The organism is Paenibacillus sp. Root52 (assembly GCF_001426865.1).
Classification (GTDB): Bacteria; Bacillota; Bacilli; order Paenibacillales; family Paenibacillaceae; genus Paenibacillus.
Genome location: NZ_LMFO01000032.1, coordinates 1,879 through 59,251 on the forward strand (window position 1 = coordinate 1,879; position 57,373 = coordinate 59,251).

A 57,373-nucleotide genomic window follows, 5' to 3' on the forward strand; every position below is an offset into this window, starting at 1 on the left:
TCACGATTTTCCGCGCATGCAGATCCAGATGGTTCGTAGGCTCATCGATGAGCAGAAATTGATTATCCTTCAGGAACAAGGCTGCAAGCATGACTTTGGTCTGTTCCCCCTGAGACAAGGAATCGAAAGGCCGATACAGAACATCTTCCGATACTTTCAACAGGTTAAGCTCTCGTACGAGCTGCCAATGTAGGTATTCAGGATAAATGTCCTCGATGATATCGAGGGTCATCATACTCTTATCCTTTACCTGAAAAGGGAAGTATTCAAAGTTAACCTTAGCCGAAATCTGCCCACTGTACTCGTATTTACCAAGCAACAATTGCAGGAAGGTTGTTTTGCCTCTCCCGTTTCTGCCGGTAAAACCCAATTTCCAATCGGTGTCTAGCTGAAAGCTTACATTTTCAAATATATTATCGTAACTGCCGTCATAGGCGAAGGTTAGGTTAGTAACGTTAATTAACGACATAAAGATCATCCTTTTTATGTGAAATATAAAAGTTAGTCCGGCGGAGTAGCTACCAAGACATGGATTGCTTCACTTTTACATTTGAACATAATCAGAATTTCAGATGGTCTCTGAAATGAATGACGTTATCTAATGTTTGAGAAGTTTAGGTTAGTCAAAATTTTCCGATTACCCTTAGATGAAAAACACAAAAAATCCCCATTCTCCGGTGCTTTTTTGCGTAACATCAACCTAATTATACGTTGAAGAAACCTAGCGACTAAGGATTAGTGCCAAGTGACTCTATATAGTAGGAGGATAAAGTGCCGGATTCTGATTAGTTATGTTGTGAACCATGCCAATGTTGATGTTCGCTGACAGGTTCACATAAACATCTACGATTTCTAATTCAGTCATCACTCGATCCCCCTTTAAAAGCTTAACAATTTAATACAGAAAACGTAACATGGAACATAACTACGGGTCAAGGAATGACTGCCCTGCTATCCTAAGGGAGGACGACAAATTTTCCATCACTTGATCCCCCGAACTACTACCGATTCGTATGGTTATAAAATCCCAACAACGGAGTTCACCAGCATTACAGGTACTCATCGACGTCAAGTTATTTAATTTACGCTGTTTAAAAGCAAACAAACGAAGAATAAAAGGTTAAAATAATTCTTTACTGTTCGTTCTAGAAATGATATGCTAACAGCAAGTTAGATCTAACTGTGTTTTTTTGCACATTAAAGAACGATCGTTCTAAAAAACGGATTACACTAATCTAAAGAATATGAGGGAGAGAATAAGATGAAATACACCGTAATTACAGGAGCAAGTTCAGGAATTGGATATGAAACGGCATTGGCATTTGCAGCACGTGGTAAAAATTTGATTTTGGTAGCAAGAAGATTGGATAAGCTGGAAGAACTCAAAGCTACAATTCAGGGTGTTGATCCTAAAGTAAATGTTATTGTTCAACAAACTGACCTGTCTGTAACCACAGAGGCGTACGCACTGTATAACAATTTGAAGCAATACCAAATTGAAACGTGGATCAACAATGCAGGGCTTGGAGAAGGCTCAGTCATTGCTGAACAGAATTTGGATAAAGTGGAGACCATGCTACGTGTTAATATCGAATCTTTGACCATTCTCTCTACACTGTATGTGCGAGATTACGCGGATGTCGAAGGTACTCAATTGATTAACGTCTCCTCCGCCCTCGGATATGCCATTGCTGTGGGCAGTGTTGCGTATTCTGCATCGAAATATTACGTTAGTGCCTTTACAGAAGGTCTTGCCAAAGAATTGGAACTGAAGGGTGCGAAACTAAAAGCGAAGGTTATGGCACCAGCGATCACGGAAACAGAATTCGTGCAAAAATCACTAGACACTGAAGCTTTTGATTACAAAGCGAATATGCCCAAATACCATACAGCTAAAGAAATGGCGGGCTTCATGATCGATCTGTATGATCACAATGAAGTGGTCGTAGGAATTGTAGACCAGAACTATGAATTCCATCTGAGAGGCGCAATCTACCCGGTTATTTCAGAATTGAATTAATACATCTACAAAATCGTTAATGAAGAGGAGTGTATCAATACCCCCCATCATCGTCAACCGGTTGCTCCATCCGCAATCGCACCGGGTGTAGAAATGTTTACGGCCACAGGGATGAAGGATATCCCCGTTCCCCTATTTGATCAACCAATTTTTAGGAGGGGATTCGAATACACGCACAGATGATTATGGCGGATCTATAGAAAATCGTACTCGCTTCGCGATTAAAATAACGAGAGCCATCGTGGAGGAAATAGGCGCAGAACGAACAGGATTCCGTATTTCGCCAGGGACACCGCTGGGTGGAATTCAAGATGGTGAAGAAGGTCCTGAACTCTATCGCTAAGGTGCGCCACTAAATGAAGCAGATCCGACAACATTCTTTGGTTTGGGAAGTAAGGGCTACACGGATTATCCTACGTTGGAAGAATTAAAGTCACAAGAGGGGCAACACTAGCACCAAGCGTGAAACATGGCGTACAACTGAACATTGCGCGCCATGTTCCTAGTCTATAAGCAAAGGAAGAAGATAAATGATGAGAGCAGTCCAAATACGAAAATACTCCAAAAAAATCCAAGTGGAAATCAATGATATTGAGACACCTCAGATGCAGAGCCATGAGGTCCTCGTCAGAGTAAAAGCTGCGGGTGTAAATCCGCTGGATATCTTGAATATGAATGGCAGTGTTCGGATGATCGCAGACTATACGTTACCTTTTACTTTAGGGAATGAACTATCGGGTGTCATTGAAGCCGTTGGTGATGATGTTTTGAATTTTAAAGTGGGGGATTCGGTCTATGCCAGGTTGCCTCTGAATAAAATTGGTGCTTTTGCTGAATATGCGGCTGTACATGAGGATGCTTTATCCTTAATGCCTGATAATCTGTCTTTTATCGAAGCTGCTGCAGTACCCCTTACAGCCTTGACCGCGTATCAAGCATTGCATGATGTACTTCGGGTTGAACCCAACAAAAAACTGTTTATTCCTGGAGGAACCGGCGGATTCGGAGCGATGGCCATACCGATTGCCAAGTCCATGGGTTTAACGGTTATTACAAGTGGCAGCGAGAGAGGCAGAGCACGTACACTATCGATTGGAGCAGATCAATTTATTAATTATAAGACGGAGCATTATGCTGATATTCTGTCTGATATCGATTATGTGATCGACACCTTGGGTGCGGATGAAATCGAAGCTGAACTGAGCATTTTGAAGCCACAGGGGAAATTAGTTTCCTTGAAAGCGGGACCCAATTATCGTTTTGCAGTGGACAGTCATTTTCCGATGTGGAAAAGAGCATTGTTTGGACTCGTAGGTGCACGCCTGGATTCTTTAGCACGTAAGAATCAAAATGAATATCGCTTTATATTCGTGCACTCCAGTGGGAGACAATTACGAGAAATCACAACCCTTATAGAAAAAGAAGATTTCAAGCCCTCGATCGATTCCACATATACGTTTGATGATATTGAAAAGGCATTGATTAAAGTGTCCACGGGTCACTCCCAAGGGAAAGTAATTCTGACCTTTTAAATACCCAATGAGAACATGTTATTCAATGTTCGTTTTTTGAACAGGAGGGAAGCTAATGGCGAGAAGCAAAGAGTTTGAAGAGTTTGTTGTACTAGATAAAGCGATGAGACTTTTTTGGGAACAAGGCTATGAGAAGACGTCTATGACGGATCTGGTCAATCATATGGGAATTCATCGTAGAAGCTTGTATGATACATTTGGCGACAAACATACCTTGTTTCTAAAGTCAGTAGATCTGTATGATCAGAAAATGAGCTTCTCCCTTGCAACAGGCATAAAGCATTCTCAGACCGCAACGGAAGCACTTCAGTTGATATTTTCTTCTTTAATTCATGGAGAGAAGCATCCAGCATCAGGCTGCTTGCTTGTTAATTCGACGGTAGAATTGGCCGCAAGGGATGACGATATGAACAACCGATCGATTGAGATGTTTGCAAATACCGAGAATCTAATCAAGGACATTATTTTGTGGGGACAGCAAGAAGGTGAATTCACAACGGAGTACAACGCCGAGGTATTGGCAGAATATCTGCATAATGTAGGCGTTGGGTTAAGGGTGATGGTCAAGACTTCGATGACCAAGGAAAAACTGCTGCGTATAGCTATTCTATCCATGAATCTCATACTGAAGTAGTCTATTTTTTTCACTATTATAGAATGTTCATTCTAGTATCGATATTTCATTTGGACACATTTTATAGAAAAGAGAGGCAGGCAGCAACATGAGAAAAACAGTTCTAATTACAGGGGTATCGGGTGGGATCGGTAAAGAGTTAGCAGATCGGTTTGTCAAAGGTGGACATCATATTGTGCTTGTCGCTCGCAGCGAGGATAAAATATTGGATCTTGCACAGGAGTATGGGAAAAAATACGGCATTCAGGCGACGGTTATTGCCAAAGATGTAGCGGCACCTGGGGTACCACAGGAGATTTTCAATGAGCTGGAGGAAAAGGGAATTGTTGTTGACTATCTTGTCAACAATGCAGGCTTCGGCCTGTTCGGGACATTTATGGAGACGGATCTGGAACAAGAAGTCAATATGATTGACGTGAATATCAAAGCTTTAACCGTCATGACAAAACTGTTTTTGCCGGGTATGATCCAACGTGGATACGGCGGTGTAATGAATGTGGCTTCGTTGGTAGGCTTTTTCCCTGGACCGATGATGTCGGTATATTATGCAACAAAGGCATATGTGTTATCATTCACCGAGGCTTTGGAAAATGAAGTAAGCGGAACTGGTGTTACGGTGACAGCACTATGTCCAGGCCTGACATCAACCGGATTTGTTGATCGTTCGGGTATGGGTGTTTCGAAGATGCTGCAGGGTCCGATCATGGAAGCGGGACAGGTGGCGGAAGAAGGATATCGAGGCTTCCTGCGTGGCAAGACGTTAATTATGCCTGGAGCTCGGAACCGATTTATTGCCTTTATGCCGCGCTTGTTACCGCGTAAGATGATGACTCGCATGATTAGATCCTCACAAGACAAGACAGGACATTAAACATTAAAAAAGGAGCTGGTTGAAATGATTTTTTATGATTCCCCTCAGGAATGGACATATCCAATCCATATCAAGAATTCCATGACATAGATGAGGCATTTCATTGGCTGGCAACCGTAAAATGAGAAGGTAACAAAACATCATATGCATAAGTCAATTGAGTACTGTAGTAATAATGCAATCAGGTTTCCCCCGATTCTCTCGTTTCACTGTGTCCTTCCTCGTCCTTCTTACGACAAATATACACAAAAACAGGAGGGAAGCTGAAGGGCTCAAATTGGATTTTTTCAATCTCGAATAGTTCAGCTAATCGTTTCTTCATATGAAGTGAGTACTGGTATAACACTAACATGCCTCCAGGTCGGAGCGCTGTATGGATCTGTGACAGGATGTTTTGTCTCATTTCTCTGGAAAAGTTAAAAAAGGGCAGTCCGCAAATGATACAATCCAACTGATGCACATGTTCTTGATGGATCCTTTTCAATAGATAGGATGCATTCGAATGGAACATGAATTCAGGATATGTTTTCTTCAGGTTACTTCTCATTTTGGGGTCTCTCTCAAATAAAAACACGGTTGCAGATTGCGGTAATTGTGCTCTCGTGAGACGTGTGATGGCCCCAGTTCCTGGCCCCAACTCAGCAATGGTTCTAATCTCAGTCCATCTTACAGACTGGACGATTTTGTGGGCTAGAAATTTGGAACTGGGTAGGACACTTCCCACTCGTTTGGGGTTCTTTAAGAATCCTTGCAGGAAAAGAAGTGGTTCGGGTGTTTTCATCGCGGTATCCTCCGTTGTTGAATTCATGGTGTATCACTTGATGTTGGCAGGCAAGCTTAACCGGAACGTAAATACGTTATGCGTATGTTGAAGCGTTAAGGTGCCCTGATGTAACTCTGCAATATTTCTTGCAATCGAAAGACCCAGACCAGACCCCGTTTGAATGCCTTCGCTGCTCCGTGAGTAATCAACCTTATAAAAGCGATCAAACAGTTTATCTTTTTGCTCTGTTGTGAGCGGCGCTCCTTTATTTTCGACTTGAATGGTAATTTGCTCATGATGCACACTCATTCGAATGTGAATCACACCAGGTTTAAAGGAGTACTTCAGGGCATTCATGAGAAGATTATCGATAGCGCGAGCAAGCTTATCACTATCCACGCAGGCCATAATTGGGGCATTACCGATCTCTTTCTCGATATGAATACCATTCTCCTGAGCTAACGGTTCAAATTCAAACAACAACTGGTCTAAGAGCTGATATAGGTCAACCTTTTTCAGATCCAATTGGGTATCTACTGAGGTTAGACGCGTGTATTCGAATAAATCATCGAGCAGCTTCTTCAAATGCGTTGCTTTATTATAGGTGTTCTGAATGAAGCGGTCATACTCTTCTTTGTCTTGAAAGGATTCTGTTCTAAGAAGCTCAATATATCCGATTATGCTGGTAAGCGGTGTGCGTAGGTCATGAGATATACCCGTAATCATGTCCATCTTGGATTTCTCCAACTCACGTTCCTTGATCATCTGTAGCTGTAACTGTTCAGTCATGTGATTAATGTTGGAAGCGACTCGACCCAGCTCATCTTGTCGATTAACGGGTACCCGGTAGTCCAGATTACCCTCAGATATGAATTGAAGTCCTTGCTCCAAGCGAATAATATCTTTAACCATTCGACGAGTTAATAACAGAAAGGTTAGGATGAAAGTCAATATAAAAATCGGAGTAATGACATACGGAAGCGAATTACGGAACCAAGCCTGCTCCCAAGCTTTAAAAACCTCGATAGAAAGGAAAATGAGCATATTATTAAAGCCAGCAGCAGCAATGGTACTCAAAATAACTCGAATCAAAATGTTGATTTGAATTTTTTTCTTTCGATTTCGATGTAAGGGGTTAGATCGTTTAATCAATTTTATAGCCCACTCCCCATACTGTTTTAATATACTGAGGTTCTCTCGGGTTCATTTCCAGCTTTTCTCTTAGATTACGAATATGAACCATCACCGTATTATCCGAATATCCGTAAGGTTCTTTCCACACGGTTTCGTAAATCTTCTCGGAGCTAAATACTTGTCCAGGATGGCTGGCAAGCAACACCAGAATGGAAAACTCCAGTGGAGTTAGTGAAATGTCATTCTCTTTGAGCTTCACAGAATGTTTACTTGTATCAATAACAAGATCCTTAATCAGGATAAGAGAATTGAATTCTGCTTTGCCAATCAGTGTTTGACGCCGCAGCTGAGCCTTAACACGAGCCAGTAATTCTAATGGATTAAACGGTTTGACCATGTAATCGTCAGCCCCGGTAGTCAGCCCCGTTATTTTATCAATGTCTTCTTCCTTGGCGGATAACATAATAATGGGAGTGGTGGATACTTCTCTTATTTTGAAGCAGGCTTTAATTCCGTCCATAACGGGCATCATAACATCCAGTATAACGAGCTGTACTGATGTTGTTTTGATAATATTTAGAGCTTCTTCACCATTGGCTGCTTCAATGACGTGATATCCTTCGTTACGTAAATAGACATGAATGACATCTCGGATATCGGGTTCATCATCAACAACGAGAACGGTACTCATACTTCAACACTCCTTTTATGACCTGTTATAAATAAAATCAATATTCCTTATAGAGAGGATAACACCAGTGTAAGCGATAGCCCAGGATGTTTAAATTGTTTCCTTTTTGCGACAGACATAAACGAACGCAGGAGGGATATTCATAGGCACTAATTCTATTTTTTCGATGATAAAGTGTTCAGATAATGTTTTTCTCATTTGAAGTGAATATTGAAAGGCGATAAATAACCCTCCAGGTTTGAGTGCCTTATGGATCTGTTCTACCAACGTATTTCTTAATTCAGGCTCAAAGTTGAAGAAAGGCAACCCACTAAAAATATAATCCAGTTGCTGAACGCCTTCTTGATTCATGGACTCTACTAATCGAGCTGCATCTGGATAACAGGAGAATTGCGGGTATGTGGTGTGCAGATTATTCCTCATCGTTTCGTTCATCTCAAACAATAATACTTTGGTACGATCCTGCGCCTGTTGATGAATATAACGTGTGATGGCACCTGTACCTGATCCGAGTTCGGCGACTGCTTTTGCCTCTAGCCAAGAAGCTTGATTCACCATTTTGTTGGCGAGAAACCGGGAGCTGGGTATGATGCTGCCAACATGTTTAGGACTTTGAAGAAAGCTCTTCAGAAATAAAACAGGGTTATTAGAATTCAATTTGGGTTCCTCCATGCAGGTCATGATATGTGATTCAATCCGGTCAAAAATGAAATAATTGAAGCGTAGATAAGATGGGAGCGCCAAAGTAAGTTCCAGCCGTAAAATAGGTTATGCTCCAAAGTAAAGCACTGGAATATGAGATGAGAGCAAATTTTCTATACTGTACGCCGCTCAGTCCAACGACCAAAGGGAGAACATACCGTACGATTGGGATGAACAAACCAATACACATCGCCCAATTGCCGCGCTTATTCAGAATCAGTTCTGCCTTGACGAAGTGCTTGTTATGTTGAAATCTGTGTTTTATCTTGGATCCAAATAACTTTCCTGCAAAATAAGCGAAGGTAATGGCCGTTAATAGTCCTGATAAAATACAGAAGTATGTGATCCATGAATTGATAACACCCGTGTGGCTCAAAATGGCACCGCTGATAATTGTGATCTCATTCGGGATTGGAATGCCGAAAGGCCCTAACGAGAAGGCAAAATAAAAAATCAGATATCCATGCTGCTGAAGTAGCTCTAAGATCGTATTACTGATCATTGTTTTGCCTCCTCTCTTGTCGATATAGCAATCATAGTGAAAAAAACTAAGGAATTAATGAGTATATTTCTGAAGAAAATCTAAAGAATACATAAGTAAAACCAAACAACTACACAGAAAAAAAGCCCTGCCAGGTACTGGCAAGACTTGATAGTGTGGATAGTCAGGAGCATTGATGAAGTGGCAAAGTCACAATCATAATGTTGTTCTCGTCATTTAATGTTAACGTGCCACCTTGCAATTTGATCATCGTTCTGGCGATATGAAGACCCATTGCAGTTCTGGTATATATATCTGATGCATTGCTAGATGATCTATGCTGCTGCGTATGATCTATATGCTCACTGTTTTCATTAGAATGGGAGTAGAGATTGCCTTCAATTCCAATGACGAGCTGCCTGTGATCTATTTTGAAGATTAGGCGAATGATGCCTGGATGAGCAGAGTGTTTGAGCACATGATACAGCAGATTATGGAGTGCCATTTCTATTTTTTCATGGTCGATACAGGCCATAACAGGAGAAGGCGGAAATTCTTTTTCCACCATAAAGTCATCCTCACGCGCTATCGATATGAAGTCAGCAATGATTCGCTTCATAAGATGAACTACTTCGGTTTCTTTTAAATTCAGCTGGTGATCATGAGAGGATAGTCGGGCATGTTGGATTAAATCATTCATTAGATTTCGAAATTGAAAGGCTGCTGTATGTGTTTCGTGTACAATTCGCATATAATCTTCTTGGTTCGGAACTGATTTAGATTTTAATAACTCCATGTTTTGAATTATTCCTTTTAGAGGTGCGTAAAGCTCATTGGATATGCCTTCAATCCATTCCCTTTTGGCGGTCTCGCGCTCACGTTCCCCGATCATTTGTTCCTGTAATTGCTCCACTATGGAATGAAGTTGAGACGAAATTTTTCTTAATTCAACAAGCTGAAATGGAGGCACCCGGTAGCTCAAGTCCCCTCCCGAGATGATGTGTATCGCGTTGTCCAAAGTGGCAATTTCTTTAACAATGCGATGGGTCAGAATAAAAAAGGATATGACAAAAAAAGTAGTAAATAGGATAGGAACAAGGTATGCCAGATGAAATTGGAACAGATACAGCTTGGCTAGATGATGAAATGCGGTAAGTGGCAGCAGGGATATGAAGGTCATGAGAAAGGCCATCAGAAAACTGAAACCAGAACGGATAAGGATATGGAATCGAATACTATGCTTGCGATAAATCCATGGAAATTCTGTCACCGTTCATCTCACTCCAATCGAATCGATTTAACATGGGTTGAGAGTGAATAAAGGGTTATTCCAGCCAATTGGAAACAAAGCTCTCCAACCAGGATGCCACCTGCAATATCTACGACGACATGTTGTTTCACCAGTACGGTAGACATCATAATAAGAATGGAGAGGGTGGAAGTCATCGCCCATATCACTCGTCCAAATACTCGGGTTCCTCTAAGAATCAGATAACTGGTGAGCACATGAATACTTGGAAAACAGTTGTAGGGTTGATCGTTACGGTAGATGTAATTAACCATCGTGTAAAGAAAGCCTTCTTTATCCTGGATGTTTGGGCGCTCAATCGCTGTCTGGAACAGAGCGAAGAAGATGTATGAGATTACCAGACCGCTGCAAAGTGCAATTAGCGTTTGAAAATAGGTTCTCTTGTTCTTGAATGCAAGTGCTATTAATGCACCTGTAATGAACGGGTACCATAATACATAAGGAATGATAAAAGATGGGATAAAGGGGATCATGGGATCGAGTGTTGTCGCAAGACTATAGACATGATCCCCCGGTCGATTTAATATACCGTAGAAAATATTTAATATTGGAACTGCTGCTAGCCAAAGCAGGGAAAGCCAGGCCGATTTAGTGGATGACTGACTGAAACGGTTCAAGTGCTCAACTCCTATACAGATTTATCAATGTATCGGGTTCAAGAGAAATATCATTCGGGACAACGGGATACCAAGCGAACAAGATCAAGTGTAAGCATGGGAAGTGCCATCCCTGAAGGATAAGCTAAATATCGTGCGTGCCATTCCGGAGAGAATTTTTCTTTGTATCGACGCAATCCTTCAAATCCATACCAGTACCCACCATATTGGAAGACTAGACGTGCTAATTTTTCTTCACGATGTGAGTTCTGATTCTCACCCACGCTGGAGAGAGGGGACATTCCGAGATTAAAGTAAGAATAACCTTGTTCTTTGGCCCATTCGATCAATCGTACAAATAGCACATCCATCGTGCCGTTCGGTGTATCATTCAGATGGCGCATCAAGTCAATAGAGATGACCTTATTACGACTATAGGATGGAGCGAGCGTCGCAAAGGCCAGAATACGGCCTTGCGCATTACGAAGTAGTGTTAAGGGTGATCGCTGGATATAGGCTTCGTTGAACCACCCTAAAGAGTACGTTTTTTCTTTACGATCGCCAAGCCACTCGTCCGAAATCTGACGTAATTCAGATAATAACTCTGATGTATATGGCGGGGACAATACTTCAAAGATCTGTCCTTCGCGATCTGATTTATTTATAGCTGTGCGTAAGTTTTGTTTACTTTTCCCACTTAATGTAAAAGTATCTAGAGGTACCAGAGCTTCTTCGCCTAATTTGAAAAATTTGTAGCCATTCTCATGATAGATGGATAGATATTCAGGTGTGGCCTGATAAAAAACAATGGTCAATGCATAGTGATGCGCATAGTTCTGAAATTCTTGAATCGCAGCACCAACAAGGTTTTTATTGCCGATTGGATCACCAAGTACAATGAGTTTCTGACGTACTTGAGCGTAGGGAATCAGAACCTGATCATTTTGAGCCCAGTAAAAATTTTTGTCACCCAGATAGAGGAGATGTGTTAACAGATTACCCTCTTCTGTGGCGATAAACTGAGTGAATTTCTCGATATCTTCTTCAGCAGGGCGCATTTCTGTATAGCGAGACGGACGCAATGTGAAGACAAAAGCAAGCACAATCAAAGCTCCCATTAACCCACCAAGAGCTGTTAATACATAGTCGTGGGGATGTGACATCCATTGTTGCGCACGCATGGGCAGATGTTGCAAAATAGCTGGATGTAGATGTGAACCTATAATGTAATACGACAACGATGAGATTAGAGCAAGAAGCGTCCAAATCCAGAAGCTACGTGCAGATACACGGACACTTTCTCGATTAAACTGAGTAGGGGATATCCACAGAATGAAAGCCACGGTCAGTAAAATAAGAGCTTCTTCGTAATCAAAGCCTTTGGCAAATGTGAAAATAGCTCCTGCTGATAACAAAGCTCCAGTCCATAAGTAAGCTCGGCGAATACGCATGGATATCCCTCGTGAGATGACGATAAGCATGATACCGATGGTTACGGACAATTGTTCAGATAAGCGCATCAGCGATAAAGGTAACAGATGTTCCATGAAGCGCAAGCGATTCATAAGGCCTGGTGTAACCGCAGAGAATAGTAGAAGGACACCGCTAGCAAATACGAGCTTGCCAAGCACCCATGCACCCAGATCACTAAGCAAATTGAAACGGGACGGCCAATTCCAGAATCTGTCCCAAATGTTACGTATAGCATTGAAACAAGTCTTCATCATTTCAAGCCATTGCTCACGGTTTGGGCTCATCTCAAGCCCAGCCAACAACAGACCGATGAGCCAAGGAATGACAAAGTAAAACATGCGGAACAACAACAAAATCATTAGTGCTCGTGAAGGCTCAACACCTAATGTTTGCAGCCCAAGCAGCGCGATCAGATCAAAGGCACCAATGCCGCCTGGAGCCATACTAATGATTCCCGCAATGGCGGCTACAACGTATACCCCGAATACTGGAGCGAACGGTAAGGGATGCATATCAGAAAAAGCAAACAACCAAAATAATGTTCCAGCACATGCCCATTCCAGAACAGAGCAACCGAGTGAAGCAATAACCATGTTCCAAGGTAGCTTTCCATTGCCTTTATTAAACCATTTTGCGAATAGGGAGGATCGTTGCATGAGTAAGAAAAATGGCAAGTATAATGCAACTCCCCATACGCCGAGCCGAAGCCAGGGATGTTGTTCAAGTAGTGGTTCTACAGGCAAAATACCGATTAGTGCAAGACCACCCAGCAAGGACAGACCTACTAATAAGATAGGTGATAAAAAAAGGACAGCAGCCCCCATTGTTTTCATCGGAATACCGCTTTTCTTATAAAGAAATGCACGTAATCCTACACCGGTAAGACCTGCGAACCCAACCATATTATTAAATGTATTAGCGATCCAGGCATAGCGATAAGTGGTTATCCAATGAATATCGAGCTTAAATTGTTTTCGAATTAGAAAATCATACGTGCTCATGACAGATACGGCTATAAACGAAGCAATGATCAGTTGAATGATGACATGAACTGGCTTCATATGTACTTCATGAATAATGCTAGCTATGTTAATACGCTGAATCTCATGTCTACCGTATACATAGATGATGACCAGAATCGTTACAGGAATGAGCACTCTGATTATTTTGGATTGATAACAAGCTTTTAGAAACTGAAATAATTTAAGGTTTTGAAGCAAATCTTTCATTGTGTCTTGGACTCCACCTTTATGAAAAAATAGAATTTTAACGTTTATAGGGCACGAGTCACGGATATTTTGCGAGCTTCCTGCCGTACAGGAATCATATTGAAAAAAACTAAGGATTTCATGGGTATATTTCTAAAGAAAATCTGAAGAATTGGAGGAGTAGATTGAAACCGTAAGTTATCTGGATGGAAAGTCGAATATCCGAATGGGAAATTAGTTGTATATTAAGGAGACTTTGAGATGAGCATAGAAGCATTCACGCGTGAGATGGATATGGAGAATCAGTTGAAGGCGGCCTATGATGAGCGCTGGTATAGGTTAATGGAGCTGATGGAGCAATTAGATTCGGATGACTTAGCAAAGTTATCTAACCCGTTCTTAGTTAAAGTATTGCCGGCCTACAGGAAGGCTAAGAGAAAGGTTCTTTTTGTAGGACAAGCAACGAATGGTTGGGATCCGTTCCAAACGACTTTACAGACTTTTGCTAATGATGACAAAGAGATACAACGAGAGAAAATAGTAAAGTTTCTGCAATGGATGTATGAGGATTTGCGATATCACCGTAAGTATGACCATACGCCATTCTGGAAAGGAATGAGAAGGCTCTACCGGGTGATCTCGCCAGGGGTGGGGGATGATGGATTTTTGCATACTGAATTAGTTCGGTTTGATTACGCCAATACAAGACCACCACATGCAATTGAAAGTTTGCTTCAACAGGAGTACAATGTCTTGCCCATGGAAATTTCAGCGCTTGCACCTGACGTTGTCATATTTTTGACGGGGCCGTATTACGATAATAGGCTGATAGAGACATTTAGTCGTGTGGGGAACATCGATGAGTCTTTGAGGTTCGAATCCATTGAGGATATTGGAGCCAATGTGTTGTCACGTGTAGTGCATTCGACATTGCCGTACCATACATACCGTACCTATCATCCCAATTATTCGTTGCACTATAAGGAGAAAACAATATTTGTATTGCTTGAAAAAGCGTTAAGCGAACGAATTCTTGATTAATAGTTTGAAGCATCAGAATTATTAAACAGAGATCGCGCGTGGACGCTTATCCAACACAAATGGTGGGGTAATCCATCTTTGCTGTTACAGGGTAGGCTTTTTCCTATGTCTCATTAGCTAACGAAGCAACATGAATATGAATTCTAAAATATAAATCGAACGATATGTGCTCGGTATGCCAATATATAGTGAATAGAGGAGAGGGGCTGGCAGATGAGCGAGGAACACGAATACATAGAACTTGTAGCGTTAACACGAGCTGGTAATGATAAAGCCTATGGAGAGCTGTATGAGAGAACAGTAACGGATGTGTATCGGACTGTCCGCTTTCTGATTAATCATGTCTCGGATACGGAAGATCTGGTGCCATTTTTACTCTTCTCCACTTCATGCGACCATCCACCCGTCCGTTTGGCTGAGTCGGATAAACGCTTGATATCCTTCATTAGTTTGTCATTGCTGGCGAGTTCGAACTGATCTTGTCTTCTTTTGTTCTCCCACCAGGCGGAGAAATTCCCTTTTTGAATCTCAATGTTAGTTTTGTTGATGGACAGGATNCTGGCGAGTTCGAACTGATCTTGTCTTCTTTTGTTCTCCCACCAGGCGGAGAAATTCCCTTTTTGAATCTCAATGTTAGTTTTGTTGATGGACAGGATATGATCTACACAGTGATCCATAAAAGACCGATCGTGAGATACCAAGATAAACCCACTCTTATTGGGAAGATACTCACTCACGATTTTCCGCGCATGCAGATCCAGATGGTTCGTAGGCTCATCGATGAGCAGAAATTGATTATCCTTCAGGAACAAGGCTGCAAGCATGACTTTGGTNACGATTTTCCGCGCATGCAGATCCAGATGGTTCGTAGGCTCATCGATGAGCAGAAATTGATTATCCTTCAGGAACAAGGCTGCAAGCATGACTTTGGTTTGTTCCCCCTGAGACAAGGAATCGAAAGGCCGATACAGAACATCTTCAGATACTTTCAACAGGTTAAGCTCTCGCACAAGCTGCCAATGCAGGTATTCAGGATAAATGTCCTCGACGACGTCTAGGGTCATCATGCTCTTATCCTTTACTTTGAAAGGGAAGTATTCAAAATCAACCTTAGCCGAGATCTGCCCACTGTACTCGTATTTACCAAGCAGCAATTGCAGGAAGGTTGTTTTGCCTCTCCCGTTTCTGCCGGTAAAACCCAATTTCCAATCGGTGTCTAGCTGAAAGCTTACATGTTCAAATATATTATCGTAACTGCCATCATAGGCGAAGTTAAGGTTAGTAACGTTAATTAACGACATAAAGATCATCCTTTTTATGTGAAATATAAAAGTTAGTCCGGCAGAGTAGCTACCATGACATGGATTGCTTCACTTTTACATTTGAACATAATCAGAATTTCAGATTGTCTCTGAAATGAATGACTTTATCTAAGACTTTTTAGGTTAGTCAAAATTTCCGGATTTCCTTAGATGAAAAACACAAAAAAGTTCCATTCTCCGGTGCCTTTTTGCGTTACATCAACCTAATTATACGGTGAAGAAACCTAGCGACTAGGATATAGTGCCAAGTGACTCTATATAGTAGGAGGATAAAGTGCCGGATTCTGATTAGTTATGTTGTGAACCATGCCAGTGTTGATGTTTGTTGACAGGTTCACATAAACATCTACGATTTCTAATTCAGTCATCACCGGTCCCCCTTTAAAAGCTCAATAATTTAATACAGAAAACGTAACATGGAATATAACTAGGGTCAAGGTATGGGTGTCCTTCAAGGATATGTACGTGGTGATATTGTATATAGGGAGCGATATTGTTTTCCATTTATGTGTGGCTGCATTGTTTTAAGTTTCAGTTTTTATCCCTAGATGAAGCTTTAGCTTACCTTGAGAAAATCGTGGGAATTAATGTAGAATATTTAATGATTAGAAATATCGGCACTTTTATGTCAACAACACGCTTAATTGATGTAAATATTATCATGACTTTTACGCTTGTACCAAGGACGGTGTTTAATCAATGCCAGAAAAAGTGAATTATGGTTCCAGTGTATGTATGCAATTTTCTAATGAAGAACTTTATAAGTATTTTATAACTAAATTCGAGAATAACTCATCTATAGCTATAAGAACATTGTCTCAAGACGATAGAGAGATTGAAATAACATCAAGTACACCAATTCAATTTATATGTTTTGATGGAGAGAAACAGGATTTGTTTATTAGTTTTAATGGAGATCAAACATCAATTTTTGTTTACGATGAAGAGATTATGTGCATTGATGAAAATAGAAAAGGTATGTATACGACAAGTGATACTTTTGGAAATGTGGTATATGAGGGTGATTTGCGGAGTCTTTCACATGTCGAGCTGCTATCTTTATTTCGCGATGTTCTTTTATGTTTTATTGGGGCAGAAGAGGTTGAAATAATTGACAGAGAAGCTTCTTATGATGAAGAGAGCAAACAATATAAGTATTATAAACCACATACATATGAGATAAATGTAAATAATAAAAATTACGATCGACAGATTAAAAAATTTAAGAATATCACTATAAGTTATTAAATGTCTTTCTTTTAAAATTCAACTAATGAGTTTGGTGTAGAACTGAAAATTAAGGCTAATCAAAAACCTGACCCGGACAAGAGCGCAGTCTCAGTCCAGTCAGGTTTATTATCTTTTCTTTCACAAGTAGAACACTTCCTTACCGTGGAGGTTAGTTGTGCACTGGTTTTCCTCTCATCAGTGATCATTGCCAGTATCTCGAAGACAGCAGGTGAACTCAACCAGTCTATGACATTCCATCCCTGTTCAGTGAATTGCTTAGTCGTTGCTTTTCCTAACCGTGTAGAGGCACCTGTAACTAAAATAAATCGAACGATATGGGCTCGTTATGCCAATATATAGTGAATAGAGGAGAGGGGCTGGCTGATGAGAGAGGAACATGAATACATAGAACTTGTAGCGTTAACACGGGCTGGTGATGATGAAGCCTATGGAGAGTTGTATGAAAGAACAGTAACGGATGTGTACCGGACTGTCCGGTTCCTGATTAATCATGTCTCGGATACGGAAGATCTGGTGCAGGATATTTATATTCATGCGTATCGGTCGTTGGATCGATATGATTCAGGGCGTGCTTTTCGTCCGTGGCTTATGGGTATAACGATGCGACAGGTGAAAAATTATAGGCGACGGAGGCTGACCCAATTTCGGTTTAATCAACGGATTGAGAAGTCAGACACCGGCATGGAGATTGATTTCTCTGTTGATCTAATCAGTAAATTGGCACATCAGCCTCTGCTAGAACAAGTACGTCGGTTGCCATACAAATTGCAGCAAGTGGTTACCCTGCACTATTTAAACGAATACACCCAAGAAGAAATTGCCTGGATTCTAGATATTCCGCTCGGTACGGTTAAATCTCGAATTCATGCTGCACTGACTAAGTTACGTCAGAAGAAGAGTATGATCTATTCATTTGAAAATAGGAAAGGTGGAGGATTGGCATGAAACTGGAGGATGAATTACGTTCGGCCTATCGCCAGGAGACAAGACATTGGTCTAACCCACAAGAAGGGAAAGAGAATATGCTCAAAACTATCCGAAGTAAGTCCATGGGAAACAGGCGTTCACGTAAATGGATAGTCGCAGCCGTAATCGCAGCGGTTCTAATTATCCCTACAGGCGCTTATGCAGGCTACACCTATCTTGCAGATGATATCTATGGTTCTGAACAAAACATAACCGTGTTGGGAGGTACAGCGGCCGATTATAATCGTTTGGAAGCGAAGCTGCAGGAAGCCAAGGCGTATTTTAGTGACGATGAGTTCACGCAGTATATGAGTCTACTGAAACAGTTGGGTCAGATGGCTCTAACGCACGCTGATCCACAAGGAGACTTGCATCCGGAGCAATGGAGCACAGTGGATCAGGAGAAGTACAATCAACTGGCGGCAAGTTTGGACCCATTCTTCGAACGGTTAGAAGGTGTGAGTGAACAGAAGGAAATGATGAATCGTGAACAATTCCGTGCTGAAACATATAAGGCAGCGGAGGAGAGGCTTTCGAAGGAGGAATTTATTGAATTTCAAACCTTGTTCGAGAACATGGAGAAGTATGAAGCTATCGTTGTGGATAAGGATGGCAGCATTCATGAGGAGCGATTATCAGCAGAACAGAAGCAGGATTTGGAGCAAGTGCGAAAGCAATTTTATTCGTATTTAGACCAGATCGGTTATAGTGTGCGATAGGAAGAGGGCAGCGTGAGAAATGAGTTGAAAATCAATTTTATTAGGCTTATCCACTGGCTGGCGTCATGGTTGTTATTAAGTAATATGAGCGTAGAAGTATAGAATTATATACAGACTGACTGGAGCCGGACTGGGTTATGCCTTCTGCTCCAGTTTTTTAGGTTGAAGTTTCTATTTTACACTTTGTTTTTCTTTTCCAAATAAACCCTATAGTCTTTTTGCATCTTAAAGTAAACGTGATTTACATATATGCAACTTTGAATTGTTGGTACTCGTATTACAGTGGAATGAATTCTTCGAGGACGAATTCAGAGGTTTCTGTGGCATACCACGTATAGAGCTTTGAATTTAATAGAAGGATGGTGGCGTTAATATAATGAATTCTGAAAAAGAAAGATCGAGAAAATGTCGTGATTATTGATGTAACTGAGGTAAAGAATTCCGCTCAACTACATCTTCTTTTGAAAAAAGATCTTGGCTTTCCAGATTTCTATGGCATGAATTGGGATGCATTTTGGGATGCGATAATGGGTTTGGTGGAGATGCCTCATAAATTAATTCTAGTAGGTTGGGAAGACGTGGAGCAATGTATCCCTCAAGATGCCGCAATCATGACAGAATTACTTCAGCAATTGAATGTTAAACACCCAACATGGGGGTGTGATGTGGAGTATGGATCATTTATAAAAGAAGACCTAGGCAATGGTTGAAAGGGTGTAATCGTAATGAGAAATGATCATGTAAATTGGAATAAACCATTCGAAACAGTAAATGATTTTGCGAGCGATCAGAAAGTGGTGGGAATCAGAATGAGTAGTCCAGAAGCAAATGATATGTCTAATATCTATGAGAATCTGGAGAAGATTGAGAATCGAGAAGATATAGTTCGATTTATTTCCTCTTTAGTAGATGATCTGAAGAACAATTCGGAGGATTGGGCGAACATTTCACTGGAGGATTATTTAAACGGGATGGCATCATGGATTGAGGATATGGATGGGCTATACCCAGAATCCGAGAGAGAACAATTGGAACGTTTGAACTGGAAGCTAGTTGCTATGATCTTATTTACGGGAAGTCGGTATGAGTGAACATGAGTCGTAGAGAAATGAGGAGGTAACTTGAATGCACAGATCTAAACTGATCGTTGAGGAAGAAACGGAACTGCTTGCCCTCCATAGAGTTATATTTGAAGCTAAGTTTAACCTCAGTCCCTCTGATATCGATATACAGGCAAGTCCGTATACTGCGGAACTGGCTCAGCGTGTATTGAAAACGATTGTAGATCTCCAGTCTGCTACAGATATGAATAAGATCGAACGTTGGTCAAACTGGTTAGAGCACAAGAAAGATTGGGTTTGGGAACGTTGCTTATCTTACATGTTAAAAATTCAACCATCTCATTGGACAAGGGTGGATTATTCGAAGAAATGTGACTATGTCCAGTGGTTGTTCAGCCCTTATGATCTTAACGAAAGAGATGTGGAACGATTTATAAGTGAAGTTGAGAAATATAGGCAAGCGATTGATAAAGGACATCCGATTTTTCTTAGAAGTTTCGGCTACGCTACCGATGTGATATTAGATGAGCTGGAACAAAAGTTAGATAGGAAGCTGCCTCCAGGCTACAGGACATATCTAAGAAATCATAATGGAGGTAAAGTGCTTGTTCATTACTGTACGTTTGTAGTGGAGGAATTAAATGAGGTTATCCCATTACATGTTATATTTGGCGTTCACGTAGAGAAACAATATGATCTTGCGTATTGGAATACGTTCAAGGATGAATTTCCGACTGGGCACATTCTCATTGGAGAAACTGCTGCAGGAGGCAAGATTTTGATGGACGAACTGGAGAGTATTTATTATTGGAAGGATATGGAGTATGATGATCCTACCCGTAATGAGGGGCTATATAAAGTTGCAGATAATTTCGACGCATTTCAAAGTACCTGGAAAAGAATGATCAAAACTATTTGAGCAACTAAGCACATGAAAATGAGGGAAGTGTAGCTTTATGCATCCTAAAGCGTTTATTCAAACAGTTTATCTTGGTGATCGCGGTTGTAAGCAAATCATTATGGATGGCTGGAACTCCGAAGTGAGAATACAGGTGACCACAGTATCTAGAGTTAGAACGACTACGTGGAATTATTACTCAGATGAAGACATTATTAATGGATACATTGTGTTCTCTAATGTTGAATCCATCCGGATGGAGCCGAGTGGCTACATTCCTAACGATAGCATTACTGAGTTGAAGGTAGAAGAGCTGGACGATGGCATGTTTTTGTTCACTTTCTCAGCGTATTCAGCAAAGGGTCAAGATTCAATTGAAGTGATAGCAAGTATAGTGGCTAGCGGAATTCATCTGGAAGACCCAATGAAACCAGGTGTGAAGATCTTAGAATGAAATGAGTTACATTGTAGAGAATTCAAAGCAAATATTGAGATAAGTATGTAAGGAGACAACACCATGATCGCAGATTATCTATACATAGCATGTGAGAGTGAATATTATACCAAACCTGATTGGCAGGACTGGGCAGATCGACAGATTCTAGCGAAAAGTCAGGTGGAATACTGGATTTATGACGTGTCTTTAGCTAAGGATATCGTCGAACTTGGGACAGCTTTGTGTGAAAAAAGAATGGAAGAGCGTTATTACGCAGAAAATAACTTCTCACCTAGTGATACTACCGTTGGTTATTATTACCTTCAATTTATTGAAAATAGATTAAGTCTACGTGATATCATCAATAAATTAAGTTATGAAGATGACCCAGCGAACACATCCTCTATACATTATGGTGTGAGTTTCTATGACATATGGAAAGAAGTTTATGCAGACGAAAAACAGCTAGAGAATCCTACATTGATTCAAAAAATAACTAGACTGTGCGAGCCTTATCAGCACATTGCATTGAAACAGCTAGAACAATTGGAGCTGTATTGACATGAATGAAGCACTTAAATATCTAACCAAAGATAAAGATACGATAGAGTATCTGACATTCTTTGTTTTACTGGAGAAAATAAAATACATCCCGCCGATTCTAGAATATTGTGGTGATGATTTTGTGGAATATATGATAGAACTTCTACCACGAATTGATGATAAATATGACCGAGCTTCATTAATTGAGACGATAGTTCAATCGTATTATTGGGATGAGAACAGTGTTGGATATTCTGATGAACTTTTCAATGAATACATCCGATGTATACGTGATCATGCTACGAATTTAGACGATATTATATCTTGCTTAAATGGATTTGTTCATGCTGGGGTGCGTAAACAAGAGATCGTGATTCAATTAATAAAACATGTGGATAAAGAAAAGACCATCACAATCCTTTCCCGATTTGAATTGGATGATGTGACCGGATCGCCAGGCAATGAATCAAAACTACTCACAGAGGCCAAAGAAATTTCAAGTATAAGATGGCGTTCTGGGATCATTGCACAATTTCTGTTATTGGTGCATCCACAGGTTCGAAAATATGCTGGCATCAGCCAAATTACGTTCTTGTATGATACTTACCATGGCGTTTATGCGGATTGCTGGCCTAGAGGATTGCTTCCTAATCAAAAAGAACTCTTGCTGAACTCGAAGGTGCTGTCAGCAAGAGAAATAAGCGTTCTGGAAACATTGGAAGAGTTGATTAACTCGCAAGAGAAGGATTTGGATTCACCTGAAGTAAAGCAATTGTACGACGCATTTTTTGCAGGCAAAGATCCATTGGACGTTATATTTACGTTACCGAAGTGAATGGTATAGATGTATTATTTCTGAAGAAGGAATAGGAGCGAAATGCCGAACAACGACTTGAACCTCGCTGATTCTGCCTCGCTCCATCTTAAAGCCACTTATCAGCCCATCGTTCCACGGCACTTAATGCCCTCCCGAGCTCTGTCCCTTTGCGGGACAACATATATTCTGTCCGAACCGGACGTTCTGTAACCACATGACGAACCACTAGTCCTTCTTCCTCAAGTTCCTTCATTCGTTCATTCAACACACGTTTGCTCAAGTCAGGGATATAAGCGTGAATTTCACTGAAACGTTTGGGTTCTTCCATTAACGCATGAATAATGAGGGCTACCCATTTGCGGCCAATGATCTGATAAGATTGTTCCACTTTTTCGCACATTTGCTTGGCATTCTTATCCTCGCTCATAATTGTACTCCTTTAGTTTGGTTATGCTTATTATAGCATTAGTATACTTATTGTAACCTTGGTGTCTAGTTGCTTTATGTATAAAAGGTCACATGCCAATTGTTATTAATGTTACCACATAAAGCGTTATCATCAAAGAAAAACCCTGTAAACACTGGTGTTCACAGGTTAGACATGATTGTTGACGAATTGTGACGACAGGTGTAATATGGGTAACGTTAATTCAAATGGTTACAATTTATAACCTACAAACGAGTTGTGGAGAGAAGGAATGTTCCATGTTAAATTCAGGCCGGATATGTAAACGGAGGCAAGGCGGGTAGCATACCCACTTATTCCGTCTTTTGTCATGCTTGGATTTGAACATTTTGCAACATCATATACTATACTGCACAGAGCACAGGAGGCACTCCAATGGATGCAATGACATTTGTCCTGTTTGGGGCAACAGGCGATTTAGCAAAACGCAAGATTTACCCTGCATTATATAATCTGTACATGGATCAAAAAATGCCGAAATCCTTTTCCGTTATTGGTCTGGGTCGGCGTGAATTGTCGGATGCAGACTTTCAGGCGAATGTCGAAAAGTCATTGCATGAATTTTCACGCCAAACTCCGGAGGAAGCGTCCCAGGTACGTGATTTCATTGGGGCTTTCCGCTATTGTTCTCTAAACAATACGAAGCTTGAAGATTACACCAAACTGCTTGAGTTGGTTCAACAGCGTGAGCAAGAACTTAGCATTCCTGAGAATCGCATGTTCTACATGTCGGTAGCACCAGAATTCTTCGAGCCGATCGCACTGAATATCCAAGAAAGTGGACTCGGTAACACGAAAGGCTGGAAGAAACTGATTATCGAAAAACCTTTTGGACATGATCTCCAATCCGCACGTGAACTAAATGAGAAGCTTAGCAATACCTTTGCAGAAGAAGAAATCTATCGCATTGACCACTTCCTCGGTAAACCGATGGTTCAGAATATGGAGACGTTAACTTACGCGAATCCAGTAATTCAGGCTTTGTGGTCTAACCGCTATATTGCCAATGTACAAATTACAGCAAGTGAAACGGTTGGTGTTGAAGAGCGTGCTGCCTATTATGACCAAAGTGGTGCACTTCGTGACATGTTCCAAAACCACATGCTTCAGTTGCTGATGATGATCGGTTTACATTTGCCGAAGCGTTGTACCCCAGAAGAAATTCAATTTAAGAAACGTAAGATTGCCGAGTCTCTTCGTCCACTGTCGAAAGAGAATATCGCAACCGAGGTTGTTCGTGCTCAATATGCAGCAGGCGACCTGCAAGGTTCTTCTGTTGTTGGTTATCTGGACGAGCCTGGTATTCCAGCTGGTTCTCAGAATGAAACCTATGTAGCTGCAAGATTGTGGGTTGATGATCCATTCTGGAGTGAGGTTCCATTCTATATCCGTACAGGTAAACGTATGGCTGAGAAATCTACCCGAATCGTCGTTGAATTCAAAGCTCCACTGAAAACAGGGCATGAATCCGAGAATACGATGGAGCCGAACCTGCTAACCATTGAAATTGGACCAGGAGAAAGCATCTCGCTTCAATTAAATGCGAAGAATCCATTGAACCATGGTGAAGTGGAGCCGATGAGTATGACGTTCAGCTCAGGCAAACGCAATGTGCCTGAAGCATATGAGAATTTGATCTTCGACGCAATGCGTGGAGACTCCACTTTCTTCGCACACTGGAATGAAGTTGAGTTGGCATGGAAATGGGTTCAACCGATTCAAGAAGCCTTCCAAGAAGGCAGTGTTCCACTGGATACGTATGCAGCAGGTTCACATGGTCCTGAATCAGCAGACCGCCTGACAGCAGAGAACGGATTCCGTTGGTGGTAAGCAATTTAACATTACGATTTCAATTTTGATAAGAAGTAACGGCTTCAAAGTTCCAATTGTACCATTCCAATTTTGCGTAAGACCTTCCACTTATCTTTACCTTAGAAGGCTGTGAAAATTTTTGAATATAGATGCTCTCAGTTGAATTAACTTTTGGAGTAACGCCGTAGGTAGGGTACGGAAACGATCGAAAGAACGATCCGTAACCGCAACGATTGATGCGGAATGCAAACCTTAATTTTTATACTGAGTGCAAAAGAAATTTAAACATAGTTCACATTACAGGAGGATTTATTATGAAACTCGGACTCGTTGGATTAGGTAAAATGGGATTGAACCTTGGAAGAAACTTGATTGATCACAAACATGAAGTCGTAGCTTTTGACTTGAACACTGAAGCTGTGAAAGAAATGTCAGAATACGGTGCACAAGGCGTATCTTCTTATGCAGAAATGGTTGCATCTCTTGAATCCCCACGTGTATTGTGGATTATGGTTCCTCACAACGTAGTAGATGCAGTATTGGCTGAGATTAGCCCACTTCTCTCCAAAGGCGACATCATCATTGAAGCGGGTAACTCCCACTACAAAGAATCGATCCGTCGTTATGAAGAGTTGAAACCACAAGGCATCCATTACATGGACGCAGGTACTTCCGGTGGTATGGAAGGTGCGCGTAACGGTGCATGTTACATGATCGGTGGCGACCCAGAAGCATGGGCAGTGGTTGAACCAGCATTCAAAGATACTTCCGTTGAGAACGGCTACCTGTATGCAGGTAAAGCGGGCAGCGGTCACTTCCTCAAAATGGTTCACAACGGTATCGAGTACGGTATGATGGCTTCTATCGGTGAAGGCTTCGACGTATTGGAGAAAAGCGGTTTTGACTTCGACTTCGAGCAAGTTGCACGGGTATGGAACAACGGTTCCGTTATTCGTTCTTGGTTGATGGAATTGACAGAGCGTGCATTCTCCAAAGATGCGAACTTGGATGAAATCAAAGGTGTTATGCACTCTTCCGGCGAAGGTCGTTGGACAGTTGAAACAGCATTTGACCTTCAAACGGCTACACCTGTTATTGCGTTGTCCTTGTTGATGCGTTATCGCTCCCTGGAGACAGATACGTTCACAGGTAAAGTGGTAGCTGCATTGCGTAATGAGTTTGGCGGTCACGCTGTCGAGAAGAACTAATCCATATATTTAGCCATAGTAATAAGTAATAAGTGTACTCTTCCACAGATGTAGTGGGAGGGTGCACTTTTTTTGTCGTTTATAAAAGTGGGCGTTTGCCAACTTATCATATAAGAGGTGCTGTCCTTCTTTTTCGGGACAACAGTGCATAAGGATAACTATACCTAATCGGGTTAAACAACCTCGTATAGCTCATCCCGCAGGGGAGGGACACTAAATTGATGAGAAGAAGATGGCGAAGCCGGAGACGCCGTAAACCGCCAAGTGGCAAGCGCAAAATGTGGTTGATCATTTTATTAGTAACTGCTTTTTGTTTGATGCAGGGGTTTGCCTACGTGGATAAGAAAATGAAGCCCCCTATTATGCACCTAGCCAAAATTAGGGTGAAGCAGATTGCCACCGAGGCGATCAACAAAGCGATTACGGCACAGGTGGCAGAAGGTAAGACAACGGAAGGCTTAATCGATTGGAAGACGGATACTGCCGGGAAAGTGTCTGGTTTTATGCTGAACTACAACGAGCATATGCGAATCACTGCAAGTACGATGAACATCGTGCAGTCCACCCTACAGAATGTGCACATGTTAAAAGAGAAAATACCACTTGGGCAAGCGTTAGGCAGCCCTGTGATGGCATCATTTGGCCCCAATATCCCGGTTCGTATCGAGCCTCAGGGTGCGGTAAAAGTAGACCTGAACACCCGTCAGCAAAATGCCGGTATCAATATGATTTTGGTCGAAGTATACATTCACATCATTGCAGAGGTTGCTGTGGTGGTGCCGTTTGATATGGAGCCTGAGACGGTGGATACAGAGATCCCGATCTCATACCTGCTCGTTGTAGGCGATGTACCGATGTACTACTATGATAATCAAGGAAAACCTGTAGGCAGCAATGGTAGCCAGGCTCCAGCTATCGCACTCCCATCAGGTCATTCAGGGGTATCAAGTGAAGGAGGGGTGACATCCAATCCGGGTAGTACTCCATCGACGAACCCTTCAGCTCCTTCGCAACAGCAGGCCCCATCTGAAGGCTCACAGGGAGGCGTATTTGACCTAGAGCATGAGATGCCAGAGATCAATGGAACGCAGCCCAACACGAATGGCAATCATTAAGCTTAAATAAAAGACAAAACCCAAAGGAGCCTTAACATAAGGCTCCTTTGGGTTTGATGTTTGATGCTTAGACGTTAGACCTTAGACGTTTGATGTCTAACGTGGTACGTGGGTGAGGAATAAGAAAGAACACATTACAATATTCAATCCAGTGTCTTCAACATACGTTTATTTGCTTTTGTTTTTCTTCTGTTTACGTTCTTCCCGCTCCCAATGAGATAACGATGGATAGGGATCGAACGACCACTCCGTCAGACCACTATCTCGATAAATACCATAATGAAGATGCGGAGGGAATTTGCCTTGAGTTCCTGGTTTCCCATAACCGGAGCTGCCTACCCAACCAACGACTTGACCTGGCGTTACGACTTCACCGATATGGGCGTTTTTGTCAAATCCAGATAAATGAGCGTAATAGTGATAGTGATTATTCAAGTCCCGAATACCAATCCGCCAACCACCGAATGGATTCCAGCCCTTGATTTCTACAACGCCATAACAAGTGCTGCGGACAGGAAGACCATGTGGTGCGAAGATATCCGTACCTTCATGAATTCGATAACCACCCCAGCTTCGCTTGGTTCCCCATGTGCTACGATAGGAATAATTGCTACCTAACGGGACGGGGAATGCATGTCCAAATAGATCAAGATTGTCGAAGTGCTCATATAACTTAGCAAATTGTTGAACTCGTTGTACCGATCTGGAGTTGTGATAGTACTCCCATAGAGCAATGTTAAAGTCCTCCTGACGGTTTCCATACTTCTGAATGACACTAGCGAAACTGTAGAGTAGATCCAGATCATTGTTGGGATCTGCAAGGCCATCACCTGAACCATCTCGTCCATACCCGTTGAAAAATAGGATGGAGGCCGGATGCTGATCCGTCTCATCCGGGTTTAACCAGCCTCTCCATGCTGGAGACGTCATGTAGATGCCTGTCAGCCGTTCGGGATGCTTGCGATCCTTCGGGTGTGCACGTGTAATGGTTCGTTCATATTGATCAATCGCTGCTAATCTGTACCAGGGTATCCCGGTTATCTGCCCGATACTTTCATATAGATGACGGCGTGCAGCGAAAATTTCAGCAGGTTTTTGTTCTGCACCCTGGTTCTGGACTTGTGATGTGGTTATAGAGGGTTTACCATGGACATCTACAGGCAAGAGTGGGAGAAGCAAGGTGCCTGCGAGAATCGTTTTAATCCAGAAAGTATAGGTAAACCGCGTTGTGAAGCGATCTTGCACAGGGAAGCAGCCCCTTTCCGTAGATGATAAACACGAGTACCGAGTGAATAAGCTATATCCTAGGTTCTTCAAAAGTCGTGATTTTATCCATGAAAGCATTTTGCATATAAGAGCTGTGATGCACAAGATGAGACAAATGGGAGTTTTTCCAACGCTTTCATGGTATAATATGTTCCGAGCAACAGCCTAACTTCAGTAGAAAGAAGGTTTACGCATTGGCTAAACGTGTTAAAGAACCGAAACCGGATTGGATTCGGATCAAGTTGACCACCGGCGATAATTATCAGGAAATGAAAGAGATGATGCGTTCCAAAACGCTGCATACAGTATGTGAGGAAGCACGCTGTCCCAACATTTATGAATGCTGGGCCAATCGAACGGCAACTTTTATGATTTTGGGCGATATTTGCACACGGGCATGCCGTTTTTGTGCGGTCAATACCGGCTTGCCAACGGAACTAGATTTGCAAGAACCAGAACGGGTAGCAGAGGCGGCAGAACAGATGAATCTGCAGCACTGTGTCATTACCAGCGTAGCTCGTGATGATTTGAAGGATGGCGGGGCTACGATCTTTGCGGAGACGGTGAAGGCTGTACGTAGACGGTTGCCACTCTGCAGTGTTGAAGTACTTATTCCAGACTTTTTGGGCGATCGTGAGTCGTTGCAGATTGTTATGGATGCCAAACCGGATATTTTGAACCACAACATCGAGACGGTTGAGCGGTTGTCAGACAAAGTGCGTGCGAAGGCGAAGTATAAACGATCGCTGGAACTGCTTGCTCGTGCCAAAGAAATGCAGCCGAACATCCCGACAAAATCAAGTATTATGTTGGGTGTCGGTGAGGAGTATAATGAAATTCTGTCAACGATGGATGATCTTCGAGCGGTAGATTGCGATATTATGACGATTGGTCAGTACTTGCAGCCTTCCGAGAAACATCTGTTTGTTGAAAAGTATTATCCGCCAGAGGAATTTGCAGCACTGAAACAGGAAGGTTTGAAACGTGGATTCAGCCACGTGGAATCCGGACCGATGGTGCGTAGTTCCTACCATGCGCATGAACAGGTGAAGTCAGCTACCAAACATGCGGAACAGGCGGCAACACACGCATGATGGAGGATACATGATGGACGATATAGAAGTGCAAGAAGGAAGTACAGAAGAGGTTCAAGAGTCGCTTCAGGACAAACCTGAAGATCAATCTCAAGACAAACCTGAGGACAAACCCCAAGAAAAAATCATCGTTCAAGTCGGTGGGAAAAATTACGAAATCGTACAGAACCACAAAGAAGGATGGAACGCGGAAGTTTTCCGTGATCGGTACAGCGAAGTGCTGGAACGATACGATTATATTATCGGAGACTGGGGTTACAGTCAGTTACGTCTGAAGGGCTTCTACCGGGACAATCATCCCAAAGCAACGAAGGATTCTACGATCTCCAGTATGGTGGACTACATTAATGAATATTGCAACTTTGGTTGTGCGTACTTTGTTCTACAAAAGTGCAAAGATCAGCCACCAGCCAAAGCAAAAAGCGGCTCCTAGAGGAGTCGCTTTTTTTGTAGCTTGTTATTAGAAGATAACTCTCGTTGGCATAGCAAGTCGTGTAGCTAGTCCAGAAAGGCAGTGCGCACTCGATTCCAGAACGGATACGGACGATACCGCGCAAAGCTCACTTTATGACTAGATACTTGGCAGCGTACAGAGATAAGATCCTCAACCATAACGTTAACGTGATCAATCGTCATCAACAGACGTTGATCCTTCCGCGAGAAGATATCGCAGTGATGGTGCTTCGGCAAAATAACTGGTGAACCCAGCGTCCGATACACGCGGTTGTTAATGGAAGCAATCTCAGCGATCTGAATCGCATCAATTGTAGGATGCACCATAGCTCCACCAAGTGCCTTGTTGTAGGCTGTACTGCCAGATGGCGTCGAGACACAGATGCCGTCCCCACGAAACATCTCGAAAGTGACGTCATTGATGTCAACCTGAGCAACAACGGTACCATCTACCCCTTTTAACGTAAATTCATTTAACGCAATATAAGAGGAATTGCCTGACTTCTTACGAATCTCCAGCTCCAGTAACGGATACTGCACAATGCGGGGTTTAAGATGCTCCGAATCCCCTTTTCCGCTCATGAGTCTTACCAATTCTCTTAATTCTTCCTTCTTCCAGTCGGCATAAAATCCGAGATGCCCTGTGTGTACCCCAACAAAAGCAATGTCCGGGATCCGGTCGATGAAGTTATGAAACGCCTGCAGCATCGTACCATCGCCTCCGATAGAGACAACAATTTCGGGTGATTCTGCATCCAGCTTGAATCCTTCCTCTTTGGCCAGCGCGTGAAATTGCTGACTGAGATCAATCGATAACTGGTCTCCGCGGTCTTGAACATAGTATCTCAAGATGAAAGCTCCTTTGTGGTCATTATACTACCGATGATAATCAATTCCGGAGAAGAACACAACGTTGGATTGATATTCCTGACCTTAAAGATGGACAAAAGGGATTATCTTTTTACATGTCTGTTTGAAAATAGAGAAATGATTAACGAGCAGATCAGCAGCAGGAACACCACAATCCCGAGGGTAACGAGACCCGTAACAACAATCGTTCCCCAATGCGGGGTGTATATAAAAGGGGTGAAATTAGGGATATTCGGAGCAAACGCAGGCGAATCCATCGTTCCCATAATGGGTGCCCATAGCAACAATACCAGTATTGGTGCGATGAGTGCATGGATGACTCTAGCTAACAGGAAAGGCCCATACCTCATAGGGGTGTTGCTCAGTATGCTCATAATCTGTGCGTGAACAGAGAGTCCACCCCAAGACAATACAAATGCTGCGGCTGCCGCCTTGTACATAAGGGGGATACTTGCTCCTGCGGCTCCGGCTTCTTTGGCTCCCAAAGTCACTTCGAATAACCCGCCTACAAGGCTCTGGGACAGAGCCGGGGGCAGCCCAGCATGAACTAGACCTAATTCCGTCCAATGGTATAACACGCCCAGCCAGCCTGTTTGTACCAATAGCTCCATGATGACGGAGAAGAATACAACTAACCCCCCAACGATAATAATAAGTCGAAGGGATGAGGCAATGGCCTGGCGCAACAATTCGCCAAATGCCCGACCATCCGCCATCCGAGCCTGATGCATCGACTCGATAGCGAGCTTCAGTTTATTTTTACGTATGTTATTTGGATGTGAAGGGTAAACTTTAGATTCGCTAATTGAGTGTTTATTGGAGTGATCTGTTCCTTTGCCATGGAAACGCATCAGTAGTCCGACGATAAATGCGGCAGCATAGTGTGAAGCGACTAACACTGGCGCGATGGCAACATTATGGAAGAAGCCGACAGATACGGCACCGATCATGAAAATGGGATCAGATGAGGTGGTGAAAGCTACGAGGCGTTCTCCTTCTTCTCGGGTAACCAACTTCTGTTCCCACAACTGCGCAGTTAACTTGGCTCCTGTAGGATAACCGGATGCGCAACTGACAGCGAATACGAACCCACCGCTCCCCGGTACACGAAAAATTGGACGCATAAGTGGATTAAGTAACGTACCGAGAAAATGAACAATCCCAAACCCGATGAGTAGCTCAGACAAAACTAAAAAGGGGAAAAGGGAGGGGAACAACACGTCCCACCAGATGGCAAGTCCACGCACACCCGCTTGCCACGTTTCCGCCGGAAATAGAATCATGAGCATGCATAGGGCGAGGATAGCAAGTATAAACATGACGTGGGTTAGTTTTTGCAGCTTACCAAGAGCAGACATGATTCCTCTCCTTTTCAGAAAAATGGCTTTCCGGCAGAATAAGGGCTTGTGCGATCAATATATGAGCTAAGGCGGACAAACAGTACAACTGAGTACCTATTTACGGTAGAAAGCGCTTGCAAAAATGGCTGTATTTTTAAACGATGTATGCTAAAATGAAAAAAACGCCTGAACGTCACCTCAATCTGCTAACGGGTGAATTCATTTCGGATGGAGTGATGATTATGAGTCTTGTCACCGGAGTCCTAGTCTGTGCTTTTGTCTACGTTATACGTGCGTCGCTTGTACGCTCTGAAGAAGAGGACTGGCGAAGCTATTAATGAATAAATGATGCGCTGAACCTTAGGTTTGGCGCTTTTTTTGTTGTTATTATCTAGTCGTAAGTGAGTGCATGTCATGCTGTCATATGAAAAATTGTTAAATAATAATCCATATCTTGTGTGATGTTAGATAGGACTTTTGGTTTTTTTTTGATAGAATGAGGATTAGGGTGTATGTAACCTGGTCTTTAATTTTAGTTCACAATTAAGCATAGGAGTGTAATATATGCCAAAATTCGACACAACTAATGTGGGGGCAAATCAATGAAACCTACGCTAAGTATTTATGAGAATCTCGGCGGGGAACAAGGTGTACGAGCTCTGGTAGAAGCCTTTTACCCGATTGTTATGCAAAATGAAAAGTTAGCACCATTGTTTCCTGAAGATATTCAGCCAGTGATGGATAAACAGTACATGTTTTTATCTCAATTTTTCGGTGGTCCTGCCTTGTTCTCTGAGGCATATGGTCATCCGATGATGCGTGCCCGCCATATGCATTTCGAAGTGACGGTTGAACGAGCTGAAGCATGGCTCTCATGTATGAATCAAGCGTTGACACAGATCGGTGTTGAAGAACCGTTGCATTCGTTTATCCTGCAGCGTTTATCGGGACCGGCACATCACTTTGTGAACACGCCTTAGTTCCGATTACAAGCTTACGGGAGAGGGATGGAATGAGTGGAACTAGAACCGCTGTATAAGGTGAAAATAACGTGTCACTATTGTGAAAATGAGTTTGAAACTTCACGGGTTAGACCAAGTTTGAAGAGACCTTACCGAACTGATTCCGACTTCTGCGCTTATTACAAACTAGAGAACCCGGACTTTTACGTTGTGCGTATCTGTCCCGAATGTGGATTTGCTTCTACAGAGAATTCAACGGAACGTTTAAGTGATACACAACGGCAAAATTTCAAGAATCAGATCGGTAACCGTTGGGAGAAACGCGATTATAGCGGGGCACGGACGATCGATCAGGCACTTGCAACGTACAAGCTTGGACTGTTATGTGCGCAAGTGATCCAGGAGAAGGATCGTGTCGTTGCAGGTTTACTTCATCATATCGCCTGGTTATACCGCTACCGTGAGGATCATGAGCAAGAACGTCGTTTCTTGGAGTTTAGTCTAGACTCGTATGTGAGGGTATTTGAGCGGGAAGGCACAGGTGGAAATGAGGCCCGATTGCTCTATTTACTGGGGGAATTGAATCGTAGGATAGGTCGCTTCCATGAGGCGGTCAAATGGTTTGGAAGAGTCATTCAGGACAAACGTATTACAGATGCGGCTATGATTCGTGCTTCGAGAGAGCAATGGGCATTACTGCGGGAACAGATGATTTCTGGCAAAATGGAGCTGCCTGAAGAGATGGTTGAAGCCGAAAAAGGGGCTACTAAGCGTAGCCCCAACTAAGCACTATATTCGTCTTATGAATCCAATTAATTACGAATTGGACGGCTGGACAGCAGGTAGTCACTATCGTTATCAATCACCGTCATACTACCGTTACAACAAGGAAAGACCAGCAATTTCTTCTTGCCTTCACGGATGCGTACAAGCTCTTTCGGTTTCAGGGGCAGCAACACATTGCTTGCATGGCAGAACGGGCATTGCTGTACATAGATGTCCCCCATCACAATGTCATAAGGCCAACTGTTCTCAAAAGGAATCATTCCTGCTCGCCTTCCGAGGCTTCTTCAGATGCAGTTGGCTTGGACGCTTCAGCTTTGGCTAATTCGGCAATTTTCTGCATCAGGATATGCTGGGGCATATGCATCAGGTGTTCCAGTGGCACACCAAGGGATTCCGCTAATTTAACGGCTGTATCAGCCGATACTTGTAAAGGTTTCATCACATTTACCTCCTAAAGAATAGCTTAAACTATTCCTCTAGTATAGAGATACAGTCTTCATAAAACCAGTCTTTATTCAGGTAATTACATTTGTGTTGAATGAAAAATGGAATCACAGCATGTATATGGTTCATCGCATCATTTGTTATTCAATCTGTAGAGAGAGGTGCCTAATTAAATGAAAACACCATTACATCCCGTATGGGATCTGGAGTCCATCTTTAGTGGAGGTTCTTCATCCGAGTCATTTGCTGCATATCTAGTTGAGCTTGAGCATGATGTTCGCAACCTTCAACAACTACTGAAAGAAACACCTGTACCAAGCAATCTGGAGGAAACAAAAACATTTGATCCCATATTGGAATTGTTGCAGAGCTGCTACATTCGGACTTCCGAAGGATCGGCCTTTGTATCTTGTCTCTCTTCACAGAATCAGAAGGACAAGAAGGCTACACAGCTTCAAGGTGCGATTAGTTCTCTTGGAGCTATGCTGAGCAGCAGTAAGTCCCAGTTTGATAACAAACTCAGTGAAACGGAAGATCGCGTATGGGAAGCATGGATTGCTCGGGATGACATTCAGCCACTATCTTTTGTACTGAACGAAAGTCGCACACAAGCTCGTGAGAAGCTGTCACCTGAACTAGAGGGTCTTGCTCTTGATTTAGGGGTTGATGGTTACCATGGCTGGGGCAAATTCTATAATACAATCGTAGGAAAAATTAACATTCCATTTGAGCAAAATGGAGAAACAGTCATGTTATCAGCAGGGCAGGCTTCCAACAAGCTTAGTGACAGTGATCGCACTGTACGCGAAAAGGTTTTCGCGCAGTGGGAAGAGGCTTGGACTGACGTCGAGGATTTTTGTGCGGATACGCTGAATCATCTTGCTGGCTTCCGTCTTAAGTTATATGAAAAGCGTGGCTGGGATGATATCCTTAAGGAACCTTTGGCGATTAACCGGATGTCGCGTCAGACACTGGATACGATGTGGGATGTTATTAACGGAGCCAAACCTTCATTAGTTCGTTACCTAGAGCGCAAAGCGAAGCTTCTTGGCGTAGACAAGCTGAGTTGGAGTGACGTCGATGCTCCTGTTGGAAAATTGGGTGGCAAAGTGACTTATGATGAAGCTGCGATTAATATTGTTGAACAGTTCGCGAAGTTCAGTCCCAAGCTTTCGAAATTTGCTGAGATGGCGTTTGAGAAGCGTTGGATTGAAGCTGAAGACCGTCCTGGTAAGCGTCCAGGTGGATTCTGTACATCTCTGCCACTGAGCAAAGCAACTCGAATCTTCATGACATTCTCTGGGACTCCATCCAATGTTTCGACACTCGCTCATGAGTTAGGACACGGATACCATCAGCATATCATGGAAGAGTTGCCTGCGCTGAATCAACGCTATGCGATGAATGTAGCGGAGACAGCATCTACTTTTGCTGAATTGATCGTTGCTGATGCACTTGTTCAAGCGGCGACGGATGAACAAGAGAAGTTGGCTTTGTTGGAAGATAAAATTCAACGAAGTGTAGCATTCTTTATGAATATCCACGCTCGCTTCTTATTTGAGAATCGTTTCTATGAGCAACGTAAAAAGGGACTCGTTAGTGCCGATGAACTATCCAAATTAATGGTTGATGCTCAGCAAGAAGCATTCTGTGGTGTGTTAGCATCTGATCATCCGCATTTCTGGGCATCGAAGCTGCATTTCTATCTGACAGGTGTACCTTTCTATAACTTCCCGTACACGTTCGGTTATATGTTCAGTGCGGGAATCTATGCTAGAGCACAGCAAGAGGGAACAGCCTTTGCGGATAAATATGACGACTTGCTAAGAGATACGGGGCGAATGACCGTAGAGCAATTGGCTCATAAACATCTGGGGACTGACCTAACCAAGCCTGAATTCTGGCAAAATGCCGCCGATCTAGTTATTGCTGACATTGAAAAGTTCCTTGAGATGACAGAGGATCACTAATAAGCATTTATAGAGGTTGTCCAAAAAGCAGACTTTAATCAAGCCCTTTCTGAACACCCACTTATAGTGAAGCTTTGATTTTTACCGAGGAACAAATGCCATTTGTATATCATACAAGACTGCCAGCCCGATGCCGTCATTTGGGTGGCAGTCTTTTTTGTGACACGGCTGATACAATTATTTTGTCGCAATACAGAGAAAAAACTCAGTTTTAATCGCGCAAATGGCAATTAATTGTGCAAACTATAGTAATAAATACCCAAGTTTGTTTGTTATTGTTGAATGACCATATATATTGTCATATAATGAGTCGTAAGTCCTTGTTATGAAGGGATGAAGTGCATAAAGGAGGAGCAGTATGGTAAAAATTGACCAGCTTTCATTAGCACGACAGTTAGATCTGGTGTTCAAAGAGCTTGATAATGAGTTGGCGGGGTTAGATTCAGGTGTTGTTTTTGTGCAAATACGCAATAACGTAATTGGGAAATTCGGAATTCGACATAATCCGATATCTGGGCGGAATGGACAATTAGAAGTGGAGAATGAGGGATTAAATGAAGCTCAGCGGTCTTCTTTCCGGGTTATGGCATTAGAGACGTTGAAATTTAAGAAGAATTGGACGCATGGAGAAATTTCATATGACTTTACAGTAAGACAAGGCATGATTTTGGTAGATGCAACGATGGAATCCAATTACAATATGGCTAACTTAATGATTCGTTATCCTAGGGCAAATACATACAAGGATTCAGGAATGGAATCAACTTCCTAAGCGCCAGTATAACCAAAAGCGGCACTTCCGAAGAAGGCCGCTTTTAGCATTACCACGTAAGCATGCTTTCGAGTTCTTAAGAACGACCCGATAATTGCTGCTCAGCGATTTGCACCAGACGTTTAGTAATGTATCCTCCCAGAGATCCTGTCTCACGGGAAGTGTAGTTACCGTAGTATCCATCTTGTGGAATGGTTACACCCAGCTCTTGTGCCGCTTCAATTTTCAATTGTTGCAAAGCTGCTGTTGCTTGGGGAACAACCAGATTGTTAGAACTGTTTCTATTACCTTGGTTTTGGCCTCCGTACATGTGTGTCACCTCCTTATGGGTTGGTGATGTTAGTATGGTTAGAGAATGAAGAAATATACATCATATGGCGTAAGGGAAATTTTAGGGTTTAATGAGGTGAAGGGTATAAGCAAAAAGCCGATCCTATAAGGATCGGCTTTTTGGCGTATAGGTAAAATGAAGAACGTACGTCTGTGAGCATGATAAGGTGCATGATAGAGTTGTTTCTTTGTAACGTTACTCTACTGGAGGAACAACTTCAATCCGTGTAACCAGCTCTACTGGCTGCTGTGGTTCCAGTCGGATCAATCCCGTTTGCTGATCTGATAAAGACAGATTCGGGGCATCGGAGAGCCAGGTGTAAGGCTCAATGCACAGGAATTGATCGGATTCGCCTTTTGTATAGAGAACCCAATGCTTGAAATATCGTTCATCTGCTGAATAATTCAGCAGATATCCATCCTGACGTCGTAGTTGAGCAATAGCCGGTTTGTGCTCGTCAGCCTTGAGAAGTGTATCCCAATTTCGGCCTTGCATATTCATACCTTCATTCAAGGCAGCCCATTCGCCTAGCTCAGCAATTTCACCTGTAGGCAACTGTTCTTCATTCTGTGAATATAAACCTGAAACAGGCAGCTGAAGTGTCCATTCGGCAGGTGCGCCGTCAAGTAGGAACCATGTATGATATCCCATTCCAAATGGAGCAGGAGTTGAACTCAAATTCGTTACGCGCAACTGTTGGCTCAGGACAGCATTTTGCAGCCTAAACGTCATCTCTAGCTTGAGAGGAATGGGGAATTGCTCCATCCAGTGATCTTCGTTCTCGGTAAGTAATTCCGTAGTGATGGCACATCCATCTTCATCCTCTTCTATGTCACTGACACACCAGGATTGTGTACGATGGAGACCATGGATGTGGTTGTCGTTGGCTGTGTTCTGATCGAACTGGTAATGGACGCCCTCATATTCGAATTGTCCACGATGAATCCGACCGGGTGGAATGAGAAGCGGAACACCGAAGTGATACGGTTTCTGCAGATAAAATGCAAGATCATCTTCTTCTGGGCTGCGAACGACATCGCGTCCCTGCACGAGATCGCGAATAGAAATGATATTGTTTCCAAGACGCGGTAGCAGGGTAATCTCCAATTCACGGCTATGTAGGATATACGTGTCGTAACCATTCCATTGGCCTTTGGTCACTTGTTTCATATCGATGCTCCTTTTCCCACTTGAAATCTGTCTGCAAGCGGCTTTTTTAATCTTCCGCTGCAGGCGTGTCATTGTGTACATGCCAGCAATCCCTTAAGCAATCCACGTGAATGCTTGGAATAGGGTTAAGCTATTCCATCATAACAGATTTCAGTGGGGTGGGTAAAAAAAGCTCATTCTTAATTTTTGACAATCCGTGTGGATGGCATTAAGATGGTATTCAGATATAGCTTTATTTACGAGTTGAATAACTTGAAAATGCTTGTTTCAGAAGTGATTTTTAAAACAAACGCTTAAAGCGATGATAGGGATAAGTAAGTGGAGGGCACTCTCTTCAGAAAGCCGGTGGGTGATGTGAACCGGTGTGAACTCTTTGCCGAATGGCCCCTTGAGTGCGGAGTTGAACCGGGTAGCTGATGTTGGCTCTATCCCGCAGTAGGTTCTGACGTATATTCCACGTTACGGAACAATGAAGGTGTTTCTTGTCGTTGAATCGATGTGCGTAAGTACAGAGAATCTACTTATCAAGGGACACGAATAAGGGTGGCACCACGGTCTCACGTCCCTTGCGGGCGTGGGATCTTTTTGCGTCCGCGGAGAATATATGATTGACCCGGAGTTAACTGGATCAGAGCTAAATTCGAGGAGGCATTACTTTTTATGAAAACTGTATTATCTGGAATTCAGCCGAGTGGTAAACTTACGCTTGGTAACTACATTGGTGCGATCAAAAATTTTGTGAAGCTGCAGCATGATTATCAATGTCACTTCATGGTGGTGGATCTTCATGCCGTCACTGTATCTCAGGAACCTGCTGCACTCCGTGAGCAATCCGAGGCGGTAGCTGCACTGTTTATTGCAGCTGGCATCGATCCGACCAAGTCCAACGTATTTTTGCAGTCCCATGTGCCTCAGCACGCTGAGTTGGGATGGTTAATGACAACACTCACTTCTATGGGTGAGCTTGAGCGTATGACGCAATTCAAAGACAAGTCTTCAGGAAAGGATTCCGTTGGGGCAGGGTTGTTTGTATATCCATCTCTGATGGCAGCTGACATTCTGTTATACAATGCTGATCTCGTTCCTGTAGGTGAGGATCAGAAGCAGCACTTGGAGCTCACGCGTGATCTCGCTGGTCGCTTCAATCACCGTTATGGGGAGTATTTCACAATTCCAGATCCGTACATTCCGCAAGTGGGTGCGCGTGTGATGTCATTGGATGATGCTTCCTCCAAAATGAGTAAAAGTAATCCGAATGCAGGCAGCTATATTGCATTGCTCGACACGCCGGCAGAGATTCGCAAGAAAATCAGTCGTGCCACAACGGATTCAGGACGTGAAGTCGTGTACGATCCGGCTAACAAACCGGAAGTGAGCAATCTCATGAGTATCTACGCGGAATGTGCAGGCATGACTCTTCAACAGGTTGCTGATCAGTATGAAGGTCAGATGTATGGTCCATTCAAAAAGGGATTGGCAGAGGCTGTCGTTTCCGTCATTGAGCCATTGCAACAACGGTATCATGAGATCCGTGAATCTGGCGAATTGGCTGATATTCTCGATGCTTCCGCTCGTCGGGCAGAAGAAGTGGCTTCCAAAACACTTAATGATGTTAAAGAACGTATGGGCTTTGTACCAAGACGTGCACGGTAGTAAGTCATATTTGAATTTCAACTATATAGAGCAATGAGGTTTAGATATAGCCAAAAGAGGAGCCATAGGCTCCTCTTTTGTTGTCTGACTAGAGTATATAAGCGTTGCTTCCATAACACGAATTAAGAAGCTGAACCTGTTGACGCGTGGAGTTCGCGCCGTTCTTTTTTGGCACGGATGACAAATCCCCAACCGATGTTACCCATGGACAAAATAAATCCTAACGCGGCCAACCAGCCCGAGTAAGACATCGAAATTGCTGTAACCGTTAACAAAACAATGGAAGAGAATGCAAACCATAAGGATAGACCTTTGCTCATTGGAAAAAACCTCCATCATAAATTTAATGAATCTCCGTATAACCTGAAGCGTGCGAGACATAATAATCTTGCAAGCTTGCATTACATTACAGACACAGATTGAAAGGAGATTTAAAATATGGCTCAAGGATCTCGTTCTTCTAACAACTTGGTGGTACCTCAAGCAACTGCAGCATTGCAACAATTGAAAATGGAAGCTGCACAGGAACTGGGTGTAACTATTCCACAAGACGGTTACTATGGTAACTACACTTCCCGTGAGACAGGATCTCTGGGTGGGTATATTACCAAACGTCTGGTACAAATCGCTGAGCAGTCTCTGGCTGGGTCTGGCAAATAATTCATCATAACCAAACAGCAACAACCAGAAAGCCCGGAGCGGAATGCTCCGGGCTTTTGCGCGGTTTAGTTCCTATGTTGATTGTGCCCTTCTTGGCACACTTTCGTCAAGAGCGTGCCGACAAAAGTTTTTTATCCATTTTTTCGTCACTTAACCAGCCCACATACGTGTCGATGGTTTCAAAATTTCGATCCATGACAACGACAGCGACAAATGGATATTGTTTGCGGTGTCGATAACGGACATCCGCCCAGCGAACTTTGTATCCGGCAGGTAATTCCTCAACCTCAGCTACAGCATACGATGTGAAGTACAGGAATGCTTGCACCTCAGGTGACTGACGGGAAGCAGCTACCGCTGCGTGAGTAGATGAAGAAGCTTGCAGATTCCAAGTCAGGTCAGAACCATCTAATTTTCCAATCTCATAGCGATCATCTGCATAACGCTTCACCACATGCCAACGACTCCAGGATATGGTGGGGATGACGATATAACGAATAGCATCTGTACTGTAATCCATTCGTTTTACCTTAGAGACAGCCTGTGCGTGCGCAATAATCCGCCAAATATAATACAAGCCGATGATGATATACAGCGTGACGAACAGTGGAGCAGGTGCTACAACATCAAAAGCCCAGAGCAAGATTGCTACGACATGTGAACTGAACAGAAACGGATCAAAAATATGAATGATATTCCACGCGATCCACTTATCCGTAAATGGCCTTGCCGCCTGGGTGCCATACGTATTGAACAGATCCGTAAATACGTGTACACAGACCGCAACAGCCGTCCATATTGCAACATGTGCAATAGCGACACCAGGGAAGATCAATGCGATTACACCTGTAATGAGCAATGTCCATAACAGGAGAAACGGCAGGGAATGGGACATCCCACGATGATTTCGAATATACAGGGAATTACTTTTGAGACGCAGCGCAGTATCAATATCAGGGGCTTGTGAGCCAGCGATCGTACCGACCATTACCGCTGCTGCAAGCATGGGGCTTGAGGCTACAACAGGATCAACATAAGCTAGCCCAGCCAAACCAATGCCCATGACAAAATGTGTAGAAGTATCCATAAACGTCTCCTTTGTTGTGTAGATCGTTCTCGTCATACTTATCATACGTGTTCAAAAAGGTCGGTTTTCAGTACCGAGAAGATGGGATGGAGCTAGAAATGGAGTAGCGGAGCGTAGGCAAACCTACGTGAGCAACTACATGTTTCCGAAGGAAACAAGCTTCGTAAGCATCCCGCTTTTTTCGGATGAATCCTTATTCGATGCTGAGATGCCGACAGGCATCCTTCGTAATCAAAAGCGGACTTTTTGAACAACCTCTAATCATTCTCTATCTAGGTGATACCCATCTATAGTGTATATTATCCGTCTGCCAAGAAGCAAAACAGGTCATCTGCAAAATAAAGGCCAAATTAATATGCTTTTTGTTCGATATTTGTACAAGCATGGCTCAACTCTTTTGGAATTTTCTGTGATAAACTTTATATCGGACAAAGAGGGTAACGGCTTAACCATTTCAAGAAGCATGTTCAAAAAGTTTCGTAGGCATGTTGCTGAAGAACAGGTACAATAGTAGAGTGCTCTACAATAGGTGGATTTTCTAGACATACATAATGAAGGAATAGGCCGTCATTTATCAACGTGATTACTTATGGGGAGCAAGCAAGAGCTTAAACCGTCTGGTTTCTGCATATGTATGCGCCTTCATCGTAACGACATGGGAGAAAGGAAGAGGATTATGCTCAAAAAGTATATATGGACATGGATATTACTCGCATTAGCACTCGTTATGGTTGTATATCTGATGTGGGGGAATCTATTTGCAAGCAAGGAGAAATTACCCGAAATTCGGGAGATCCAATCCTTTTCTATGGAAAATGTAGATGGGAACACCGTATCGCTTGAGGATACTCAAGGCAAAGTCCGTTTATTCTACTTTTATTTCACCAGTTGTCCAGATGTATGCCCGATAACGACATATACACTTTCTGAAGTGCAGGATCTGTTGAAAGAGGACGATACATTTGGCAATGACGCTTCGTTTGTATCGATATCGTTTGATCCAGAGGTGGACACGAAGGAGAAGATTAAGGAATTTGCCGATCGTTTCCATGCTGATTATAACGGGTGGTATTTCCTCCGTGGGGATATGGAAGAGACGAAGAAATTCGCCAGAGAATCGTTCCAGATTCTGATTGAGGGTGAGACTATAGATGATTTTGCCCATATGAACCTGATTGGTTTGGTGGATCGAAACAATCAACTCCGCAAAATTTACAGTGCAGGCGCTACAAACGATGTTGATCCAGCTGTAATCGCCGAAGATATTCGCAATCTTATTAAGGAGTAAGCAATGAGATGGTGGGGTACGGAGTGTATCTCATGGGATGGATAACAATCAAAGGCACCGCCCAGATCAAACACAGATCTGAGCAGGTGCCTCTTTTGTATTGGGCATATTTAAAATGACGGCTGTTCAGGATATTGAATATATGCCTCTAATCCCGCCTTTTCTAACTGAGCAATGATGTATTCATCCGGTGTTCCTTCTACCCCCGCATAACCACGTCTAGTGTACATCTGCTCCGCATCCGGAAAAGCATCCCGCAGAACGCCTCTGATTTTCTTGCCAGAGCTGTCATTATCCATAAACAGATAGACTTCATCATAACCAACCTGCTTTTTAAGCGTCTCAAGCTTTAAGGAATTCAGTGTTCCAAACGTACACAAGATGTTGATCTCAGGCCCAACCAGTCGTTTGAGTTTGCTACGATCATTCTTACCTTCCACGATGACATGAATAGGCATCATATTCACCTCTTGTTCGAGAGCTTGTGTCGACATTCCCCGGGAAATGTTGTCGCGGAAATCGACGGATCATATATAGTGTAGCTGTAAATAGGGGAATGATGCAAAGGACTAGCAAAAAAACAAACTCTTGCAGGGATTGAGGCTAAATGAACGTCTATTATGATATTAACCCAAAACACTCTTGGGGTCAGACGCTGACAAAGAAGCTTCTCGTCTGGAAGTGAAATAAGGAAGCAGAAGAATACCAACCATCAATAAGATGAATCCGATAAAATAAGGAGAGACTCCCACACGAATCTGTCCAGCTGCGATTGGACCGATGAACGATCCGATGGATGTTGCGATGGATTGTAGAGAGAAAATTCGACCTAGCTTGTTGCCACCGCTTAGCCTAATAAACAGGGTTGCCATCGCCGGAAACGTGATCCCCTTGGACATCCCGAGTACAAACAGAACAGTAGGCAAAGGCAACTGAGGAATAGCTGCTAAGGCGAAGAAGCAAAGGGACATCAATAATACACCTGCGGTTACACGTAGCTTAGGTGAATATCGGTTGAGAAATAACATACTCAATGTAAATAAGGCTCCAATACTAATGATGGAAAATAGAAGTCCTGTAGACATGATGGAGGAATGACCTCCTCCTCGAAGAGGCAGTTCAAAGAATAGGATACCTTGGGCACAGGCTATGACAAGTGGCAAGGCGAAATAACGCCAGGATACGGGTAGGAACACCTTTTTGCTCTCAGGTAAATGACTTGGCTGGGCAGGCTCAGTTACCTTCTCAGGCTGTGGCTCAATTAACCCTTTGGGCATGGAGAAGAAGGCAATAACACCTGTCAGAATGAGCAGATAACCAAGGCTTGCAAAGGTTGCCGAAAATCCCATACTACCTACGATGAGTGCTCCTGCCGCGGGAGATACAACGGATGCGAGTGTATGCACTACACCGTGACCAGACATATACTTGCCCTGGGTAACGGGATCACGGGACAACTGAGCTAACAGAGCTAGACAGGCAGGAGATAGAAAAGCGAGCACAAACCCGCTGATGGAGCGAAGTGCGAGCAGCTGCCAGGGGGTGTGGATCTGAGCTTGAATGAGCAGAATGATGCCCGCACCTAACAGGCTGAACACAATATAGCGGCGGCTACCGTGTTTGTCGATTTGCGTACCAGCAATGAGATTACCAGGTAAATGAGTCAAGGAGTAGATGCCCATCATCCAACCAATGAATGTTGGAGCTGCCCCAAGCGAAATCGCGAATGGCGTCAGGATTGGATACTGGGCATGCAGATCAAAAACAGCAAGAAACAAAAATAAATAGAGCCATATGGCCGTTTTCACAAAAGCCCCTCCTTGTTAAGCGATGCATGTTCATCGGTGGTGTATCATGGTATTCGCGTATATCACGCAGAACCTCATGGTACTACTTGTACGCCCGGAGGGACGAACTTAGACCCTTTATTTTCACACCTATAGGCTTAGCTGACAGCAGGTTCGGAAATCATGTATAATATTCGGGAAGTGTGTACTCAACTCTAATTCGGAAGGTGTAGTCATGGACATAGAAGTAATTAAAGAGTTTGTGATGCAGAACTGGCTTGTGATCGTTGTTGCATTGATCATTTTGTTCTTCGTTCTGAATGTCGTCAAAACGGTATTGAAATGGGCGATTGCCATCATCATTATTGCGGCTCTACTGATATACAGTGGTATCTCCATTGACCAGATCAAACAGACGGTAACGGATGTTCAAAGCAGTACGATGGACACATTGAAGAAAGAAGCAACGAACCTTATGGTGAACGAAGCGTCTAAGGCGACCTATGCCAAAGGACAGAATGGAGAATTCACTATTACAAGTCCCAATGTAGAGATTAAAGGCACTGTAGGCTCAGACAAAGTTAATGTCGTGCTTCGCGGGATCTCCCTGGGAGAATGGAATTTGGATAACGAAACGATACGTACCTTTGTTAATAAGGCCAAAGGAAACGTAACAGCACCAGCTTCTTAGTAAAGGAGGAATGAATTCGTGCTGCAAAGTTGGCTGGACAGCCTGAAGGAATTCAACGGTATCACCATTGTACTGTTGTTAATTGTGGCAGCTTCATTGCTGCAAGGGTGGTCTAGAGGAGCATCGCGTTCCGCAGGCAGACTATTTGGTTTCCTCATGGATGGTATTATGGTGGTCATCAGTATTCTGCTGTCTGTGGGTCTTACGTTATGGCTTGCGCCATATGTTCAGCAATGGCTGTCTACGTATGCCGGGACGATCCCTAACCGAGATTTGAATCGCTGGGAGCAGATGTATTATACATTAGTTACAGCCATTGCTGATTTTCCGTTGATGCGGTTCGCTGTGTTATTCGTTATTAGCTATGGATTTATCCGGTTGATTCTCGGGTTTCTCTCGTCCTTTTTCTATAAAAGGAATGATTCGGCAGATCAGGAGAGCTGGCCGAAAGGTTTCTTTAGCCGTGTAACTGGTGCAATCATTGGTGCGATTATCGGCTCTGCGCGGGGAATGATTGTGATTGCCATTTTATTCATGATCGTGAGCCTCTATCCAGGCAGCATGTTCAGTCGTTACGTGGAGGCTTCACCGATCTACATGCAAGGAGCCAAATCGGTGATTGAGCCGTTGTCGGGTAACCTGATCAAGGACAAGCTTCCTGTATTTACCCAGGCTGTGCAAAAAGAATTGGGTGGTATTCTACAGCGGAAGTATGATGTTATTGATCATAATATACCGGCTGACATCGAGTCTGCGGCACATGAAATTGTGCAAGGCAAGTCCGCGGAGGAAGAGAAGGCGCGGGCGCTGTATGATTGGGTAGGTTCACGAATCGAGTATGATTACGGCAAAGTAGATGATTATGAACAAAAAGGCATTTGGCATGAGCAGACGCCGCAAAATACATTTGATACGCGTAAGGGTGTGTGTATCGACTATGCCCGCCTATATGCCGTAATGGCTCGATCACAAGGTCTTGAGGTTAAGGTTGTAACAGGTCTCGGGTACAATGGGCAGGGCGGTTATGGCCCGCATGCGTGGAACGAGATTTATTTGAGTGATTCCCAGAGCTGGATTCCACTGGACCCAACATGGGCAGTGAGTGGTGACTGGTTCAATCCTCCGAATTTTGCCGATACCCATCTGAAAGATCAGACAACATAACAATACACCGGGCATGATCCGGATATGACGACGTTGCCAAGTTATCATGCCGTGAGTAAGTTCGTTTTACGCGGTATGCACCAAGTCATGAAAGAGGTAGGATGAATGAACAATCATTCAAAAGAGAAGGATGAACATACAGATAAACGGCGCTTTAGTTACCGTATTAACGTATTTTTCTTCGTTTCCTTTGTTATTTTTAGCGTTATTATTGTACGTTTGGCGTTTTTGCAATTTGTTGAGGGGCCAGAACTCAGTCAAGAAGAAGCCAGCAACATTACGAAGGATGTTCCCCTTGCTCCGGTGAGGGGTACGATCTACGATTCAACACGTCAGGTGAAGCTGGCATATTCGAAGCCAATTCAATCATTATATTTAACGCTGTATAAAAACTATGGCGACGTAGGTGGAAAACCGAGTCCGTATATGCCAGAAGCGGAAGATATCGCTACTCGGCTTCATGATGTGTTTGAGCAGTACAAAACCAAAGACTCTGAATCACTTACCGTGGAAAATATCATCGAAGAGATGGATTTGAATTCGCGTAAAGCCAATGGATTCATGCCACGTTTGATTAAGAGTGATCTGTCCGAAGAGGAAGTCGCTTATTTCCTCCAGCATAAGGATGAGTTCAAGGGCATTCAGATTGTGGAGGAAAGTGTACGATACTATGACCCAGATACTGTAGCTGTTCAGACAATAGGTTATTTGAAGAAATTCAAAAGTTCCAAATCACTCGACAAATATCAAGCGATTGACGCGGCGAATAAAACACAGAAGGATCCAGGTCTCGTATACACAGAGAATGAGTTTGTAGGCTTCGATGGACTTGAGCTTCAATACCAGGATGCTCTGCGCGGTAAGAGCGGATATAACTCTGTGGACGTGGACTTGCGGAACTTGCCAGAAGGTGTAGCGGGGACGACCCCTCCCGAGAAAGGCTATGATCTGATTGCCAGCATTAACAAAAACGTTCAAGTGAAGACAGAGCAAGCGATATTGGATCAGCTCAGTTGGCTTCACCGTAATCCGGTGTCGGGTAAGTTGCACCCTAATGCCAAAACGGGGTATGCGGTTGCGATGGAAGTAGACACTGGTAAAGTTGTGGCTGCCGCGAGTATGCCAGATTACGATACCAACGTATGGAGAACCGGAAGTATTACGAACGAGCAGTACGATAGTATTAAGTATGTCTATTTAAATGGTACGATTCGAGGATTCCCACCAGACGACTCCAGAAAGAGGGCGGAATCGGTTGTATTGCTCGGTTCCACGATCAAACCACTTAGTGTACTGATCGGTTTGAAAGAGGGCTTTATTACAACAAACACAGTCTACCCGGACAGGGGTTCAACGACGTTTGGTGGAGATAATCGTAGAGTGCAGAACTCAGGCGGTCACGTGTACGGTCTGCTACGTCCTCGTGATGCCATTCGTCACTCCTCTAACACATTTATGATTGATGAGATCGGTAAAAACTTATATAGCCGTTATGGTGCCAAAGGTATTGATGTGTGGAATGGGTACATGGAACAATTCGGACTAGGCGTAAAAACGGGCGTTGACCTACCAAGCGAATATGCTGGTCTTAAGGATTACAACAATGATGACGAAAGTTCGCTTACTCGACTTGTATATGCTTCCTTTGGACAACAGGGTAAATATACAGCCATGCAGCTTGCTCAATATACAACGATGCTAGCTAACAAAGGAAAACGGATGGAGCCTCAATTAGTGAGTGAGATCCGGGATTCGGAAGGTAACATTGTAGAGAAGATCAAGCCGAAAGTGCTGAGTACTGTAGATTTCAATGATGCATATTGGAATGAAGTGCAGCGCGGTATGGCAACAGAGGTTTCGGCCTTTAGCAGCTTCCCGTATGATTTTGCAAGAAAAACAGGTACTTCCACGCAGGTCGTCGGCGGTAAAAATGTTGATAACGGGGTATTTATAGCCTATGCTCCTCGCAACAATCCTAAGCTTGCAGTAGCTGTTGTTATCCCCGAAGGGGGCTTCGGTTCAAGCAGTGCAGCACCTGTTGCACGTGCAATCTTCGATGCGTATGATGAGGAGTTTGGACTGGACGGAGTTCCGAAGAAAAAGCAAAATGATGAAACGGATACGCAGTAACTACGTATCAGTCAGTATTAAGAGGTTCCCTCTAGGGAGCCTCTTTTATTTTTGATATCGTCCATCGTCTAAATCTACAACAGTTACGGTGAAGTGGACTTAAAGACATAGCGCATGTAAGACTGTTTTTGAGATTGTTCATGTTGTTAGTTATTTGGTGTATTACCATTTATGTGATCTATTCACCTATGACGAAAATGTAACCAATATTTGGGGGACATTGTGGATTACCTTTGATAAACTCATAGAAGAACAGCGAATATGAACGTAGGAACGGAGAGGCTTAATACATGTTTAACCGATGGAAAAAGAGCAAAATGGTTACGGAAGATCCACCTGTTAATAAGCTATCGAGCGCAAGGCTTAATATGTTTTTTTTCGCAGCCTTTGTCATATTTAGCATCCTGATTTTTAGGCTAGCCTTTGTACAATTTGTTGAGGGGCCTGAGCTCACCTACATGGAAACGAGCCGTAACACGAAGGATATTCCACTTGCACCCGTGCGTGGACCAATCTATGATGCGACCGGAGAAGTGGCATTGGCATATTCCGTGCCTGTACAGTCTCTGTATGTGATGTTATACGAGGACTACAGTAGAGGAGCGAGGCAAGAAGAAGCGCGGGAGTTAGCGGATGATCTGGCAGGTGTGTTCCAGCAGTTTAACCCAGGAGATCCGGAGCAACCGGATGCAGAAGAGATTATTAAACGCTTGGATCTTGAATCCCAGAAGGCGCATGGATATACGCCAAGGCTCGTAAAGTCGGATCTGAATACGCAAGAAATTGCTTATTTCATGGAAAAAAAAGCAGAGTATCCAGGGGCGATGGTCCTGGAGGAGAACGTACGAAGATATGATCCTGATGGTGTTGCCGTTCAAGCCATTGGGTACACGAGAGAGTTCAAGGGACAACAGCAAAATTCAGAAAAGTATAAAAAAATTGGTGAGGCTGAAGCGACGGAGCGTGACCCTGGGCTTCGCTATACCCAGCAGGAGAATGTTGGGGTAGACGGTCTGGAGTTTCAATATCAGGAAGTGCTTCGGGGACGCAGTGGTTACCAGTCGATCGACATCAATGCCCGTAATTTGCCAGAGGGTGCGATGGAGCAGACACCACCGCAGAAGGGGTATAGCCTGGTCTCCACGATTAATAAGGAAGTTCAGCTGGCAGCACAAGAGGCAATCACTGATGAACTTCGTAGACTGCCTAAAGCGGTTACCGGTTATGCAGTAGCGATGGAAGTGGATACGGGCAATGTCGTAGCCATGGCGAGTATGCCAGACTATGATCCAAACGATTGGGATTATGACAAAATTAAGTTTGTGTATCGTAACGGAACGATGGCTTCTTTCCCACCGGACGATTCGAGAAAGAAAGCAGAATCCGTTGTACTACTTGGATCGGTTATTAAACCGCTCAGTGTACTGATCGGCTTGAAGGAAGGGCTGTTTACAGCTGGACAGACCTATTTTGATCAGGGTTATGCAATCTTAGGGAAAGACGGAAGACAAGTGAAAAATTCACATTCCGCATACAATGGGCACATCACGGCGAGACGAGCCATTGAGAAATCATCGAATGCCTTCATGATTGATATGGTGGGTAAACGATTACTGAATAAGTATGACTCGGTAGAAGGTATTAATAAGTGGGATGAGTACATGAAGGATTTTGGCCTTGGCGTATCTACGGGTGTAGATCTTCCTGGTGAGTTCTTGGGACGATTGGAATACAAGGAGGATCATGAATCTGGGCTGACGCGTTTGGCTTTTGCATCATTCGGCCAACAAGCGAAGTACACAACCCTTCAGCTTGCCCAATATACGACGATGCTTGCCAATAAAGGTAAGCGGATGGAGCCACATTTGGTGAAGGAGATCCGTGATGCTAATGGTAATGTAGTCAAGAAGATCCAACCCAAAGTATTAAACGAGGTCGAGTTTGCGGATGCATATTGGAATGAGGTACACCGCGGGATGGTGACAAAGGTAAGCTCATTTGATGGATTTGCCTATGATTTTGCTCGGAAAACAGGAACCTCGGAGCAAGGCACGGGGCCGAATAAAAAGGAAAATGGTGTGTTTATCGCTTTTGCACCACGGGATAATCCGAAACTTGCGGTAGCAGTCGTTGTACCCGAAGGGGGATTTGGTTCGGTTAGTGCCGCTCCAGTTGCCCGCAAAATCTTTGATGCCTACGACGAAGTGTATGGTCTAAACGGCATTCCCAAAGGTAAGAAGGATGCAGAGCAGCAATAAGACTTTTCGGAATATTTAATTTATGTAAAATATATTCGAGGTCATGAGCCTAAATAGACGGCTCACGATTGATTCAGGACAGGCAGGGGAAATTTTCCCTTGCCTTTTTATTTTTCATCAGATAAAATTTGCACAAGGGAAACATTATTAGCTTAGATTAAATTTTAATACCTTGTACAACAAAATTAGATGTGGACAAATATTTTAGGAGAAGGAAAGGGGTTGTTTGGATTGTTAATGGTGAAGATGAGGAGTATTCATCGAGGGTTTATTACACTTGCGGCTTTGGCGATTATTATGGTGCTTACCGCTTGCTCAAGTGAAGCAGAGACTGGCAGTGATGGGAAAGTGCAAGTAACAGCCACGACTGGAATGATTGCGGATGTCGCACGTGAGGTAGGTGGAGCATATGTTGACGTTACCGGTTTAATGGGACCTGGAGTAGACCCCCATCTGTACAAAGCATCTCAGGGAGACATACGCAAACTGGAGCAAGCGAGTGTAATTTTGTATAACGGTCTGCATCTGGAAGGCAAGATGACAGATATTTTGGAGAAGATGTCCAAGAGCAAAATCGTTACAGCGGTAACGGAAAATATCCCTGTGGATCAGTTGCGTTCTGGTAAAGAAACGGGTGGTACGGAATACGATCCTCACGTCTGGTTTGATGTCGGTCACTGGATTCATGCGACAGAATCGATTCGCGATACGCTGATTAAGGCAGATCCAGCACATGAGGAACAATATAAAGCGCAAGCGGAACAGTACCTAGGCAAACTGCAAGCATTGGACGAAGAGGTTCGTCAGCAGATTCAAGAAATTCCGGAGGCAAGTCGAGTACTCGTTACCGCCCATGATGCGTTTGGATACTTCGGGCAGGCTTACGGCATGAACGTCATGGGACTGCAAGGGATTAGCACAGCAGCGGAATATGGTGCAAAAGATGTCAGTGAACTACGTGATTATCTTGTAGAGAATCAGATCAAAGCTGTGTTCGTAGAGTCGAGTGTGCCTGCAAAAGCGATGGAAGCCATTATTGCTGGAGCGGCGGAAAAAGGACATACGGTCACCATTGGCGGCGAATTGTTCTCAGATGCCATGGGTGCTGAAGGTACGGAGGAAGGCACATATATCGGTATGATCCGGCATAACATCCAGACCATTGTCGAGGCATTGAAGTGATGGAAGAAGGATCAAGAGAGGAGTGGAACGTGAATGAACAAGTTAACATCATCTAAAAATTCTCTTCAAGGCATGACGAACAATCATGGTCAACAGGAAAAGCAGTCTGCAACAGCTCCTCTCAGTGTGAGAGATCTAGCAGTGGCTTACCACAAGAAACCTGTTCTAAGCGGAGTATCCTTTGATATTCCAGAAGGGCAGCTTATCGGTATATTGGGTCCGAATGGAGCAGGCAAATCAACCCTAATCAAAGCAGTGCTCGGGCTGGTTCCCAAAATGCATGGCGATGTACGTATTTTCGGGCAATCCTATCGTGAGCAACGGAGACGGATCGGGTATGTTCCGCAAAGGGAGTCCGTGGATTGGGATTTCCCTACCCATGCGCTGGATGTGGTGACGATGGGACGTTATGGTCATCTGGGTTGGTTCCGTCGCCCAGGCAAGAAGGAACGTGATCTGGCAGCACATTGTTTAGAGCAGGTCGGCATGGGTGACTACATGTACCGTCAGATCAGCCAGCTCTCCGGCGGTCAGCAGCAGCGGGTATTTCTGGCACGTGCATTAGTTCAGGATGCGGATCTATATTTCATGGATGAACCATTTGCCGGGGTTGATGCAACAACAGAAAAGGCGATCATTTCTTTGCTGGAGCAGTTGAAGCAGCAAGGAAAGACCGTGCTTGTTGTACATCATGATTTGGCAACGGTGGAGGAGTATTTTGACCATGTGCTGTTGTTGAACGGGCGGCTTGTAGCAGGTGGGCCTACTCACGAAGTATTTGTACCTGACACACTACAAGAGACGTATGGAGGCCGGATTGCGATGATTGGAAGCCGGTCGGAGAAAGGCCAGGTGTAATGCATGTGGAACTGGGCACTCTCCATTCTGTCTGACCCGAATACTCGCTGGATTCTTCTCGGATGCTTGTTGCTTGGATTCAGTAGTGGAATCATTGGCTCCTTTACCTTTTTACGACGTCAGAGCCTTATGGGCGACACACTTGCACATGCAGCGTTGCCGGGAATCTGTATTGCATTTATGCTAACCGAGACCAAATCCGTGGGACTTTTCTTGTTTGGCGCTCTCGTTGCTGGTATTGTAGCCACCTTCGGTATTTCATGGATTACACGACATTCTCGCATTAAGCAGGATGCTGCAATGGGAATTGTATTAACGGTGTTCTTCGGCATTGGCGTAGTGATGTTGACACGCATTCAGCATAGTGCGAGTGGAAGCCAGAGCGGGCTCGATAAGTATTTGTTTGGTCAGGCAGCTTCTATGGTTATGACCGATGTGTATGTTATGGGCGGCGTCTGTCTCGTGTTACTCATCGCTTGCCTCGTGTGGTTTAAGGAATTTAAGCTGGTGAGCTTCGATCCAGGATTCGCAAGAGGCATGGGATTGCCTGTTGCAATGCTGGAGCAGCTCATTCTGCTATTAACTGTTATTGCGGTCGTTGCAGGCATTCAGGCGGTAGGCGTAGTCCTCGTTGCCGCCCTGTTGGTCACGCCGGCAGCTGCAGCACGGTGCTGGACGGATTCACTCGCACTTATGGTGCTGCTCTCAGGTATATTTGGTGCCATGAGTGGTGCAACAGGTACGTTGTTCAGCACGATGGTGCCGAATCTACCAACAGGACCTGTGACTGTGCTAGCAGCAACTGTCCTGTTTGCAGGTTCGGCACTACTTGCTCCGCGCAGGGGCTTACTGGCTCGGCGCTTACGAAGTATTCAAGCCAAGTCGGCTTACTTGAGAGAAGAGCATGCCGCCGTTCAGACACTCTCTGCGCAGCGAAATGGGCAGCAAGAACGGGGTGAGATGTAATGGCAACATTTTGGATTATTTTAACAGCTGTACTTGTCTCGTCAGCTTGTGCAATTCTGGGTTGTTTTCTAATTTTGCGCCGGATGGCCTTAGTGGGTGATGCCATTAGTCATGCTGTACTGCCCGGGATTGCCATAGCTTTCTTATGGAGTGGTTCCCGAGATTCGTTATGGATGCTGCTTGGTGCAACGATCTTTGGTCTATTGACGGTGTTTCTGATCCAGAGCTTGCAGGCTGGAGGTCTATCCTCCGATGCATCTATTGGTATTGTATTTACGGCTCTATTTGCGGTAGGGGTCATCTTAATTAGTCTGAATGCACAGCATATTGATTTGGATCTGGACTGCGTCCTATTTGGTGAGATTGCTTATGTGCAGTGGGATACACTGATGATTGGCGGTACGGATGTTGGGCCAAGAGCAGTATGGATGCTGGGAATTACGTTGTTGGTCATCCTGGTTGTTATTGGGCTGTTCTATAAACAGTTCAAGCTATGTGCCTTCGATCCAGCACTGGCTGCAGCCTGCGGTATTCCGGTAGTGTTGTTCCATTACTTGCTCATGGGACTTGTCTCCATGACGTCTGTGGCTTCATTTGAAAGTGTAGGCTCTATTCTCGTTGTAGGTATGTTGATTGTACCTGCGGCAACAGCGTATCTGTTAACCGATCGACTTGGCAAAATGATTCTGTACAGCGTGCTGGTTGGAGCTGCTTCCTCGGTTGGAGGCTACATCATGGCTTATATGTTGGATGCTTCCATTGCAGGGTGCATGGTGGCGGTTGCCGGTATTTTATTTGTACTCGCGCTGCTATTGTCTCCGAAACACGGGATTATCTTCCGTTATGCTCGCCGTAAATTTGCTACACGTTAATGATGAAGATAACTTTAGATAAAAAGAGTTCAAACGTCTGCTAAATGCAGGCGTTTTTTTGTTGCGGAGGAAACGAGATCTGACTCTGAACACCTGGTTTAACTCATGTCACTCATCGTATTTCTTCTATAGGAAGACAGCTTCATAGCTTCATGATGTTTACATTGATTCATATTGGTTATTTTGTTGCATATGGATGATCTGTGGTAAAATGTCGTTAGCTGTGACGTCCGGGGCGTCCGCTTGTGCGGATACCGGGCGATCTTTGTGTGAAAGTATGTTGGATGGGAATAAAGAGAGACAACTGAGGAGGAATACAACATGAGTGAACTGAAATACAAATTGCTAGCACTCGATATGGATGGAACATTGCTAGATGATAATCATGAGATTACACAGGAAACGTCCAAATGGATCAAAATTGCGATGCGCCGCGGCGTACATGTATGTCTGTCTACAGGAAGAGCGGTATTCCATGCTATGCCTTATGCGGTACAGCTTGGTTTAGAGACGCCGATGATTACTGTGAATGGTAGTGAAGTGTGGAAAGCTCCGAATGATCTACATTTCCGCCATCTGATGGATCCGTCATTAATCCGCAAGCTGCAACAGATTGGGGAGAAATATAACAGCTGGTACTGGGCATACTCCGTGGAAGAGCTGTTCAACCGTGATCGCTGGACAGACAATATCGAAGGCTTGGAATGGCTGAAGTTCGGATATACCACTGAGATTGACGAAGTGCGTCACCAGATCATGCTGGAACTACAGGAACTTGGCGGTCTGCAAATGACGAATTCTTCACCTGTTAATATTGAGATTAATCCGGCAGGCATATCCAAAGCGAGCGGTGTAGCTGAAGTGTGTAAGTTGCTTGGCATTGAGATGTCTGAGGTAGTCGCGGTCGGCGATAGCTTGAACGATCTAGCGGTTATTGAAGCTGTAGGTCTAGGTGTAGCTATGGGGAATGCCCAAGAGCAAGTGAAAGAAGCGGCAGATCTCATTGTCGCGAGCAATAATGAAGATGGCATCGTTGAAGTCATCCGTGAACATATTTTAAAGGGGGAGTAACCTTTGCTCGCAACCGTTGGTTGGATTCTAATTGTACTTCTGTTTGCAGTAGGCATGGCGGGAACCGTCTATCCAATCTTACCGGGTGCTGTAGCGATATTCTTCGCATTTCTGGTCTATGGATGGTTCTTTAGTTTTGACCCGTTTGGTGTATGGTTCTGGATTACTCAGATTTTGATCGTTGTTGTACTGTTCGTGGCTGACTATGTCGTTAGTGCCTGGGGCGTTAAGAAATTCGGCGGTTCCAAGCTATCCACCACGTTGAGTACGATTGGTGTAATCATTGGCCCATTTGTCATCCCAGCGTTCGGGCTTGTACTAGGTCCATTCCTCGGTGCCTTTATTGGGGAGCTTATTGGAGGATCATCACCTTCCAAAGCGACCAAGGTTGGTTTTGGTTCCGTGGTGGGACTGTTCACAAGTACGGTAATGAAAATCATTTTGCAAATCGTCATGATTGTGCTCTTTATTATCTGGGTGGTTCGATTCGCATAGACATTAGCGAGTGCGAGCCTCATCTCAGTGCACGTCCGTGTGGAGGAAAGAAGGGGAATTGGTTTGTCTAAGAAGGAAACATTTATTAAGGGGACGCTCATTCTAGCGGCAGCAGCGCTCATTGCAAGGGTGCTTGGTCTTGTGCAACGTGTGCCGCTTGAGCATATCCTCGGCGATATCGGTAACGCATCGTTTACCATTTCCAATACGGTATATTTAATGCTATTAACAGTTGCTACGGCAGGTATACCAAGTACGCTGAGTAAAATGGTATCCGAACGCTACGCACTAGGACGAGCAGGCGAAGCGCAGCAGATCTACCGAGCAGCCCTGATCTTCGCTGCTGTAGCTGGTGTTGTTATGTCGACACTGCTGTGGTTTGCCGCACCGTTCTACGCGACCCATATCTCGAAGGTACCGGAATCCGTTAGTGCCATTCGGGCTCTAGCACCAGCCTTGCTACTCTTCCCGGCGATAGCCATGATGCGTGGTTATTTCCAAGGTCGAGGCAACATGACGGCTGGTGGTATCTCACAGATTGTAGAACAATTTGCCCGTGTAGGAACTGCCATTATCGTGGCCTACATTATGCTGCAATGGAATTATGATGATCAGACAATTGCTGCGGGTGCTTCCTTTGGTGGTGTATTCGGAAGTATTGGTGCGTTTGCTGTTATGCTGTAC

At 43.7% G+C, this 57,373-nt stretch carries 60 protein-coding genes, 3 pseudogenes and 1 other annotated feature (1 of these 64 cut by a window edge); of the genes and pseudogenes, 39 read left to right on the top strand and 24 right to left on the bottom strand.

The genetic code is table 11. The features are described from left to right. A partial coding sequence (locus ASD24_RS31190) for an ATP-binding cassette domain-containing protein (RefSeq protein ID WP_235540878.1) occupies positions 1 to 469 on the bottom strand: 469 nt, incomplete at its 3' end. A gap of 792 nt (positions 470 to 1,261) precedes the next feature. Here ASD24_RS31190 and ASD24_RS26240 point away from each other — a divergent pair. The 5 genes from ASD24_RS26240 to ASD24_RS26260 all read left to right on the top strand — a co-directional run bounded on the left by ASD24_RS26240 (position 1,262) and on the right by ASD24_RS26260 (position 5,057). Next, positions 1,262 to 2,020, top strand: coding sequence for an SDR family NAD(P)-dependent oxidoreductase (locus ASD24_RS26240; protein WP_056702248.1), 759 nt, complete (start codon positions 1,262 to 1,264; stop codon positions 2,018 to 2,020). 136 nt (positions 2,021 to 2,156) lie between these two features. Further along, the gene (locus tag ASD24_RS31195) at positions 2,157 to 2,363 is read left to right on the top strand and encodes an oxidoreductase (RefSeq protein WP_056702250.1); all 207 of its coding nucleotides are present in this window, start codon (positions 2,157 to 2,159) and stop codon (positions 2,361 to 2,363) included. Between the two features lie 190 nt (positions 2,364 to 2,553). Beyond that, complete coding sequence (locus tag ASD24_RS26250) at positions 2,554 to 3,552, top strand: NADP-dependent oxidoreductase (protein ID WP_056702839.1); 999 nt, start codon at positions 2,554 to 2,556, stop codon at positions 3,550 to 3,552. A gap of 55 nt (positions 3,553 to 3,607) precedes the next feature. Beyond that, on the top strand, positions 3,608 to 4,186 hold the full coding sequence (locus ASD24_RS26255) for a TetR/AcrR family transcriptional regulator (RefSeq protein WP_056702252.1): 579 nt from the start codon (positions 3,608 to 3,610) through the stop codon (positions 4,184 to 4,186). Between the two features lie 88 nt (positions 4,187 to 4,274). Then, positions 4,275 to 5,057: an SDR family NAD(P)-dependent oxidoreductase gene (locus ASD24_RS26260; protein WP_056702254.1), complete on the top strand. Its 783-nt coding sequence runs from the start codon at positions 4,275 to 4,277 to the stop codon at positions 5,055 to 5,057. A gap of 181 nt (positions 5,058 to 5,238) precedes the next feature. Here ASD24_RS26260 and ASD24_RS26265 read toward each other — a convergent pair whose 3' ends face one another. From ASD24_RS26265 to mprF, 8 genes are all read right to left on the bottom strand, one after another. After that, positions 5,239 to 5,838 (bottom strand): class I SAM-dependent methyltransferase, encoded by a 600-nt coding sequence (locus ASD24_RS26265; protein ID WP_056702255.1) that lies wholly within the window; start codon positions 5,836 to 5,838, stop codon positions 5,239 to 5,241. Positions 5,839 to 5,871: 33 nt separating this feature from the next. After that, positions 5,872 to 6,912, bottom strand: a complete 1,041-nt coding sequence (locus ASD24_RS26270) for a sensor histidine kinase (RefSeq protein ID WP_235540882.1) — start codon at positions 6,910 to 6,912, stop codon at positions 5,872 to 5,874. A gap of 52 nt (positions 6,913 to 6,964) precedes the next feature. Further along, a complete protein-coding gene (locus ASD24_RS26275) occupies positions 6,965 to 7,645 on the bottom strand; it encodes a response regulator transcription factor (RefSeq protein WP_056702257.1) in 681 nt (226 codons plus the stop codon). 90 nt (positions 7,646 to 7,735) lie between these two features. Then, entirely contained in the window at positions 7,736 to 8,317 is a 582-nt protein-coding gene (locus ASD24_RS26280) for a class I SAM-dependent methyltransferase (protein WP_056702845.1), read from the bottom strand. Positions 8,318 to 8,345: 28 nt separating this feature from the next. Continuing rightward, positions 8,346 to 8,849: a DedA family protein gene (locus ASD24_RS26285; protein WP_056702259.1), complete on the bottom strand. Its 504-nt coding sequence runs from the start codon at positions 8,847 to 8,849 to the stop codon at positions 8,346 to 8,348. A gap of 163 nt (positions 8,850 to 9,012) precedes the next feature. Then, positions 9,013 to 10,098, bottom strand: a complete 1,086-nt coding sequence (locus tag ASD24_RS26290; RefSeq protein ID WP_056702262.1) for a sensor histidine kinase — start codon at positions 10,096 to 10,098, stop codon at positions 9,013 to 9,015. Between the two features lie 8 nt (positions 10,099 to 10,106). After that, positions 10,107 to 10,754, bottom strand: coding sequence for a phosphatase PAP2 family protein (locus tag ASD24_RS26295; protein WP_145053454.1), 648 nt, complete (start codon positions 10,752 to 10,754; stop codon positions 10,107 to 10,109). Between the two features lie 50 nt (positions 10,755 to 10,804). Beyond that, positions 10,805 to 13,435 (bottom strand): bifunctional lysylphosphatidylglycerol flippase/synthetase MprF, encoded by a 2,631-nt coding sequence (mprF, locus tag ASD24_RS26300; protein WP_056702265.1) that lies wholly within the window; start codon positions 13,433 to 13,435, stop codon positions 10,805 to 10,807. 240 nt (positions 13,436 to 13,675) lie between these two features. Between mprF and ASD24_RS26305 the strand changes: the two genes are divergently transcribed. Then, positions 13,676 to 14,455, top strand: a complete 780-nt coding sequence (locus ASD24_RS26305) for a hypothetical protein (RefSeq protein WP_056702268.1) — start codon at positions 13,676 to 13,678, stop codon at positions 14,453 to 14,455. A 344-nt stretch (positions 14,456 to 14,799) separates the two neighbouring features. Here ASD24_RS26305 and ASD24_RS31200 read toward each other — a convergent pair. From ASD24_RS31200 to ASD24_RS31210, 3 pseudogenes are all read right to left on the bottom strand, one after another. Beyond that, a pseudogene (locus tag ASD24_RS31200) lies at positions 14,800 to 15,012 on the bottom strand (Lsa family ABC-F type ribosomal protection protein); the annotation flags it as partial. Between the two features lies 1 nt (position 15,013). Beyond that, positions 15,014 to 15,210 (bottom strand): annotated as a pseudogene (locus ASD24_RS31550) (Lsa family ABC-F type ribosomal protection protein); the annotation flags it as partial. Between the two features lie 79 nt (positions 15,211 to 15,289). Continuing rightward, positions 15,290 to 15,756 (bottom strand): annotated as a pseudogene (locus ASD24_RS31210) (ATP-binding cassette domain-containing protein); the annotation flags it as partial. A gap of 720 nt (positions 15,757 to 16,476) precedes the next feature. Between ASD24_RS31210 and ASD24_RS26315 the strand changes: the two are divergent. From ASD24_RS26315 to ASD24_RS26355, 9 genes are all read left to right on the top strand, one after another. Next, the gene (locus tag ASD24_RS26315; RefSeq protein WP_056702272.1) at positions 16,477 to 17,025 is read left to right on the top strand and encodes a hypothetical protein; all 549 of its coding nucleotides are present in this window, start codon (positions 16,477 to 16,479) and stop codon (positions 17,023 to 17,025) included. A 366-nt stretch (positions 17,026 to 17,391) separates the two neighbouring features. Next, positions 17,392 to 17,973: a sigma-70 family RNA polymerase sigma factor gene (locus tag ASD24_RS26320; protein ID WP_056702273.1), complete on the top strand. Its 582-nt coding sequence runs from the start codon at positions 17,392 to 17,394 to the stop codon at positions 17,971 to 17,973. After that, entirely contained in the window at positions 17,970 to 18,713 is a 744-nt protein-coding gene (locus tag ASD24_RS26325) for a DUF3600 domain-containing protein (protein ID WP_056702275.1), read from the top strand. Before ASD24_RS26320 ends, ASD24_RS26325 begins: the two co-directional genes overlap by 4 nt. A gap of 410 nt (positions 18,714 to 19,123) precedes the next feature. Then, entirely contained in the window at positions 19,124 to 19,423 is a 300-nt protein-coding gene (locus ASD24_RS26330) for a barstar family protein (protein WP_235540884.1), read from the top strand. 15 nt (positions 19,424 to 19,438) lie between these two features. Next, positions 19,439 to 19,804 (top strand): DUF7660 family protein, encoded by a 366-nt coding sequence (locus ASD24_RS26335; RefSeq protein WP_235540886.1) that lies wholly within the window; start codon positions 19,439 to 19,441, stop codon positions 19,802 to 19,804. A gap of 34 nt (positions 19,805 to 19,838) precedes the next feature. Beyond that, positions 19,839 to 20,693, top strand: coding sequence for an SMI1/KNR4 family protein (locus tag ASD24_RS26340; protein WP_056702278.1), 855 nt, complete (start codon positions 19,839 to 19,841; stop codon positions 20,691 to 20,693). Positions 20,694 to 20,730: 37 nt separating this feature from the next. Further along, complete coding sequence (locus ASD24_RS26345; protein WP_056702280.1) at positions 20,731 to 21,126, top strand: DUF6258 family protein; 396 nt, start codon at positions 20,731 to 20,733, stop codon at positions 21,124 to 21,126. 63 nt (positions 21,127 to 21,189) lie between these two features. After that, a complete protein-coding gene (locus tag ASD24_RS26350) occupies positions 21,190 to 21,669 on the top strand; it encodes a hypothetical protein (RefSeq protein ID WP_056702282.1) in 480 nt (159 codons plus the stop codon). Between the two features lies 1 nt (position 21,670). Then, entirely contained in the window at positions 21,671 to 22,486 is an 816-nt protein-coding gene (locus ASD24_RS26355; RefSeq protein ID WP_056702284.1) for a hypothetical protein, read from the top strand. An 88-nt stretch (positions 22,487 to 22,574) separates the two neighbouring features. On the opposite strand, the gene ASD24_RS26360 is transcribed toward ASD24_RS26355, so the two are convergent. Beyond that, entirely contained in the window at positions 22,575 to 22,895 is a 321-nt protein-coding gene (locus tag ASD24_RS26360; protein WP_056702287.1) for a winged helix-turn-helix transcriptional regulator, read from the bottom strand. A 414-nt stretch (positions 22,896 to 23,309) separates the two neighbouring features. On the opposite strand from ASD24_RS26360, the gene zwf reads away from it, so the two are divergent. From zwf to yunB, 3 genes are all read left to right on the top strand, one after another. Then, a complete protein-coding gene (gene zwf / locus ASD24_RS26365; RefSeq protein WP_056702288.1) occupies positions 23,310 to 24,764 on the top strand; it encodes a glucose-6-phosphate dehydrogenase in 1,455 nt (484 codons plus the stop codon). A gap of 296 nt (positions 24,765 to 25,060) precedes the next feature. Continuing rightward, positions 25,061 to 25,954, top strand: a complete 894-nt coding sequence (gnd, locus tag ASD24_RS26370; RefSeq protein ID WP_056702290.1) for a phosphogluconate dehydrogenase (NAD(+)-dependent, decarboxylating) — start codon at positions 25,061 to 25,063, stop codon at positions 25,952 to 25,954. A gap of 221 nt (positions 25,955 to 26,175) precedes the next feature. Beyond that, entirely contained in the window at positions 26,176 to 27,069 is an 894-nt protein-coding gene (gene yunB / locus ASD24_RS26375) for a sporulation protein YunB (RefSeq protein WP_235540888.1), read from the top strand. A 168-nt stretch (positions 27,070 to 27,237) separates the two neighbouring features. Here yunB and ASD24_RS26380 read toward each other — a convergent pair whose 3' ends face one another. Beyond that, a complete protein-coding gene (locus ASD24_RS26380) occupies positions 27,238 to 28,314 on the bottom strand; it encodes a M23 family metallopeptidase (protein ID WP_056702294.1) in 1,077 nt (358 codons plus the stop codon). A gap of 215 nt (positions 28,315 to 28,529) precedes the next feature. On the opposite strand from ASD24_RS26380, the gene lipA reads away from it, so the two are divergent. Together lipA and ASD24_RS26390 are read left to right on the top strand one after the other, a co-directional pair. After that, positions 28,530 to 29,429 carry a lipoyl synthase gene (lipA, locus tag ASD24_RS26385; protein ID WP_056702296.1) on the top strand — a complete coding sequence of 300 codons (900 nt, stop codon included), beginning with the start codon at positions 28,530 to 28,532 and terminating at the stop codon, positions 29,427 to 29,429. Positions 29,430 to 29,439: 10 nt separating this feature from the next. Then, positions 29,440 to 29,862: a YutD family protein gene (locus ASD24_RS26390; protein ID WP_235540890.1), complete on the top strand. Its 423-nt coding sequence runs from the start codon at positions 29,440 to 29,442 to the stop codon at positions 29,860 to 29,862. Between the two features lie 65 nt (positions 29,863 to 29,927). Here ASD24_RS26390 and ASD24_RS26395 read toward each other — a convergent pair whose 3' ends face one another. Next, positions 29,928 to 30,731 (bottom strand): NAD kinase, encoded by an 804-nt coding sequence (locus ASD24_RS26395; protein WP_056702297.1) that lies wholly within the window; start codon positions 30,729 to 30,731, stop codon positions 29,928 to 29,930. Between the two features lie 104 nt (positions 30,732 to 30,835). Next, positions 30,836 to 32,110, bottom strand: a complete 1,275-nt coding sequence (gene ylbJ / locus ASD24_RS26400) for a sporulation integral membrane protein YlbJ (protein ID WP_056702299.1) — start codon at positions 32,108 to 32,110, stop codon at positions 30,836 to 30,838. Between the two features lie 155 nt (positions 32,111 to 32,265). On the opposite strand from ylbJ, the gene ASD24_RS30485 reads away from it, so the two are divergent. From ASD24_RS30485 to ASD24_RS26410, 3 genes are all read left to right on the top strand, one after another. Then, positions 32,266 to 32,430, top strand: coding sequence for a hypothetical protein (locus tag ASD24_RS30485; protein ID WP_156395562.1), 165 nt, complete (start codon positions 32,266 to 32,268; stop codon positions 32,428 to 32,430). A gap of 264 nt (positions 32,431 to 32,694) precedes the next feature. Beyond that, on the top strand, positions 32,695 to 33,072 hold the full coding sequence (locus tag ASD24_RS26405) for a globin domain-containing protein (protein WP_056702302.1): 378 nt from the start codon (positions 32,695 to 32,697) through the stop codon (positions 33,070 to 33,072). Positions 33,073 to 33,108: 36 nt separating this feature from the next. Continuing rightward, the gene (locus tag ASD24_RS26410; protein ID WP_056702304.1) at positions 33,109 to 33,840 is read left to right on the top strand and encodes a DUF2225 domain-containing protein; all 732 of its coding nucleotides are present in this window, start codon (positions 33,109 to 33,111) and stop codon (positions 33,838 to 33,840) included. Positions 33,841 to 33,866: 26 nt separating this feature from the next. Here the strand turns inward: ASD24_RS26410 and ASD24_RS26415 are convergent, their stop codons facing one another. Together ASD24_RS26415 and ASD24_RS26420 are read right to left on the bottom strand one after the other, a co-directional pair. Further along, positions 33,867 to 34,100: a hypothetical protein gene (locus tag ASD24_RS26415; RefSeq protein ID WP_056702306.1), complete on the bottom strand. Its 234-nt coding sequence runs from the start codon at positions 34,098 to 34,100 to the stop codon at positions 33,867 to 33,869. After that, a complete protein-coding gene (locus ASD24_RS26420; RefSeq protein WP_056702308.1) occupies positions 34,097 to 34,279 on the bottom strand; it encodes a YycC family protein in 183 nt (60 codons plus the stop codon). The genes ASD24_RS26415 and ASD24_RS26420 overlap by 4 nt, the downstream gene beginning before the upstream one ends. A 178-nt stretch (positions 34,280 to 34,457) precedes the next feature. On the opposite strand from ASD24_RS26420, the gene ASD24_RS26425 reads away from it, so the two are divergent. After that, positions 34,458 to 36,254, top strand: coding sequence for a M3 family oligoendopeptidase (locus ASD24_RS26425; protein ID WP_056702310.1), 1,797 nt, complete (start codon positions 34,458 to 34,460; stop codon positions 36,252 to 36,254). Positions 36,255 to 36,612: 358 nt separating this feature from the next. After that, the gene (locus ASD24_RS26430) at positions 36,613 to 37,026 is read left to right on the top strand and encodes a hypothetical protein (protein WP_056702311.1); all 414 of its coding nucleotides are present in this window, start codon (positions 36,613 to 36,615) and stop codon (positions 37,024 to 37,026) included. Between the two features lie 76 nt (positions 37,027 to 37,102). Here ASD24_RS26430 and ASD24_RS26435 read toward each other — a convergent pair whose 3' ends face one another. Both ASD24_RS26435 and ASD24_RS26440 read right to left on the bottom strand, forming a co-directional pair. Further along, complete coding sequence (locus ASD24_RS26435; RefSeq protein WP_024634588.1) at positions 37,103 to 37,336, bottom strand: alpha/beta-type small acid-soluble spore protein; 234 nt, start codon at positions 37,334 to 37,336, stop codon at positions 37,103 to 37,105. 216 nt (positions 37,337 to 37,552) lie between these two features. Next, the gene (locus ASD24_RS26440; RefSeq protein WP_056702313.1) at positions 37,553 to 38,527 is read right to left on the bottom strand and encodes an aldose 1-epimerase; all 975 of its coding nucleotides are present in this window, start codon (positions 38,525 to 38,527) and stop codon (positions 37,553 to 37,555) included. Between the two features lie 292 nt (positions 38,528 to 38,819). After that, positions 38,820 to 39,097 (top strand) — a binding site (T-box leader). Positions 39,098 to 39,187: 90 nt separating this feature from the next. Here ASD24_RS26440 and trpS point away from each other — a divergent pair. Next, positions 39,188 to 40,180 carry a tryptophan--tRNA ligase gene (gene trpS, locus ASD24_RS26445; RefSeq protein ID WP_056702315.1) on the top strand — a complete coding sequence of 331 codons (993 nt, stop codon included), beginning with the start codon at positions 39,188 to 39,190 and terminating at the stop codon, positions 40,178 to 40,180. Positions 40,181 to 40,302: 122 nt separating this feature from the next. On the opposite strand, the gene ASD24_RS26450 is transcribed toward trpS, so the two are convergent. Continuing rightward, positions 40,303 to 40,500, bottom strand: a complete 198-nt coding sequence (locus ASD24_RS26450) for a hypothetical protein (protein ID WP_056702317.1) — start codon at positions 40,498 to 40,500, stop codon at positions 40,303 to 40,305. 118 nt (positions 40,501 to 40,618) lie between these two features. Between ASD24_RS26450 and ASD24_RS26455 the strand changes: the two genes are divergently transcribed. Next, complete coding sequence (locus ASD24_RS26455; protein ID WP_056702318.1) at positions 40,619 to 40,840, top strand: alpha/beta-type small acid-soluble spore protein; 222 nt, start codon at positions 40,619 to 40,621, stop codon at positions 40,838 to 40,840. Positions 40,841 to 40,946: 106 nt separating this feature from the next. On the opposite strand, the gene ASD24_RS26460 is transcribed toward ASD24_RS26455, so the two are convergent. Next, positions 40,947 to 41,927: a metal-dependent hydrolase gene (locus ASD24_RS26460; protein WP_056702320.1), complete on the bottom strand. Its 981-nt coding sequence runs from the start codon at positions 41,925 to 41,927 to the stop codon at positions 40,947 to 40,949. Positions 41,928 to 42,603: 676 nt separating this feature from the next. On the opposite strand from ASD24_RS26460, the gene ASD24_RS26465 reads away from it, so the two are divergent. Then, positions 42,604 to 43,215 carry an SCO family protein gene (locus ASD24_RS26465; RefSeq protein ID WP_056702323.1) on the top strand — a complete coding sequence of 204 codons (612 nt, stop codon included), beginning with the start codon at positions 42,604 to 42,606 and terminating at the stop codon, positions 43,213 to 43,215. Positions 43,216 to 43,325: 110 nt separating this feature from the next. Here the strand turns inward: ASD24_RS26465 and ASD24_RS26470 are convergent, their stop codons facing one another. Both ASD24_RS26470 and ASD24_RS26475 read right to left on the bottom strand, forming a co-directional pair. After that, on the bottom strand, positions 43,326 to 43,673 hold the full coding sequence (locus tag ASD24_RS26470; protein WP_056702325.1) for a toprim domain-containing protein: 348 nt from the start codon (positions 43,671 to 43,673) through the stop codon (positions 43,326 to 43,328). A gap of 168 nt (positions 43,674 to 43,841) precedes the next feature. Next, a complete protein-coding gene (locus tag ASD24_RS26475) occupies positions 43,842 to 45,023 on the bottom strand; it encodes an MFS transporter (RefSeq protein WP_056702326.1) in 1,182 nt (393 codons plus the stop codon). A gap of 214 nt (positions 45,024 to 45,237) precedes the next feature. Between ASD24_RS26475 and ASD24_RS26480 the strand changes: the two genes are divergently transcribed. From ASD24_RS26480 to ASD24_RS26530, 11 genes are all read left to right on the top strand, one after another. Beyond that, positions 45,238 to 45,693 carry a hypothetical protein gene (locus ASD24_RS26480; protein WP_056702327.1) on the top strand — a complete coding sequence of 152 codons (456 nt, stop codon included), beginning with the start codon at positions 45,238 to 45,240 and terminating at the stop codon, positions 45,691 to 45,693. 18 nt (positions 45,694 to 45,711) lie between these two features. Further along, positions 45,712 to 46,857 carry a transglutaminase domain-containing protein gene (locus ASD24_RS26485; RefSeq protein WP_056702329.1) on the top strand — a complete coding sequence of 382 codons (1,146 nt, stop codon included), beginning with the start codon at positions 45,712 to 45,714 and terminating at the stop codon, positions 46,855 to 46,857. 105 nt (positions 46,858 to 46,962) lie between these two features. Then, on the top strand, positions 46,963 to 48,987 hold the full coding sequence (locus tag ASD24_RS26490) for a peptidoglycan D,D-transpeptidase FtsI family protein (protein WP_056702331.1): 2,025 nt from the start codon (positions 46,963 to 46,965) through the stop codon (positions 48,985 to 48,987). Between the two features lie 290 nt (positions 48,988 to 49,277). After that, on the top strand, positions 49,278 to 51,245 hold the full coding sequence (locus tag ASD24_RS26495; protein ID WP_082560582.1) for a peptidoglycan D,D-transpeptidase FtsI family protein: 1,968 nt from the start codon (positions 49,278 to 49,280) through the stop codon (positions 51,243 to 51,245). 237 nt (positions 51,246 to 51,482) lie between these two features. Further along, positions 51,483 to 52,427, top strand: a complete 945-nt coding sequence (locus ASD24_RS26500; RefSeq protein WP_056702857.1) for a metal ABC transporter solute-binding protein, Zn/Mn family — start codon at positions 51,483 to 51,485, stop codon at positions 52,425 to 52,427. Positions 52,428 to 52,499: 72 nt separating this feature from the next. Further along, complete coding sequence (locus tag ASD24_RS26505) at positions 52,500 to 53,285, top strand: metal ABC transporter ATP-binding protein (protein WP_056702861.1); 786 nt, start codon at positions 52,500 to 52,502, stop codon at positions 53,283 to 53,285. A gap of 3 nt (positions 53,286 to 53,288) precedes the next feature. Then, positions 53,289 to 54,251 (top strand): metal ABC transporter permease, encoded by a 963-nt coding sequence (locus ASD24_RS26510; RefSeq protein WP_056702333.1) that lies wholly within the window; start codon positions 53,289 to 53,291, stop codon positions 54,249 to 54,251. After that, positions 54,251 to 55,123, top strand: a complete 873-nt coding sequence (locus tag ASD24_RS26515; RefSeq protein ID WP_056702335.1) for a metal ABC transporter permease — start codon at positions 54,251 to 54,253, stop codon at positions 55,121 to 55,123. The genes ASD24_RS26510 and ASD24_RS26515 overlap by 1 nt, the downstream gene beginning before the upstream one ends. A gap of 321 nt (positions 55,124 to 55,444) precedes the next feature. After that, complete coding sequence (locus ASD24_RS26520) at positions 55,445 to 56,194, top strand: Cof-type HAD-IIB family hydrolase (protein WP_056702337.1); 750 nt, start codon at positions 55,445 to 55,447, stop codon at positions 56,192 to 56,194. Between the two features lie 54 nt (positions 56,195 to 56,248). Beyond that, positions 56,249 to 56,689 carry a DUF456 domain-containing protein gene (locus ASD24_RS26525; protein WP_056702865.1) on the top strand — a complete coding sequence of 147 codons (441 nt, stop codon included), beginning with the start codon at positions 56,249 to 56,251 and terminating at the stop codon, positions 56,687 to 56,689. Between the two features lie 63 nt (positions 56,690 to 56,752). Continuing rightward, positions 56,753 to 57,373, top strand: partial view of a putative polysaccharide biosynthesis protein gene (locus tag ASD24_RS26530; protein WP_056702339.1) — the 5' end (the start) only. It continues 1,008 nt past the right edge of the window; the window shows 621 of its 1,629 coding nt (coding positions 1-621); it begins with the start codon at positions 56,753 to 56,755; its stop codon lies beyond the right edge, outside the window.

What these genes read in the sequence shown, in the direction of transcription:
- yunB (WP_235540888.1), top strand. Translation starts at nt 26,176, where the DNA reads ATGAGAAGAAGATGGCGAAGCCGGAGACGCCGTAAACCGCCAAGTGGC.
- ASD24_RS26255 (WP_056702252.1), top strand. Translation starts at nt 3,608, where the DNA reads ATGGCGAGAAGCAAAGAGTTTGAAGAGTTTGTTGTACTAGATAAAGCG.
- ASD24_RS26515 (WP_056702335.1), top strand. Translation starts at nt 54,251, where the DNA reads ATGGCAACATTTTGGATTATTTTAACAGCTGTACTTGTCTCGTCAGCT.
- ASD24_RS26440 (WP_056702313.1), bottom strand. Translation starts at nt 38,527, where the DNA reads ATGAAACAAGTGACCAAAGGCCAATGGAATGGTTACGACACGTATATC.
- ASD24_RS26320 (WP_056702273.1), top strand. Translation starts at nt 17,392, where the DNA reads ATGAGAGAGGAACATGAATACATAGAACTTGTAGCGTTAACACGGGCT.
- ASD24_RS26405 (WP_056702302.1), top strand. Translation starts at nt 32,695, where the DNA reads ATGAAACCTACGCTAAGTATTTATGAGAATCTCGGCGGGGAACAAGGT.
- ASD24_RS26490 (WP_056702331.1), top strand. Translation starts at nt 46,963, where the DNA reads ATGAACAATCATTCAAAAGAGAAGGATGAACATACAGATAAACGGCGC.
- ASD24_RS26470 (WP_056702325.1), bottom strand. Translation starts at nt 43,673, where the DNA reads ATGCCTATTCATGTCATCGTGGAAGGTAAGAATGATCGTAGCAAACTC.
- ASD24_RS26275 (WP_056702257.1), bottom strand. Translation starts at nt 7,645, where the DNA reads ATGAGTACCGTTCTCGTTGTTGATGATGAACCCGATATCCGAGATGTC.
- trpS (WP_056702315.1), top strand. Translation starts at nt 39,188, where the DNA reads ATGAAAACTGTATTATCTGGAATTCAGCCGAGTGGTAAACTTACGCTT.
- ASD24_RS26350 (WP_056702282.1), top strand. Translation starts at nt 21,190, where the DNA reads ATGATCGCAGATTATCTATACATAGCATGTGAGAGTGAATATTATACC.
- ASD24_RS26315 (WP_056702272.1), top strand. Translation starts at nt 16,477, where the DNA reads ATGCCAGAAAAAGTGAATTATGGTTCCAGTGTATGTATGCAATTTTCT.
- zwf (WP_056702288.1), top strand. Translation starts at nt 23,310, where the DNA reads ATGGATGCAATGACATTTGTCCTGTTTGGGGCAACAGGCGATTTAGCA.
- ASD24_RS26495 (WP_082560582.1), top strand. Translation starts at nt 49,278, where the DNA reads ATGTTTAACCGATGGAAAAAGAGCAAAATGGTTACGGAAGATCCACCT.
- ASD24_RS26505 (WP_056702861.1), top strand. Translation starts at nt 52,500, where the DNA reads ATGACGAACAATCATGGTCAACAGGAAAAGCAGTCTGCAACAGCTCCT.
- gnd (WP_056702290.1), top strand. Translation starts at nt 25,061, where the DNA reads ATGAAACTCGGACTCGTTGGATTAGGTAAAATGGGATTGAACCTTGGA.
- ASD24_RS26510 (WP_056702333.1), top strand. Translation starts at nt 53,289, where the DNA reads ATGTGGAACTGGGCACTCTCCATTCTGTCTGACCCGAATACTCGCTGG.
- ASD24_RS26450 (WP_056702317.1), bottom strand. Translation starts at nt 40,500, where the DNA reads ATGAGCAAAGGTCTATCCTTATGGTTTGCATTCTCTTCCATTGTTTTG.
- ASD24_RS26355 (WP_056702284.1), top strand. Translation starts at nt 21,671, where the DNA reads ATGAATGAAGCACTTAAATATCTAACCAAAGATAAAGATACGATAGAG.
- ASD24_RS30485 (WP_156395562.1), top strand. Translation starts at nt 32,266, where the DNA reads ATGAAAAAAACGCCTGAACGTCACCTCAATCTGCTAACGGGTGAATTC.
- ASD24_RS26520 (WP_056702337.1), top strand. Translation starts at nt 55,445, where the DNA reads ATGAGTGAACTGAAATACAAATTGCTAGCACTCGATATGGATGGAACA.
- ASD24_RS26415 (WP_056702306.1), bottom strand. Translation starts at nt 34,100, where the DNA reads ATGATTCCTTTTGAGAACAGTTGGCCTTATGACATTGTGATGGGGGAC.
- ASD24_RS26285 (WP_056702259.1), bottom strand. Translation starts at nt 8,849, where the DNA reads ATGATCAGTAATACGATCTTAGAGCTACTTCAGCAGCATGGATATCTG.
- ASD24_RS26260 (WP_056702254.1), top strand. Translation starts at nt 4,275, where the DNA reads ATGAGAAAAACAGTTCTAATTACAGGGGTATCGGGTGGGATCGGTAAA.
- ylbJ (WP_056702299.1), bottom strand. Translation starts at nt 32,110, where the DNA reads ATGTCTGCTCTTGGTAAGCTGCAAAAACTAACCCACGTCATGTTTATA.
- ASD24_RS26525 (WP_056702865.1), top strand. Translation starts at nt 56,249, where the DNA reads ATGGCGGGAACCGTCTATCCAATCTTACCGGGTGCTGTAGCGATATTC.
- ASD24_RS26460 (WP_056702320.1), bottom strand. Translation starts at nt 41,927, where the DNA reads ATGGATACTTCTACACATTTTGTCATGGGCATTGGTTTGGCTGGGCTA.
- ASD24_RS26340 (WP_056702278.1), top strand. Translation starts at nt 19,839, where the DNA reads ATGCACAGATCTAAACTGATCGTTGAGGAAGAAACGGAACTGCTTGCC.
- ASD24_RS26265 (WP_056702255.1), bottom strand. Translation starts at nt 5,838, where the DNA reads ATGAAAACACCCGAACCACTTCTTTTCCTGCAAGGATTCTTAAAGAAC.
- ASD24_RS26240 (WP_056702248.1), top strand. Translation starts at nt 1,262, where the DNA reads ATGAAATACACCGTAATTACAGGAGCAAGTTCAGGAATTGGATATGAA.
- ASD24_RS26480 (WP_056702327.1), top strand. Translation starts at nt 45,238, where the DNA reads ATGGACATAGAAGTAATTAAAGAGTTTGTGATGCAGAACTGGCTTGTG.
- ASD24_RS26435 (WP_024634588.1), bottom strand. Translation starts at nt 37,336, where the DNA reads ATGTACGGAGGCCAAAACCAAGGTAATAGAAACAGTTCTAACAATCTG.
- ASD24_RS26345 (WP_056702280.1), top strand. Translation starts at nt 20,731, where the DNA reads ATGCATCCTAAAGCGTTTATTCAAACAGTTTATCTTGGTGATCGCGGT.
- ASD24_RS26360 (WP_056702287.1), bottom strand. Translation starts at nt 22,895, where the DNA reads ATGAGCGAGGATAAGAATGCCAAGCAAATGTGCGAAAAAGTGGAACAA.
- ASD24_RS26500 (WP_056702857.1), top strand. Translation starts at nt 51,483, where the DNA reads ATGGTGAAGATGAGGAGTATTCATCGAGGGTTTATTACACTTGCGGCT.
- ASD24_RS26325 (WP_056702275.1), top strand. Translation starts at nt 17,970, where the DNA reads ATGAAACTGGAGGATGAATTACGTTCGGCCTATCGCCAGGAGACAAGA.
- ASD24_RS26420 (WP_056702308.1), bottom strand. Translation starts at nt 34,279, where the DNA reads ATGAAACCTTTACAAGTATCGGCTGATACAGCCGTTAAATTAGCGGAA.
- ASD24_RS26335 (WP_235540886.1), top strand. Translation starts at nt 19,439, where the DNA reads ATGAGAAATGATCATGTAAATTGGAATAAACCATTCGAAACAGTAAAT.
- ASD24_RS26430 (WP_056702311.1), top strand. Translation starts at nt 36,613, where the DNA reads ATGGTAAAAATTGACCAGCTTTCATTAGCACGACAGTTAGATCTGGTG.
- ASD24_RS26250 (WP_056702839.1), top strand. Translation starts at nt 2,554, where the DNA reads ATGAGAGCAGTCCAAATACGAAAATACTCCAAAAAAATCCAAGTGGAA.
- ASD24_RS26280 (WP_056702845.1), bottom strand. Translation starts at nt 8,317, where the DNA reads ATGGAGGAACCCAAATTGAATTCTAATAACCCTGTTTTATTTCTGAAG.
- ASD24_RS26455 (WP_056702318.1), top strand. Translation starts at nt 40,619, where the DNA reads ATGGCTCAAGGATCTCGTTCTTCTAACAACTTGGTGGTACCTCAAGCA.
- ASD24_RS26465 (WP_056702323.1), top strand. Translation starts at nt 42,604, where the DNA reads ATGCTCAAAAAGTATATATGGACATGGATATTACTCGCATTAGCACTC.
- ASD24_RS26425 (WP_056702310.1), top strand. Translation starts at nt 34,458, where the DNA reads ATGAAAACACCATTACATCCCGTATGGGATCTGGAGTCCATCTTTAGT.
- ASD24_RS26305 (WP_056702268.1), top strand. Translation starts at nt 13,676, where the DNA reads ATGAGCATAGAAGCATTCACGCGTGAGATGGATATGGAGAATCAGTTG.
- mprF (WP_056702265.1), bottom strand. Translation starts at nt 13,435, where the DNA reads ATGAAAGATTTGCTTCAAAACCTTAAATTATTTCAGTTTCTAAAAGCT.
- ASD24_RS26390 (WP_235540890.1), top strand. Translation starts at nt 29,440, where the DNA reads ATGATGGACGATATAGAAGTGCAAGAAGGAAGTACAGAAGAGGTTCAA.